Source organism: Flavobacterium sp. SLB02 (assembly GCF_009664855.1).
Classification (GTDB): domain Bacteria; phylum Bacteroidota; class Bacteroidia; order Flavobacteriales; family Flavobacteriaceae; genus Flavobacterium.
Genome location: NZ_CP045928.1, coordinates 762,420 through 820,090, shown reverse-complemented (window position 1 = coordinate 820,090; position 57,671 = coordinate 762,420). Strand labels below are relative to the sequence as shown.

51 protein-coding genes, 1 other RNA gene and 1 pseudogene (1 of these 53 only partly in view) are annotated in these 57,671 nt (G+C 34.0%); 27 read left to right on the top strand and 26 right to left on the bottom strand.

Annotated features, from left to right (window positions below; genetic code table 11):
• On the top strand, nucleotides 1-1,349 hold the 3' portion of the coding sequence (locus GIY83_RS03545; RefSeq protein ID WP_208684750.1) for a glycosyl hydrolase. It extends 142 nt beyond the left edge of the window; 1,349 of the gene's 1,491 nt are visible here — the last part of the coding sequence; the start codon falls outside the window, past its left edge; the stop codon is at nucleotides 1,347-1,349.
• A gap of 277 nt (nucleotides 1,350-1,626) precedes the next feature.
• Here the strand turns inward: GIY83_RS03545 and glmM are convergent, their stop codons facing one another.
• Entirely contained in the window at nucleotides 1,627-3,015 is a 1,389-nt protein-coding gene (gene glmM, locus GIY83_RS03540) for a phosphoglucosamine mutase (protein WP_208684748.1), read from the bottom strand.
• Nucleotides 3,016-3,340: 325 nt separating this feature from the next.
• Here glmM and GIY83_RS03535 point away from each other — a divergent pair, with 325 nt between their 5' ends.
• The 7 genes from GIY83_RS03535 (at nucleotide 3,341) to GIY83_RS03505 (ending at nucleotide 12,564) form a co-directional block, all read left to right on the top strand.
• Nucleotides 3,341-3,925, top strand: coding sequence for an ACP phosphodiesterase (locus GIY83_RS03535; RefSeq protein ID WP_208684746.1), 585 nt, complete (start codon nucleotides 3,341-3,343; stop codon nucleotides 3,923-3,925).
• Nucleotides 3,926-3,966: 41 nt separating this feature from the next.
• Entirely contained in the window at nucleotides 3,967-5,649 is a 1,683-nt protein-coding gene (gene ggt / locus GIY83_RS03530; protein ID WP_208684744.1) for a gamma-glutamyltransferase, read from the top strand.
• A 76-nt stretch (nucleotides 5,650-5,725) separates the two neighbouring features.
• Nucleotides 5,726-7,510, top strand: a complete 1,785-nt coding sequence (locus GIY83_RS03525; RefSeq protein ID WP_194619730.1) for a chloride channel protein — start codon at nucleotides 5,726-5,728, stop codon at nucleotides 7,508-7,510.
• A gap of 72 nt (nucleotides 7,511-7,582) precedes the next feature.
• Nucleotides 7,583-8,338, top strand: a complete 756-nt coding sequence (locus tag GIY83_RS03520; RefSeq protein WP_208684742.1) for a LytTR family DNA-binding domain-containing protein — start codon at nucleotides 7,583-7,585, stop codon at nucleotides 8,336-8,338.
• The gene (locus GIY83_RS03515) at nucleotides 8,322-11,318 is read left to right on the top strand and encodes a histidine kinase (protein ID WP_208684740.1); all 2,997 of its coding nucleotides are present in this window, start codon (nucleotides 8,322-8,324) and stop codon (nucleotides 11,316-11,318) included. Before GIY83_RS03520 ends, GIY83_RS03515 begins: the two co-directional genes overlap by 17 nt.
• 169 nt (nucleotides 11,319-11,487) lie before the next feature.
• On the top strand, nucleotides 11,488-11,739 hold the full coding sequence (locus GIY83_RS03510; RefSeq protein WP_208684738.1) for a hypothetical protein: 252 nt from the start codon (nucleotides 11,488-11,490) through the stop codon (nucleotides 11,737-11,739).
• Nucleotides 11,740-11,931: 192 nt separating this feature from the next.
• The gene (locus GIY83_RS03505) at nucleotides 11,932-12,564 is read left to right on the top strand and encodes an EcsC family protein (RefSeq protein WP_229029201.1); all 633 of its coding nucleotides are present in this window, start codon (nucleotides 11,932-11,934) and stop codon (nucleotides 12,562-12,564) included.
• Between the two features lie 98 nt (nucleotides 12,565-12,662).
• Here the strand turns inward: GIY83_RS03505 and GIY83_RS03500 are convergent, their stop codons facing one another.
• Nucleotides 12,663-13,589, bottom strand: a complete 927-nt coding sequence (locus GIY83_RS03500; protein ID WP_208684736.1) for a YafY family protein — start codon at nucleotides 13,587-13,589, stop codon at nucleotides 12,663-12,665.
• 125 nt (nucleotides 13,590-13,714) lie between these two features.
• Between GIY83_RS03500 and GIY83_RS03495 the strand changes: the two genes are divergently transcribed.
• The 6 genes from GIY83_RS03495 to GIY83_RS03470 all read left to right on the top strand — a co-directional run bounded on the left by GIY83_RS03495 (nucleotide 13,715) and on the right by GIY83_RS03470 (nucleotide 24,126).
• Entirely contained in the window at nucleotides 13,715-13,930 is a 216-nt protein-coding gene (locus tag GIY83_RS03495) for a hypothetical protein (RefSeq protein ID WP_208684734.1), read from the top strand.
• A 65-nt stretch (nucleotides 13,931-13,995) separates the two neighbouring features.
• The gene (locus tag GIY83_RS03490) at nucleotides 13,996-14,250 is read left to right on the top strand and encodes a hypothetical protein (RefSeq protein WP_173970598.1); all 255 of its coding nucleotides are present in this window, start codon (nucleotides 13,996-13,998) and stop codon (nucleotides 14,248-14,250) included.
• 137 nt (nucleotides 14,251-14,387) lie between these two features.
• Nucleotides 14,388-17,219 (top strand): excinuclease ABC subunit UvrA, encoded by a 2,832-nt coding sequence (gene uvrA / locus GIY83_RS03485; RefSeq protein ID WP_208684732.1) that lies wholly within the window; start codon nucleotides 14,388-14,390, stop codon nucleotides 17,217-17,219.
• Nucleotides 17,220-17,741: 522 nt separating this feature from the next.
• The gene (locus tag GIY83_RS03480; protein ID WP_065448388.1) at nucleotides 17,742-18,470 is read left to right on the top strand and encodes a TIGR00730 family Rossman fold protein; all 729 of its coding nucleotides are present in this window, start codon (nucleotides 17,742-17,744) and stop codon (nucleotides 18,468-18,470) included.
• Nucleotides 18,471-18,773: 303 nt separating this feature from the next.
• Nucleotides 18,774-21,524 (top strand): aminopeptidase, encoded by a 2,751-nt coding sequence (locus GIY83_RS03475; RefSeq protein ID WP_208687086.1) that lies wholly within the window; start codon nucleotides 18,774-18,776, stop codon nucleotides 21,522-21,524.
• Between the two features lie 187 nt (nucleotides 21,525-21,711).
• Nucleotides 21,712-24,126 (top strand): thiamine pyrophosphate-dependent enzyme, encoded by a 2,415-nt coding sequence (locus GIY83_RS03470; protein WP_208684730.1) that lies wholly within the window; start codon nucleotides 21,712-21,714, stop codon nucleotides 24,124-24,126.
• 328 nt (nucleotides 24,127-24,454) lie between these two features.
• Here GIY83_RS03470 and kdsB read toward each other — a convergent pair whose 3' ends face one another.
• Together kdsB and GIY83_RS03460 are read right to left on the bottom strand one after the other, a co-directional pair.
• On the bottom strand, nucleotides 24,455-25,186 hold the full coding sequence (gene kdsB / locus GIY83_RS03465; RefSeq protein WP_208684728.1) for a 3-deoxy-manno-octulosonate cytidylyltransferase: 732 nt from the start codon (nucleotides 25,184-25,186) through the stop codon (nucleotides 24,455-24,457).
• Nucleotides 25,187-25,206: 20 nt separating this feature from the next.
• Nucleotides 25,207-25,677, bottom strand: a complete 471-nt coding sequence (locus GIY83_RS03460; protein ID WP_208684726.1) for a hypothetical protein — start codon at nucleotides 25,675-25,677, stop codon at nucleotides 25,207-25,209.
• 114 nt (nucleotides 25,678-25,791) lie between these two features.
• Between GIY83_RS03460 and GIY83_RS03455 the strand changes: the two genes are divergently transcribed.
• Nucleotides 25,792-27,132, top strand: a complete 1,341-nt coding sequence (locus GIY83_RS03455; RefSeq protein ID WP_208684724.1) for a PQQ-binding-like beta-propeller repeat protein — start codon at nucleotides 25,792-25,794, stop codon at nucleotides 27,130-27,132.
• Between the two features lie 104 nt (nucleotides 27,133-27,236).
• On the opposite strand, the gene ygiD is transcribed toward GIY83_RS03455, so the two are convergent.
• Together ygiD and GIY83_RS03445 are read right to left on the bottom strand one after the other, a co-directional pair.
• Nucleotides 27,237-28,067 carry a 4,5-DOPA dioxygenase extradiol gene (gene ygiD, locus GIY83_RS03450; RefSeq protein WP_208684722.1) on the bottom strand — a complete coding sequence of 277 codons (831 nt, stop codon included), beginning with the start codon at nucleotides 28,065-28,067 and terminating at the stop codon, nucleotides 27,237-27,239.
• An 85-nt stretch (nucleotides 28,068-28,152) separates the two neighbouring features.
• The gene (locus tag GIY83_RS03445) at nucleotides 28,153-29,577 is read right to left on the bottom strand and encodes an ATP-dependent RecD-like DNA helicase (RefSeq protein ID WP_194619768.1); all 1,425 of its coding nucleotides are present in this window, start codon (nucleotides 29,575-29,577) and stop codon (nucleotides 28,153-28,155) included.
• 322 nt (nucleotides 29,578-29,899) lie between these two features.
• Between GIY83_RS03445 and GIY83_RS03440 the strand changes: the two genes are divergently transcribed.
• On the top strand, nucleotides 29,900-30,721 hold the full coding sequence (locus GIY83_RS03440) for a DUF3822 family protein (protein WP_194619770.1): 822 nt from the start codon (nucleotides 29,900-29,902) through the stop codon (nucleotides 30,719-30,721).
• Nucleotides 30,718-31,320: an RsmD family RNA methyltransferase gene (locus GIY83_RS03435; protein ID WP_194619772.1), complete on the top strand. Its 603-nt coding sequence runs from the start codon at nucleotides 30,718-30,720 to the stop codon at nucleotides 31,318-31,320. The genes GIY83_RS03440 and GIY83_RS03435 overlap by 4 nt, the downstream gene beginning before the upstream one ends.
• Nucleotides 31,321-31,377: 57 nt before the next feature.
• Here GIY83_RS03435 and GIY83_RS03430 read toward each other — a convergent pair whose 3' ends face one another.
• Nucleotides 31,378-33,492, bottom strand: coding sequence for an outer membrane beta-barrel family protein (locus tag GIY83_RS03430; protein WP_208684720.1), 2,115 nt, complete (start codon nucleotides 33,490-33,492; stop codon nucleotides 31,378-31,380).
• A 375-nt stretch (nucleotides 33,493-33,867) separates the two neighbouring features.
• On the opposite strand from GIY83_RS03430, the gene GIY83_RS03425 reads away from it, so the two are divergent.
• Both GIY83_RS03425 and GIY83_RS03420 read left to right on the top strand, forming a co-directional pair.
• On the top strand, nucleotides 33,868-35,226 hold the full coding sequence (locus tag GIY83_RS03425) for a sensor histidine kinase KdpD (protein ID WP_194619776.1): 1,359 nt from the start codon (nucleotides 33,868-33,870) through the stop codon (nucleotides 35,224-35,226).
• A 12-nt stretch (nucleotides 35,227-35,238) separates the two neighbouring features.
• Nucleotides 35,239-35,928 (top strand): response regulator transcription factor, encoded by a 690-nt coding sequence (locus GIY83_RS03420; protein ID WP_194619778.1) that lies wholly within the window; start codon nucleotides 35,239-35,241, stop codon nucleotides 35,926-35,928.
• A 33-nt stretch (nucleotides 35,929-35,961) separates the two neighbouring features.
• On the opposite strand, the gene GIY83_RS03415 is transcribed toward GIY83_RS03420, so the two are convergent.
• Nucleotides 35,962-36,510 carry a hypothetical protein gene (locus GIY83_RS03415; RefSeq protein ID WP_208684718.1) on the bottom strand — a complete coding sequence of 183 codons (549 nt, stop codon included), beginning with the start codon at nucleotides 36,508-36,510 and terminating at the stop codon, nucleotides 35,962-35,964.
• Nucleotides 36,511-36,734: 224 nt separating this feature from the next.
• Here GIY83_RS03415 and GIY83_RS03410 point away from each other — a divergent pair, with 224 nt between their 5' ends.
• Nucleotides 36,735-36,929, top strand: coding sequence for a hypothetical protein (locus tag GIY83_RS03410; RefSeq protein ID WP_055096600.1), 195 nt, complete (start codon nucleotides 36,735-36,737; stop codon nucleotides 36,927-36,929).
• A 5-nt stretch (nucleotides 36,930-36,934) separates the two neighbouring features.
• Here the strand turns inward: GIY83_RS03410 and GIY83_RS03405 are convergent, their stop codons facing one another.
• The 3 genes from GIY83_RS03405 to rnpB form a co-directional block, all read right to left on the bottom strand.
• Nucleotides 36,935-37,852, bottom strand: a complete 918-nt coding sequence (locus tag GIY83_RS03405; RefSeq protein ID WP_194619782.1) for a ketopantoate reductase family protein — start codon at nucleotides 37,850-37,852, stop codon at nucleotides 36,935-36,937.
• A 210-nt stretch (nucleotides 37,853-38,062) separates the two neighbouring features.
• Nucleotides 38,063-39,313 (bottom strand): cation:dicarboxylate symporter family transporter, encoded by a 1,251-nt coding sequence (locus tag GIY83_RS03400; RefSeq protein ID WP_194619784.1) that lies wholly within the window; start codon nucleotides 39,311-39,313, stop codon nucleotides 38,063-38,065.
• A gap of 31 nt (nucleotides 39,314-39,344) precedes the next feature.
• Nucleotides 39,345-39,662, bottom strand: an RNA gene (gene rnpB, locus GIY83_RS03395) — RNase P RNA component class A.
• A gap of 123 nt (nucleotides 39,663-39,785) precedes the next feature.
• On the opposite strand from rnpB, the gene GIY83_RS03390 reads away from it, so the two are divergent.
• The gene (locus GIY83_RS03390) at nucleotides 39,786-40,079 is read left to right on the top strand and encodes a hypothetical protein (protein WP_194619786.1); all 294 of its coding nucleotides are present in this window, start codon (nucleotides 39,786-39,788) and stop codon (nucleotides 40,077-40,079) included.
• A gap of 50 nt (nucleotides 40,080-40,129) precedes the next feature.
• On the opposite strand, the gene GIY83_RS03385 is transcribed toward GIY83_RS03390, so the two are convergent.
• A complete protein-coding gene (locus GIY83_RS03385; RefSeq protein ID WP_194619788.1) occupies nucleotides 40,130-40,453 on the bottom strand; it encodes a nuclear transport factor 2 family protein in 324 nt (107 codons plus the stop codon).
• Between the two features lie 19 nt (nucleotides 40,454-40,472).
• On the bottom strand, nucleotides 40,473-41,267 hold the full coding sequence (locus tag GIY83_RS03380) for an SDR family oxidoreductase (RefSeq protein ID WP_194619790.1): 795 nt from the start codon (nucleotides 41,265-41,267) through the stop codon (nucleotides 40,473-40,475).
• Nucleotides 41,268-41,395: 128 nt separating this feature from the next.
• Between GIY83_RS03380 and GIY83_RS03375 the strand changes: the two genes are divergently transcribed.
• Nucleotides 41,396-41,767 carry a helix-turn-helix domain-containing protein gene (locus tag GIY83_RS03375; protein WP_194619792.1) on the top strand — a complete coding sequence of 124 codons (372 nt, stop codon included), beginning with the start codon at nucleotides 41,396-41,398 and terminating at the stop codon, nucleotides 41,765-41,767.
• Nucleotides 41,768-42,319: 552 nt separating this feature from the next.
• On the opposite strand, the gene GIY83_RS03370 is transcribed toward GIY83_RS03375, so the two are convergent.
• The 6 genes from GIY83_RS03370 to GIY83_RS25070 all read right to left on the bottom strand — a co-directional run bounded on the left by GIY83_RS03370 (nucleotide 42,320) and on the right by GIY83_RS25070 (nucleotide 45,180).
• On the bottom strand, nucleotides 42,320-42,691 hold the full coding sequence (locus tag GIY83_RS03370) for a LysM peptidoglycan-binding domain-containing protein (RefSeq protein WP_194619795.1): 372 nt from the start codon (nucleotides 42,689-42,691) through the stop codon (nucleotides 42,320-42,322).
• An 8-nt stretch (nucleotides 42,692-42,699) separates the two neighbouring features.
• Nucleotides 42,700-43,179, bottom strand: coding sequence for a BON domain-containing protein (locus GIY83_RS03365; RefSeq protein WP_194619797.1), 480 nt, complete (start codon nucleotides 43,177-43,179; stop codon nucleotides 42,700-42,702).
• Between the two features lie 198 nt (nucleotides 43,180-43,377).
• On the bottom strand, nucleotides 43,378-44,070 hold the full coding sequence (locus GIY83_RS03360) for a hypothetical protein (RefSeq protein WP_194619799.1): 693 nt from the start codon (nucleotides 44,068-44,070) through the stop codon (nucleotides 43,378-43,380).
• 102 nt (nucleotides 44,071-44,172) lie between these two features.
• On the bottom strand, nucleotides 44,173-44,622 hold the full coding sequence (locus GIY83_RS03355; RefSeq protein WP_194619801.1) for a nuclear transport factor 2 family protein: 450 nt from the start codon (nucleotides 44,620-44,622) through the stop codon (nucleotides 44,173-44,175).
• Nucleotides 44,623-44,629: 7 nt separating this feature from the next.
• A complete protein-coding gene (locus GIY83_RS03350) occupies nucleotides 44,630-45,007 on the bottom strand; it encodes a hypothetical protein (RefSeq protein ID WP_194619803.1) in 378 nt (125 codons plus the stop codon).
• Between the two features lie 38 nt (nucleotides 45,008-45,045).
• Nucleotides 45,046-45,180, bottom strand: a complete 135-nt coding sequence (locus tag GIY83_RS25070; protein ID WP_255474360.1) for a hypothetical protein — start codon at nucleotides 45,178-45,180, stop codon at nucleotides 45,046-45,048.
• 369 nt (nucleotides 45,181-45,549) lie between these two features.
• Here GIY83_RS25070 and dnaX point away from each other — a divergent pair, with 369 nt between their 5' ends.
• From dnaX to GIY83_RS24840, 3 genes and pseudogenes are all read left to right on the top strand, one after another.
• The gene (dnaX, locus tag GIY83_RS03345; RefSeq protein WP_194619805.1) at nucleotides 45,550-46,635 is read left to right on the top strand and encodes a DNA polymerase III subunit gamma/tau; all 1,086 of its coding nucleotides are present in this window, start codon (nucleotides 45,550-45,552) and stop codon (nucleotides 46,633-46,635) included.
• 257 nt (nucleotides 46,636-46,892) lie between these two features.
• On the top strand, nucleotides 46,893-47,294 hold the full coding sequence (locus GIY83_RS03340) for a hypothetical protein (protein ID WP_065449429.1): 402 nt from the start codon (nucleotides 46,893-46,895) through the stop codon (nucleotides 47,292-47,294).
• A gap of 160 nt (nucleotides 47,295-47,454) precedes the next feature.
• Nucleotides 47,455-47,834 (top strand): annotated as a pseudogene (locus GIY83_RS24840) (acetate uptake transporter).
• Nucleotides 47,835-48,062: 228 nt separating this feature from the next.
• On the opposite strand, the gene GIY83_RS03330 reads toward GIY83_RS24840, so the two are convergent.
• The 7 genes from GIY83_RS03330 to GIY83_RS03300 form a co-directional block, all read right to left on the bottom strand.
• Complete coding sequence (locus tag GIY83_RS03330; RefSeq protein WP_194619807.1) at nucleotides 48,063-48,641, bottom strand: NAD(P)H-dependent oxidoreductase; 579 nt, start codon at nucleotides 48,639-48,641, stop codon at nucleotides 48,063-48,065.
• Nucleotides 48,642-48,644: 3 nt separating this feature from the next.
• Complete coding sequence (locus tag GIY83_RS03325) at nucleotides 48,645-49,679, bottom strand: saccharopine dehydrogenase (protein ID WP_228520605.1); 1,035 nt, start codon at nucleotides 49,677-49,679, stop codon at nucleotides 48,645-48,647.
• A gap of 59 nt (nucleotides 49,680-49,738) precedes the next feature.
• On the bottom strand, nucleotides 49,739-50,299 hold the full coding sequence (locus tag GIY83_RS03320; protein ID WP_194619809.1) for a Crp/Fnr family transcriptional regulator: 561 nt from the start codon (nucleotides 50,297-50,299) through the stop codon (nucleotides 49,739-49,741).
• A gap of 17 nt (nucleotides 50,300-50,316) precedes the next feature.
• Nucleotides 50,317-50,898, bottom strand: a complete 582-nt coding sequence (locus tag GIY83_RS03315; RefSeq protein WP_194619810.1) for a TMEM175 family protein — start codon at nucleotides 50,896-50,898, stop codon at nucleotides 50,317-50,319.
• 164 nt (nucleotides 50,899-51,062) lie between these two features.
• Entirely contained in the window at nucleotides 51,063-51,953 is an 891-nt protein-coding gene (locus GIY83_RS03310) for a Ppx/GppA phosphatase family protein (RefSeq protein ID WP_194619812.1), read from the bottom strand.
• Nucleotides 51,954-51,986: 33 nt separating this feature from the next.
• Entirely contained in the window at nucleotides 51,987-54,068 is a 2,082-nt protein-coding gene (ppk1, locus tag GIY83_RS03305; RefSeq protein WP_194619814.1) for a polyphosphate kinase 1, read from the bottom strand.
• Nucleotides 54,069-54,075: 7 nt separating this feature from the next.
• A complete protein-coding gene (locus GIY83_RS03300) occupies nucleotides 54,076-54,561 on the bottom strand; it encodes a histidine phosphatase family protein (protein WP_194619816.1) in 486 nt (161 codons plus the stop codon).
• Between the two features lie 497 nt (nucleotides 54,562-55,058).
• Between GIY83_RS03300 and GIY83_RS03295 the strand changes: the two genes are divergently transcribed.
• Both GIY83_RS03295 and GIY83_RS03290 read left to right on the top strand, forming a co-directional pair.
• The gene (locus GIY83_RS03295; protein ID WP_194619818.1) at nucleotides 55,059-55,715 is read left to right on the top strand and encodes an Fn3-like domain-containing protein; all 657 of its coding nucleotides are present in this window, start codon (nucleotides 55,059-55,061) and stop codon (nucleotides 55,713-55,715) included.
• A gap of 32 nt (nucleotides 55,716-55,747) precedes the next feature.
• Nucleotides 55,748-57,671, top strand: a 1,924-nt coding sequence (locus GIY83_RS03290; protein ID WP_208684709.1) for a SprB repeat-containing protein, incomplete at its 3' end; no start/stop codon positions are given.

Here is a 57,671-nt window from a genome sequence, read left to right as displayed (position 1 = left end):
GGTACAACTGGGGTTCTTTACCTGAAAAGGATACCAATGCCAATTATTCCTCTATTGGTGTTGAATATGTACCCATGGCATGGGGAAAAATCAATGATGACGATGTACAGGCTTTTATAAACAGAATTAAACCCGGCGCAAAATACTTATTAGCCTACAATGAGCCTAACTTTAATGATGGTGCGAGATTAACTCCGCAGGACGCTGTAAATAATTGGGTTAATGTTGAGAGAGTCGCTGCTGCCAAAAATCTCGAAATAGTAAGCGCATCCCCAGCCTTTAATGACCCGAACAATAATTATGGAGGTTATAGCAGCCCCACTGCATGGCATGATCAGTTTTTTCTTTTATGCCCAACCTGCAAAGTCGATTATATTGCCTTTCATACTTATGACAGAACCTCAGGCGATGTAATTGGTGTAACCGGACTTTTAAAAAAATACAATAGACCTGTTTGGGTAACTGAATTTGCCAACAGAGTAGTTCAGACGGCAGCACAAAAAACTGCGTTTATGAAAGAAATCATAACTAATTTTGAAAACGATCCGGATATTTATCGCTATTCGTGGTTTACCGGAAGAGTTCCCGCCGAATGGGTAGATATGGCAGAAGGACCTTTATTAGCTCCCGAAAGTGGTGTTCTAAGACCTATCGGGCTGGAATATATCAATACTGCTTATACTGCTAAAAAAATGAACGTTCCCGGCAGAATACTCGCCAATAAACATTACCGTCGAAAAGGAACGAGCCTGCAAAATACGACAGATTCAGGAACAGTACAAAATGTAAGTGCTATAGACCATGGGGACTGGAATGAATTTATGCTAAACAATGACAATGCCGGAACTTATAATTTTTCTTTTAGGATGGCATCTACAGCTCAGGGTAAATTTGATATTTTAGTAAATGATGTTGTCGTTAAAACAGACGAAACATTTCCGGCGACTGGTGGCTTACAAATCTATACGAACAAAATTATAAACGGCATTGCATTGCCAAAAGGAGAAGTTTACCTGAAAATTAAATTCAAATCAAACAATATGAGTTTTAATTATATTGATGTTACAATAGCAAGCTTAGGGGTAAATAATCCGGTAATTGAGCAAGACTTTTTTACGGTTTATCCAAATCCTATTAAAAGTCAGTCAGTACTTCATATAAAATCAGTAAATACAGAACCTTTAGTTTTAAAAATTGCAGATATCAGAGGGCAAATTTGCTATTCTTCGGATACTCATTTTACCAATGAAGATATTAAAATTGGAGATAAACTGCTATCAACGGGAGTTTATATTGTAACTGCTAGTTATGGTTCAGTAAAAAAATCATTGAAAATTATCAAGAACTAAGATTCTAATTAATATACGAACCAAGAGTTGAAATGTACCATTAGGCACTCAATATTGGTAGCCCTATAGGTTCAAAATTCGTTGGCGTGCCGCAGGCACGCAACAAAATGATAACTACTGCGTACCTACGGCACGCTAAATTTAATCCATTTATGTTTTCTACCAATATTTAGTGCCTAACAGCGCAAATTGCAGGCTTTCCACCCTAGATTGCATTCAATAAAAAAGCCTCTTTCAATTATGAAAGAGGCTTTTTTATTGAAGAATTGCTAAAAATTTAAATTCCTGCAATTGCTTTTATTTCATCGATAATACGAAGTGCCAGAACATCTGCTTTTTCCTGAGATGGAGCTTCTGTATAAATTCTGATGATTGGTTCTGTGTTTGATTTTCTTAAATGAACCCATTCTGTCGCAAAATCAATTTTCACACCATCAATAGTTGTGATATCTTCGTTTTTATATTTTTCAGTCATCGCTACTAAAATCGCATCAACATCAATTTGTGGTGTCAATTCAATTTTATTTTTGCTCATGTAATATTCGGGATATGAGGCGCGTAATGCCGAAACTGATATTTTTTTATTTGCCAAATGTGTCAGGAACAACGCCACGCCTACCAAACTATCGCGCCCATAATGAGATTCAGGGTAAATAATTCCGCCATTGCCTTCACCACCAATAATAGCGTTATTTTTTTTCATCAATGCCACTACATTTACTTCTCCTACTGCACTTGCTTCGTATTTTCCGCCGTGTGCAATAGTTATGTCGCGCAATGCACGTGATGATGACATATTGGAAACTGTATTTCCCGGAGTTTTACTCAACACATAATCCGCGCAAGCCACTAATGTATATTCTTCTCCAAACATTTCTCCGTCTTCGCTAATAAATGCCAAACGATCTACGTCCGGATCTACTACCACCCCTAAATCAGCTTTTTCTTTTACTACCAATTCAGAAATATCCGTTAAATGCTCTTTTAAAGGTTCCGGATTGTGCGGGAAATGTCCGTTTGGTTCGCAGTATAATTTTACTACTTCAACGCCCATTAATTCTAATAATTTCGGAATAATAATTCCTCCCGATGAATTTACACCATCAACCACTACTTTAAACTTTGCTGCTTTTACCGCTTCAACATCAACTAAAGGCAAATTCAAAACCTCGTCGATATGAATATCCATATACGCATCATTTACGGTAATTTCGCCTAAGCTGTCGACATCCGAAAAATCAAAAGCTTCAGCATCGGCAATTTCAAGAATTTTAGCGCCTTGTTCTCCGCTTAAAAATTCTCCTTTTGCATTCAGCAATTTTAAAGCATTCCATTGTTTAGGATTATGAGAAGCTGTCAGGATAATTCCGCCATCTGCTTTTTCTAAAGGAACAGCCACTTCTACTGTTGGCGTTGTTGAAAGTCCAAGATCTATTACATTAATTCCTAAACCTATTAAAGTATTAACCACAAGATTGTGAATCATTGGGCCGGAAATTCTTGCATCACGACCAATTACAACCGTTAATTTTTCTTTTGAAGTATTGTTTTTAAGAAAAGTACCGTATGCCGATGCGAATTTCACAGCGTCAACAGGAGTCAGGTTATCTCCTACTTTTCCACCAATTGTTCCTCTTATTCCTGATATCGATTTTATTAAAGTCATTTTTATGAGTTATGGTTACCAGTTACAAATATAGAAAAGTTACTAAGCTTCTAAGATACTAAGGGGCTAAGAATTTTTAAAAAAAGTTACTGAGTAGCTAAGTTACTAAGGTCCTGAGATTCTTAAGCATCTTTTAAAAAGTTCAAAGTACCGGATAAACTAAGTTGATAAACTGTATCATTCACTAAAACGAAATCAAAAACTTTTTCATACTTTTACTAAACTTAGTGACTTAGCTACTTAGAACTTTAGTAGCTTGAAAAATATAGTTTTACTAAAATAACTTAGTTTCTTAGCCACTCAGAAACTTAGAAACTTAAAAAAAATGAATTTCCTAGCCCACATTTATTTGTCCGGAGACAATGATCTAATCAAAATTGGCAATTTTATGGCCGATGGAATTCGCGGAAAACAATTTGAACATTTTCCCCAAGAGGTTCAAAAAGGTATTATTTTACACCGCTCCATAGATACTTATACAGATTCGCATGATGTTTTCAGACAAAGCACCAAACGTTTACATGAAAAATACCATCATTATGCAGGCGTTATTGTTGATATTGTTTACGACCATTTTTTAGCCAAAAACTGGGAAAAATATTCCGATGAAAAGTTAGATCAATTCATCAACAGATTTTACAGATCGTTACACGAAAATTATCCTATTTTAACAGAGAAAACGCAGCGCCTGATGCCTACTATGATTCAGGAAAACTGGCTTTGGAGCTACCAGACTGTCGAAGGAATTCATCATATCCTGACTCAAATGGACCGAAGGTCTAAAAATTTATCAAAGATGCAGTTTGCAAGTGCAGAACTAGTGGAGTTTTATTCTGAATTCGAACAGGAATTCACACTCTTTTTTGAAGATATCAAATCACATTCAAAACAAAAATTACTGACTTTATAGAATCCGTCAGATTCTATAAAAACAAAATACGATTCTCTTTTATGAAAAAAATAGCATTCTTATTCAGCTTTATCTCCATATATAGTTTTGCCCAGCAAACTGCAAAACCAACCGGATTAGTAGCTACAAAAGCGATGGTGGTTTCGGCCCGCCAGGAAGCCTCTAAAGTGGGCGCTGAAATTATACAAAAAGGCGGAAACGCATTCGATGCCATGGTGGCTACCGAATTGGCACTTGCAGTGGCATATCCGTACGCAGGAAATCTTGGCGGCGGTGGATTTATGGTATACAGAAAAGCAAATGGCGAAGTGGGGTCTTTAGATTATCGTGAAAAAGCACCATTGGCAGCAACAAAAGATATGTTTTTGGACAAAGACGGAAATGTTATAAAAGGTAAAAGTACCGAAACGGCTCTTGCAATTGGTGTCCCCGGAACGATCGCCGGTGTTTTTGCGGTTCATAAAAAACTAGGTTCTTTGCCAATGGCAGAAATTCTAAAACCCGTTATCGCTTTGGCAGAAAGAGGTGTTGTGGTAACCAAAAAACAGGAAAAAAGACTTCAGGATTATCATGATGCGATTGTAAAAATAAATGGCCCTAATACCTTATTAGCGGGTAACTTTAAAGAAAATGATACCATAAAATATCCGGCTCTTGCCAATACTTTAAAACGAATTGCAAAAAACGGAAGAAATGAGTTTTATAAAGGTCAAACGGCTAAAATCCTGGTGAATTATCTTCAGAAAAAAGGCGGAATTATAACGCTGAAAGATTTGGAGAAATACGAAGCCAAATGGAGAGAGCCATTACAATTTAATTACAAAGATTTAAAAATTACTTCGATGGCGCCTCCTAGCAGCGGTGGAATATGTCTGGCGCAAATAATGAAAATGATTGCTCCTTATGATTTGGCTAAAATGGGACATAACTCAGAGGAATCGATTCAGGTAATTGTTGAAGCCGAAAGAAGGGCTTATGCAGATAGAAGTCAGTTTTTGGGAGATCCGGATTTCGTAAAAATTCCCATTAACGGGTTATTATCTGATTCTTATTTAAAAGGCAGAATGTCAACTTTCGACACAAACAAAGCCAGTGTATCATCAGAAATAAAAGAAGGAAAAGTAAGTTTTAACGAAAGCACCGAAACTACTCATTATTCGATTGTTGATGAGCAAGGAAATGCTGTTGCAGCAACAACCACACTCAATGATGGTTACGGATCTAAATATTACTGTGATGAATTAGGTTTCTTTTTGAATAATGAAATGGACGATTTTAGTGCCAAACCAGGATCTCCAAATATGTTTGGTCTGGTAGGAAACGAAGCCAACAGCATTGCGCCTCAAAAAAGAATGCTTAGCTCCATGACACCAACAATTGTCGAGAAAAACGGAAAATTATTTATGGTTGTTGGTTCTCCAGGAGGATCAACGATTATTACAAGTGTATTACAAGCGATTTTAAACGTATACCAATACAATTTAAGCATGCAGGATGCTGTAAATGCTCCGCGTTTTCACCACCAATGGTTGCCGGACTTAATTACTTTTGAACCGAATGCTTTTGATAAAAATACTATAGACAAACTAAAAGCAAAAGGATATTTAATCAACGAGAAAACAACTCCTGTAATTGGTAAATTAGACTGTATATTAGTTCTACCAAATAACAGTCTGGAAGGTGGAGCAGATTGCCGAGGAGACGATACAGCAGTTGGTTTTTAATTTAGTTGCTGATTTTTATTTTATATTCAAACATTATGAGCTAAATTTGTAGTTTCCCTAACTTTTTACAAACAGAATGCTAAAAAAATATTTTAGAAGACTAGAAAGCATCATCGCTTTAGGACAATCGTTAATGACTCCAAAGCAGTTTATTTTTTTATCAAGTGTTTTAATTGGTGTTTCATGCTCTTTGGCTGTAATTGTTCTTAAGACTTTTGCCCATAGCGTTTTCTCATTTGCCACCTATATTAATGGTATTTTAAAACTTAGTTTCATCAACAGTATTCTTCCAATTGTCGGAATCGTGCTGACTGTTTTTGTGGTAAAAAGAGTTCTTAACGGAAGCATCGAAAAAGGAACTTCTCAGATTTTATATGCCGTTGCAAAAAAAGCCAGTATTATTCCCAAAAAGCAAATGTATGCCCAAATCGTTACCTCTTCCCTTACGGTTGGTTTAGGTGGTTCTGCCGGTTTAGAAAGTCCTATTGTGATTACAGGAGCAGCGTTTGGATCAAATTTTGCCCAAAACTATAAACTACCTTATAAAGACAGAACATTACTTATTGGCTGTGGTGTTGCTGCGGGAATTTCTGCAGCTTTTAATGCTCCAATTGCGGGGGTTCTTTTTGCAATTGAAGTTTTATTGGTTGATGTTAGCATTTCGGCCTTTACCCCTATTATGATTTCTGCTGCAACAGGTGCTTTGGTTTCGGCAATTGTTTTGGATGAAACTATTTTATTATCGTTTAAAAAACAAGAAGCTTTTAACTATCATAATATCCCTTTTTATGTTCTGTTAGGAATTTTGACAGGTTTTATAGCCGTTTATTACGCTCGAAATTTTCAAAGAGTCGAACATTATTTTTCACACTTAAAAGTGGGTCCTTATAGAAAAGCCCTAATTGGTTCTTCGTTACTGGCTTTACTTATTTTTATATTTCCAACACTTTTTGGAGAGGGTTACGAAAGCATCAAAACCTTATCTGAGAGTGATCCCGGAAAACTATTAGACAATACTTTGTTTGCTGATTTTAGAAATAATCAATGGGTGTTGCTTCTTTTTGTTGGATGCACGATGATGGTAAAAGTATTTGCTTCAGGGCTCACCCTGGGAAGCGGTGGGAATGGAGGTAATTTTGCTCCTTCCCTATTTTTAGGTTCTTACTTGGGTTACTTTTTCTCCAAATTTATCAGTCTTATTGGTTTATCAAAATTACCTATTAGTAATTTTACGATGGTGGGAATGGCTGGTATTTTGAGCGGATTATTTCACGCGCCGCTTACTGCTATTTTCTTAATTGCTGAGATTACCGGAGGTTATAGCCTGATGATTCCCCTTATGATTGTTTCCTCGATAAGTTTTGCTATTTCTAAACGTTTCGAAAAATATTCTCTTGATGTAAAAGGTTTGGCCAAAAAAGGTCATGCTTTTACCAGCAATAAAGACTCAAATATTCTCTCTACCTTAGATATTGACACCATTATTCAATGTGATTATCTTACAGTTCATCCAGATGAAAATTTAAGCAAACTGGTGGATCTTATTTCACACTCTAATCAGGTTGTTTTTGCAGTTGTTGATAATGAAAAAGATTTAGTTGGAGTTGTTCATTTTAATGATATTCGGGAAATTATCTTCAATAACTATCGAGTTAAATATACTTTAATCAAAGATGTTATGAAAACACCTTTGGCTACAATTTCATCTACTGACAGCATGGAAATTGTGATGAGCAAATTCGAACTATCAAAATCGGCTTTTCTTCCGGTTTTACGAAATGGAAAATATTTTGGATTCATTTCTAAATCTATTGCACTTGAGGCTTACCGAACTAAATTGCGCTCTATGACGATTGAATAAAACTGATTAAAAAAATAGTACCTGTCTATTTTCTTTCCAAAAATAACCAACCGAATACCACCAAAGTCTGTTATGAAAATTAAAGCAATTATTGTTGATGACGAATCGCATGCACGCAGTTTCTTAAAAAAACTATGTAATTTCTATTACGAAGATAAAATTGAAATAGTTGATCAATGCAATTCTGTTTCATCTGCTTTAATTTCAATAAAAAAACACGCACCCAATCTCGTTTTTCTGGATATTCAGATGCCGGATGAAAACGGATTTGAATTGCTTTCTCATTTCGAGAATATTCCATTTGAAGTTATCTTTACAACAGCTCATAAAGAATATGCTATTGAAGCGATTCGTAATAGTGCTTTAGATTATTTATTAAAACCAATTGATGTCGCAGATTTTAAAGCTGCAATTGACAGACTTGATTTTGTTTTAGAAAAAAAGAATACTTTAAATCGTTATCAACTACTTTCTCAAAACATGGCCAATCAATTTACAGGAAAACAGCAAATTGCTTTCCCAACAAAAACCGGCTTTGAGGTAATACAGGTTAGCAAAATCATTTTTTGTAAATCAGACGGTTCGTATACTCTTATTCACACCACAGATAAACAACATTATACTTCAAAATCATTCAAAGAAACTTGCGAGTTACTGGTTTCGTCACCTAACTTCCTAAAAGTACAGCGAAGTTATTTGATAAACCGGGAGTATGTGGCAAATTTCAAATCAGATGAATTTCTTCTCGAAATGACTTCGGGGGATAAAATTCCCGTTTCGGATAAATCATTTAATAAAAAAGAGCTTATTGATGCCATTACCAAATAAGCTTTTTGTGCAACTCTTTTTTATTTTAATTACAACTTCTGTTTTTGGTCAATATTTTCCATCGAGAAACTTCACCACTTCAGATGGCTTACCTAATAATGCAGTACGTTCTTTATTTTTAGATTCTAAAAACATTTTATGGATAGGAACTGAAAATGGCGTTTCAAGATTGGAAAACGGAATCTTTACCACTATTGCTGAAAGCAATGGTTTGGGTCATAATAGCTGTTGGGATATTACAGAAGATACCGACGGAAATATGTGGTTTGCCAGTTATGGCGGTGGTATTAGTAAATTTGATGGTGAAAAGTTTACTGTTTTTACAATGAAAGATGGACTTTTAGCTAATAAAACAAGAAAAGTTTTTCCGTTCAAAAACAAAATTTATGTTGGTACAGAACAAGGTGTTTCTATAATTGACATAAAAACAAACAAGCTAATTACGCCTAAAGTTCCTGAGCACAAAGAAGATTTTATTTCCTTAGCCTTTGTTACCTATAAAGATATTGTCTATTTTACTTCTACGTTTGAAGGTTTATTTAAAATTGACGAATCGTCTCCGACTCCGTGTATTGTTCCGGTTGTCTTGCATAAGAACTCCTATTCATTAGGCCTTTTTGGTTCTACACTTTACAGTGGCAACGAAACATATATTAATAAATATGATTTTGATGAAATTTTAAATGGAAACAAATCATCTATAAATTTTGGAAAATCATTTGTCTGGCAATTTGTAAAAGATAATAGAAACACCATTTTTGCCGCTGCCTGGGGCGTTTATACTCCAGACGGAGGACTTTATACGATTGCAGATGATAAGATGACAGATGTCTCTAACATATACGGAATCGATTCTAAAGTTCTGTTGAATGTAGTATATGATAAATTTAATGACATCCTTTATGTTGGTTCGAACGACAATGGAATTTATCAGGTAAGATTAGATCAAATCATTAATTATAATCCATTCAAATCAACATCAATTATTGATTTTGAAAATTTCAATCATGATAAATTGATTTTAGATACCAAAGGATTAAAAGTTCTAAATGCAAAACAAGAAATTACAAATTCTGTTTCACTTGAGGATTTCAAGAAAATTGAAATGACTTTCTATAAAAAGGGAAAAGAAATCTTAACTAAACAATCAAAAGAATCAAGAGATTTTGAATTGAATTTTAATATTCCAACAAATGAAATTGAGTTTTATGAAATCGTAAAAAACCAAAACTCTTTATGGATTAATAGCAACATAGGAATTTTTGAAATTGATAAAAATTATAAAATAGTCAATTACCTGCCTAAACATAGTTTAAAAATTGGTTTTGGTTATGATAATAAATTAATAGAAACCATTACGTATGCAGGAGTTCGCGTTTACGAAAATCTAAAAACTTTAGAAAATACGCATTATTCCAAATTCAATAAAAACACGCCACAATACATCGTAAAAATTTTAACCAACAATAATAAAACCTATCTTTTATCTGTTTTTAATGGAATTTATGTTTATGAAAATGGTCACTTTCGATCGTATTTAGCCGATGGAATCTGGAAAGAAAAAAAATTCAAACACATTACAAAAAACAACAAAGGACAACTAATTCTAGCCGCTGAGTTTGGCGATGTTTTTATAATTGATGATTCAAAATCTTTCAAAATCCTTAAAACAATTTCAAAAAAACAAATTATTGGGAATACTATTTTATTTCTTGAATCCTACAAAGACTATGTTTTAATAGGTACAGAAAAAGGGATCAATATTTATAAAGATGGTATTATACGACTTATTGACAAAGAACAAGGTCTAAAGGATTGCAGAATAACCACTTCTCAAATCTTTGACAACACATTATGGCTGGGTACTCAAAAAGGATTTTACACCCTAGATCTCAACCGTTTAATTGCCACACAATTAACAGTTTCTGAAATCGGGATCAGTAAAATTGCCATAAACAATGCTCCTTTAAAACCTTCGTCTTATAAATGGTTCAGGTACAACTCAAAGCAACTTATTTCAGACTATAAGCATAATTCATTTTCGATTGATTTTGTTCCAAAAGGACATCCTTTCCCTAACAAATTAAAATTTAGATATCGCTTAAATAATAACAATCGTTGGAGTCCGTATACCGAAAAAACAAACTTATTTCTACCCTATTTACCTTATGGAAACTACAATGTAGAAATTGAAGTTTTTGATATGAATGCAGGAAAATCAAAAGTATTTACGATTTTACAACTTTATATTCAACCGCCGTTTTGGTTAAATTGGTGGTTCATTATTCTATTCATTATTGTTTTTACCGCAGTAATCGCATATATTTTTCTTAGAATAAAAAGAAAATCAAATGAAAAAACCATCATTCAGCGTCGTATTGCCGAGACTAAACTCGAGGCTTTACTGAGTCAGATGAATCCGCATTTTACTTTTAATGCGATGAATGCCATTCAGGATTTTATAATAAGTAATGATATCGAAAACTCGCTGCTCTATATTAGTGAATTTTCGAAGTTAATTCGTAAAACACTCGAAAACTCATCAAAACAAAAGATTACGATTGATGAAGAAATAGAATATCTGGAGGCTTACATTACGATTGAAAACATGCGTTTTGATAATAGGATCGATTTTGAAATTCAAATTTCGCCTCAAGTAGATACTTATTTTACCAAAATTCCAACAATGCTTTTACAGCCTTTTGTAGAGAATGTTTTTGTTCATGCTTTCAACGAATCGAGTATTTCTCCGAAGTTAATAATTTCGTTTAAAATGATTTCAAACACACTTTTAGAATGTAAAATTATAGACAACGGCATGAGTTCAAATGCAGCTAAAAAAAGCAAACTCCATCAATCAAAAGGAATTCAGCTTACCAAAGAGCGTCTTTCATTATTACAAGACCTAAAAAATGACTCTATAAAAATTGATTTTACCGAAAATACAGGCACAACCGTCACCATTTTAATTTTGGTTTAATTTCTGTAATTTAAAATTCAAAAGCACTTATCAAATTTTGGTAAGTGCTTTTTTCGTTTATAAACCAAAAAGATAGTTTCATGCAAAATAAAAGGGTTTTTAAAAGGTAAATTCCTTAGAAAAGGAGTGATCATTTATTTTTGAAAACTAACAAAACTAAATTTTTACTATGCCTAATTTTTATTGCGAGTATTGCGGAACAAAAAGTTCAAGCATCTCTAGCTTAATCGCAAATTCTTGTTCCCGTCATCCACTTGGGGCAGGAAAAGGAAAACACAAACTTTACGAGGGATCTGAAAAAATAAAATATAGCTGTAAATATTGCGGCACTTCATCTTCTTCAATATCAAGTTTAACTGGAAACTCTTGCTTCAGACATCCAAATGAAAGTGGTAAAGGGAAACATACGCCGGCATTGTAAATAGTTTTATCCAAAATAAAATGATCTTTTAATATTAAATTAATGCAAAACTAACCCTTAAAGAAAAAATTGATTTATCTAGGTAAATGCAAAAACAATTTATAACTGACAAAAAATGGCAGTTTGCAGTCATTAATTTGTCAAAAAAATAATTATTAAAAAAATACTTAGGTATTGTAAATTTAGAAAACTATGGCGACAGAAAAAATATCGGAAAATTTAATTATGAGGACACTTGATTTCGCATATGATAAAGCTGTAAACGGTATCCCCGGTTTAGATTCCGCACAAGAAATGGCTGAAAATTATATTGCTAAGGGTGGTACAAAACTAGAAATAGTAAATTCGTTAATTAGATGGCAGAATACAAAGGCATGTACAAGTGGCTTTTTAACAGGTATCCCAGGAATTATTGCAATGCCTGTTACTATTCCTGCGAATATTGCTAGTGTTTTATATGTACAAGTTAGAATGATCGCTGCAATTGCACATATTGGAGGTCATGATATTAAAGATGATAAAGTTAAATCATTAGTATATTTATGCATAGCAGGTAACGGAGCAAAAGACATTGTGAAAGATATCGGTATCGTAGTTGGTCAAAAAATCGCAGTAAATTCGGTTAAAAATATTTCTGCAAAAACTATCACCGCAATTAATCAAAAAGTTGGCTTTAGACTTTTAACGAAATTTGGAGAAAAAGGAGTTGTTAATATAGGAAAAGCAATTCCATTAATTGGAGGAATTATTGGAGGAAGTTTTGACTTAGTTGCGACGAATAGCGTTGGAAATATTGCAAGAAGTACATTCATTGGAAATAAGTAAATAACTCTCTTTAAATTAACTTTTAAGACGAATTAATTTTAAAAAAAATATTTCACTAAAAGGTTCAATTTAATTATAAGTTGAACCTTTTCTTTAATCTAATAATTCTCAAACCCCTTTCTCAATTCCTCCTTAATTTCATCCGCCAGCCATTTTGGTTCTAAAACCTTAACCATGCTGCCATATTTTAAAATTTGCTGGTTAAACTCAAAATTAGGGTGAATATTTAATGAAATATCAAACGATTTATGATTATCTAAATTAATTTGCTTTTGAGAATTGTGCAAAGGCAAGGATTCTACATATAGTTTTTGAGAGATGTGAAATGAGAGTTTTATAGTTTGTAATTTATGATCCATAGTATTAAGACCTACAACATGAGAAAATTTTTCCTTAGCTTCATTTATTTTCGATTTGAATTTTTTAGTCCCTGTTTCAATATTTTTTATTCTGTCTAAACCAAATGTACGATAGCCCTTTTCAGTTTCACCCACCACGTACCAACGATTTTGATATTGTTTTAAATAATAAGGATTTAAAGTATATTCCTGCTCTTTTATTTCTTTATAATAATAAAAACTGTTATGTATAAAACTAATGGGAAAATTTTGCTGTATTGCATCCAAAACAGATTTAAAATTAGGAATTACCTCTATTGCAGATCTATTTTCAAATTCAATAAATGATAACGAATTATTATTACCATTTAGATTATGGGAAATCTGTTCACCGGTAGCCAGAATTTCCATATGACTTAAAAACGATTCAATATTAATCGATTTTTCTTCATCTAAATAAAATCCCTCATTAGCTCTCGAATATTTAACTATAATACCATAATCATCTCTTAAAGTTGCTTTTATTCTATGAAAAGTACGCTCACTTATTTTATTCTCTCTGTTAGGGCTGATATAATTAATTAAATTTCCCATACTCTCAAAAGGAGACTTCTTCAGAATTTCTACTAATTGTTTGGTTTGATAAACTTGAGAGTTATTCAAATTCGGCTTTTCTTTATTTTTCATACTCCAAAAATAAAAAACCAAGCTGACAAACACTGTCAGTCTGCATTGTTTTTAATTTTATTTTACACTGACAGCAATTGACAGTTTCGGATTATAATTTCGTATTCGAATTTAAAACAAGTATCATGAAAAATCTTTTCAAAAAGCAAAACACAAAAATGGACTTTACTAATTTAAGTGCTATCGTAACTTCAGGAAGTGCCGCAGGAATTGCAATCGCAAATCATTTAAACAAGAACCAACAAACAGGAGGCATTATTGGTGTAGGCCTGTCATTATTAGTTACAGGACTACTAGTCGCTTTAGATGATGAAAAATTTCCATCTGATTCTAAAAGTTAATCTACTTATTCCTTTCTAAAAAAAATGATTTTTAATCTGACGAAAGTCACAACAACTACAAGATTATGTTATTTCAATTATTATTAAATTTTATTGTTTTTATTATAAAATGCATCGTTTGGATTTTATTTGTTTTAGCTGCAATTCCAGTTGGAATTTATATGTTACTCAATGAGTGGTTTCCCATTTTTACACATGACGGTGGATTTTGGTTCTGGTCAGCTTTCTCTATTTTATCAGTAATAGGTTTTATAGTGCTTTGGAAGCCTATAGTATGGATTGTTGGAATTTTACAAACTTTAGGATTGGGAATGGAATAAAATTCAAAATCCGGAATAATAAACAAATAACGCTAGTTCACACTAGCGTTATTTTGTTACTATTTGTAACACAAAGTTTTGCTATCGAGCACAAAAAGAACAAATCAAAGTGGTAACTTTGCGTTTTGCTCAAAATTATGTTAGAAAAAGACAATACTATTGAAGTTCTTGGTGCAAGAGTTCATAATCTAAAAAATATAGACATTTCTATTCCGCGTGAAAAACTGGTGGTTATTACCGGTTTATCAGGTTCGGGAAAATCCTCTTTGGCATTTGATACTATCTATACCGAGGGACAACGTCGTTATGTAGAAACTTTTTCGGCCTATGCCAGACAGTTTCTTGGCGGTTTAGAACGTCCTGATGTTGATAAAATCGACGGACTTTCGCCCGTAATTGCGATTGAACAAAAAACAACCAGTAAAAGCCCACGTTCGACCGTCGGGACGATTACAGAAATATACGATTTCCTGCGACTTCTTTACGCTCGTGGTGCTGACGCTTATAGTTACAACACTGGTGAGAAAATGGTTTCGTATTCTGATGAACAAATTAAAGATTTGATTATTCAGGATTTTAAAGGAAAACGTATTAATATTCTCGCTCCGATTATTAGAGCCAGAAAAGGTCATTATGCCGAGTTATTCCAGCAAATAACCAAACAAGGATTCCTCAAAGTTCGTGTCAATGGCGAAGTACAGGATTTAGTTTCAGGAATGAAACTCGATCGCTATAAAACCCACGATATCGAGATTGTAGTTGACAGAATGTTGATTGAAGATACTGAAGACAATCAAAAACGATTATCAGAAAGTATCAATACTGCCATGCATCATGGCGAAAATGTACTCATGATTTTGGATCAGGATACCAATGAAGTTCGCTATTTCAGTAGAAACTTAATGTGCCCTACAACCGGAATTTCGTATCAAAATCCTGAGCCTAATTTATTTTCGTTCAACTCTCCAAAAGGAGCTTGTCCGCATTGTAACGGATTGGGAACGGTTCACGAAATCAACGTAAAAAAGATTATCCCAAATCCTAAATTATCGATTAAAGCAGGAGGTTTTGCTCCGCTTGGCGAATACAAATCATCATGGATTTTTAAACAACTGGAAGTTATTGGAGAAAAATTCAGTTTCAAAATAACGGACCCAATCGAGAAAATTCCACAAGAAGCCATGACCATGATTTTGCATGGGGGAAAAGATAAATTTATTGTTAACTCTAAAGATTTAGGAGTAACACGTGATTATAAAATAGATTTTGAAGGGATCTCACATTTCATTAAAAATCAGTTTGATGAAACTTCTTCAACAACCATAAAACGTTGGGCAAAAGATTTTATGGACGAGGTAAATTGTCCGGTTTGTGATGGTTCACGTTTGAAAAAAGAAGCTCTATTCTTTAAGATTAACGGAAAAAACATTGTTGAATTATGTGATATGGACATCTCTGATTTGACCATCTGGTTTCAGGATTTAAACAAACATTTATCCCACAAACAGCTTTTGATTGCTTCGGAAGTCGTTAAAGAAATCAAAGATCGTTTGAACTTCTTGATGAATGTAGGGTTGAATTATCTGGCTTTAAGCCGAAGTTCAAAATCACTTTCGGGTGGTGAAGCACAGCGTATTCGTCTGGCCACACAAATTGGTTCGCAGTTGGTTGGTGTTTTATATATTCTCGATGAGCCAAGTATTGGTTTACACCAAAGAGACAATGAAAAACTAATTCATTCACTAGAACAATTACGTGATATCGGGAACTCAGTTATTGTTGTTGAACACGACAAAGACATGATCGAACGCGCTGATTATGTAATTGATATTGGCCCAAAAGCAGGTAAATACGGAGGAGAAATCATCAGTATTGGAACTCCTGCAGAAACTTTGAAATCGAATACTATTACCGCTCAATATTTGAACGGTAAAATGAAATTGGAGATTCCAAAAGAACGTCGTAAAGGAAACGGAAAGTTTTTAAAACTAACCGGAGCCACAGGAAACAACCTTAAAAATGTTTCGATTGAATTACCTTTAGGACAATTGATTTGTGTTACCGGAGTTTCAGGAAGTGGAAAATCGACCTTGATCAACGAGACGCTTTATCCTATTTTGAATGCCTATTATTTTAACGGTGTAAAAAAACCACAGCCTTATAAAAAAATTGAAGGATTAGAACATATTGACAAAGTAATTGATATTGACCAAAGTCCGATTGGGCGAACACCACGTTCGAATCCAGCAACTTATACCGAGGTTTTTACCGAGATCAGAAACTTATTTACGATGACTTCTGAAAGTATGATTCGTGGTTACAAAGCAGGTCGTTTTAGTTTTAACGTAAAAGGCGGACGTTGTGAAACCTGTGAAGGTTCAGGAGTTAGAACTATCGAAATGAACTTTCTACCGGATGTTTACGTAGAATGCGAAACCTGTCAGGGAAAACGTTTTAATAGAGAAACACTGGAGATTCGATATAAAGGAAAATCAATTTCGGATGTCTTAAATATGACTGTTGATGAAGCTGTTCCTTTCTTTGAGAACATTCCAAAGATTTATAGAAAAGTAAAAACCATTCAGGATGTTGGTTTAGGATATATTACGCTTGGTCAGCAAAGCACAACACTTTCAGGTGGTGAAGCCCAACGTATAAAACTAGCGGGAGAATTGTCTAAAAAAGATACCGGAAATACTTTTTATATCCTTGATGAACCTACAACAGGATTGCATTTTGAAGACATTCGTGTTTTGATGGACGTGATCAATAAATTAGTCGATAAAGGAAATACGATTCTGGTTATCGAACATAATATGGACGTTATAAAACTTGCCGATTATATCATTGATATTGGTCCTGAAGGAGGAAAAGGCGGTGGACAATTGATCGCCAAAGGAACTCCTGAAGAAGTAGCAAAAAATAAAAAAAGCTATACGGCAAAGTTTTTGAAAAAGGAATTGGAATAGAGCAATTTTCTTATTAATACCTTTTCAACGTTTAAAAAAAATCACATAAAGTAACCATAACTACTGTCATCCCGAAGAACGAGGGATGACAGGATTGTGGTTATGGGTTGTGAAAATGAATAAAAATCATCCGTTTAATATTGATAAATATCGAAATCATTATTCAATCTACCAACTTATTGATAATGAATATCCAACCAAAAACATTCGTACAGAAATGTTACATTTAAATTAATAAATCCCCGTTTCTGTAACAATTCTCGAAAAAAGCAGTAATTTAGTACGCCCTTTTTGTCAAAGTTTTTGATTTTGGCATTTTTTTATGGGCTAAAAATAATGTTTCAATTGAAAACTGATGCCTTAGCCCCGATGGGAGCGGCATCCTTTTGCGGTGGGGTTCACCACAAAAGATATAGCGGAAAGCAGGAAATAGCTCCTTCCTTCAACTACGCTCAGGATGGCAACTTGAATCAAATTAAAGACACAACTTAAATAAAAATATAAATAATTAAAATACCTAAAATGAGATTAGAAGATTTTGATAATGATGAGGACAAAGTAATTCAGGACCGTTTGAAACAAAAAACGTGGAATGAAATTAGAACAAATGACAGCTGGGCGATTTTTAAAATTATGGCCGAGTTTGTAAACGGCTACGAAAGCATGGGACGTATTGGTCCGTGTGTATCTATTTTTGGTTCGGCGAGAACAAAACCGGACGATAAATACTATTTATTGGCAGAAAAAATTGCTTATAAAATCAGTAAAGCTGGTTACGGCGTAATCACAGGAGGTGGTCCCGGAATCATGGAAGCTGGTAATAAAGGTGCGCATTTAGGAGGCGGAATTTCAGTTGGTTTAAACATCGAATTGCCTTTTGAACAACACTTCAACCCGTATATCGACCATGATAAAAACCTGAATTTCGACTATTTCTTTGTGAGAAAAGTAATGTTCGTAAAATATTCGCAAGGTTTTGTGGTAATGCCAGGTGGTTTTGGAACTCTTGACGAAATGTTTGAAGCGATTACTTTGATTCAGACTAAGAAAATCGGGAAATTTCCAATTATATTAGTTGGTGTTGAATTCTGGTCAGGATTGATCGAATGGGTAAAAACAGTTTTGGTAGAAAAAATGCATACCGTAAGCCCAGAAGATTTGAACTTATTTAAGATCGTTGACACTGAAGATGAAGTTGTTGATGTATTAGATAAATTCTATAAGAAATACGATTTAAGTCCTAATTTCTAATATTTTTTTTCACCATATAAGTGATTTAAGGTAATTTAAGTTAACGTTTTGTAACACTTAAAATATTATGAAGTTACATCTGCAATATGATTAAATTACATTAAATCTTACAAAAAATGAAAGCTGTTTTTTAAAACAGCTTTTTTTATGCTATTTTTACATAAAACCAAAAACTGTTTATGCTCGTAACTTTAAGTATATCCCTTAATCTTTAAGCCATCCTTGAATCCATATTATAAAATCTTATTTTTTATTTTAGTTTTATTTAGTTCGATAAAACAATACGCGCAACATCAATCTAAGATGGAGGTGGCGGTTAATCTCGAGCTTAAAACAGTGAATGTAAGAGAGGATATTACGTATTATAATACCTCTAACGATTCTTTGATTTCGATTGTTTTAAACGATTGGAATAATGCATTTTCAGGGAAAAATACGCCATTGGCCAAAAGATTTTCTGATGAGTTTTATCGCGGTTTTCATTTAGCGAAAGCTGCAGAAAGAGGAAATACTACCATTTTGAATTTGACCGATTCAGATAATATGGCCCTTGAATGGGAAAGAACCGAAAAAAATCCTGATTTTGTAGTTGTAAAACTGAACCGAAAATTATATCCCGGTGAGAAAATAGATTTGCATCTGGTTTACATTGCTAAAATTCCGAGTGATAAATTTACTCGTTATGGTTTTGATCAAAATGGCGGAATGAACCTAAAAAACTGGTTCCTAAGCCCGGCACGATTTGAAAATCATCGTTTTACGAAATCTAACAATTACAATTTAGACGATATTGCCAACGCGAGTACCAACTATCAGGTCAACGTCAAGATTCCGAATCAGTATTCGATTACTACAGATCTGAATTTGGTTTCGAAAGAACAAACGAGTTCGTCTTTTACTACTTATTTTTTTACCGGAGCCAACAGAACCGACTTTAATTTTTTTATCGAAAAGCAAAATAATTTTATAAGCTATGACAATGGTTCTCTGGAAGTACTTACGAATCTTAAAAATAAAAAACTAAGCGAAATTCAGAAAGCCATTATTATAAATAGGGTTGTAAATTTTGCCAGCGCTTTTATAGGGAAATATCCGCACGAAAAAATCACTGTTTCTCAGGTAGATTATGATCGTAATCCATTTTATGGATTGAATCAATTACCCTCATTTATAAGCCCGTTTTCTGATGATTTTATCTTTGAAATTACCTTTTTAAAAACCTATCTGAATAATTATTTAAAGAATAGTTTAAAACTAGATCCGCGAAAAGACAATTGGGTTTATGATGGAATCCAGATTTATACCATGATGAAATACATGGAGGAAAACCATTTGGACCAAAAGATGCTTGGGCGACTTTCTAAGATGAAACTCTTTAAGAGCTATAACATTACCAATCTTACTTTCAACGAGCAATACAGTTATTATTATATGCTGATGGCCAGGAAAAATCTTGATCAGCCGCTTGGAGACCCAAAGAATACTCTGATAAAATTCAACGAACAAATTGCCAGTAAATATCGCGCAGGATTAAGCCTGAGTTATTTAGATGATTATCTGAATCACGATATTGTTCCTGAAAGTGTACAGGAATTTTATAAACTGAATAAAACAGAGCAGACCAATCGTTACAATTTCGAAAAAATCCTGACTAAAAACAGTCATAAAAACATCGATTGGTTTTTTAATACTATTATCGATTCGAGAGATATTATCGATTATAAGTTTTCGAATGTTTCGCGAACAAAAGACAGCGTTCAGTTTCAGATCAAGAACAAAACCAACAATTTCGTCCCGATCCCGGTTTACGGACTTAAGAAAAATGAAGTCGTTTTTAAAAAATGGATCGAACCTAAAAACACGGATTCTATTTATGAATTAGATCGTAAAAATGCCGACAAAATTGTTTTAAACTACGATAATGAAGTTCCTGAATACAACCAGAGAAACAACTGGAAATCGCTGAAAAGTTTGGTTATAACCAATCGTCCTATCAAATTTAATTTTGCCAAAGACTTAGAAGATCCGTATTACAACCAGATCTTATACATCCCTACTCTTACTTATAATTTGTATGATGGTTTTACACCGGGGGTTCGTTTTCATAATAAAACCATTCTGGACAAACCTTTTACTTTTGATATTAATCCCGCCTATTCTATAAAGGCCGGAACAATTTCAGGTTCGTCAGCCTTTGTGTATAATCAATATTACAGAAACAGCACGCTTTATAATGTGAGATATTCTGTGAGTCAGAATTATTTTCATTACGCCCCTGATGCCACTTATTTGAGATTGAATCCTATGGTTCAGTTTAGAATTCGCGAAGAGAATTTTAGAGACAATCGAAAACAACTTATTATGTTTCGACAAGTCATTGTAAATCGTGAAGCAAGTCAGTATATAACCGATAATTCTAAACCCAATTATTCTGTTTTCAATGCGCGTTATTCGAATACTAAAACCGAATTAATCGATCATTTTAGTTTTATGACCGATGTTCAGTTTGGCGGAAACTTCGGCAAAATTGCTGGAGAAGTAGAATATCGAAGACTATTCGAAAATAACCATAAACTGAATTTAAGATTGTACGCCGGAAGTTTTTTATACAACACAACAAATTCAGATTATTTTAGTTTTGGTTTAGACCGTCCAACCGATTATATGTTCGATTATAATTTTTACGGACGATCAGAAAGTACCGGATTTTTTAGTCAGCAATATGTTATGGCCGAGGGTGGTTTTAAGTCAAAAATAGCGCCAGCCTACGCCAATCAATGGATGACAACATTAAACGCCAGTTATTCGATCTGGAACTGGATTGAGGTTTATGGCGATGTTGGTTTTATGAAAAGCAAGCATCTGAGTGAGAATTTTGTCTACGATGGTGGTATTAGATTAAATCTGGTTCCGGATTATTTTGAGCTTTACTTTCCTGTTTATTCGAATAACGGGTGGGAAATTTCTCAAAATAAATACAACGAAAAAATACGATTTGTGATCACACTATCGCCAAAAACATTAGTCAATCTTTTTACTAGAAAATGGTTTTAATTGAATAAATTTTAAAGAAAAACATGCGATATTATCATTAAATTACATTTTATTATAAAAATAACTTAAAAAATATACGTAGTTTTTTGATTTTAAATACAAATAATTAAATTATATTTATTTTAAAGAATTATGATTATTGATTGTTTTTAAGTAATTTCGCAGTCTAACATGACCCCTCAAGATTATGATAAAAGAAAAAAACAATACTACATTAACATTTGAAGATTTCAAAACTGAGGTATTGAATGACTACAGAATAGCAGTAACCAGCCGCGAATGTAGCCTTTTAGGTCGTAAAGAAGTATTGACAGGAAAAGCCAAATTCGGGATATTTGGTGACGGAAAAGAAGTACCACAGCTTGCTATGGCAAAATCTTTTCAAAACGGAGATTTCCGTTCGGGATACTATCGCGACCAGACTTTTATGATGGCTATTGGAGAACTGACTCCAAAACAATTTTTCGCAGGTTTATACGGTCATACTGATTTAAATTTTGATCCAATGTCGGCCGGAAGACAAATGGGCGGACACTTTGTAACGCACAGTTTAAACGAAGACGGATCCTGGAGAGACTTAACAAAACAAAAAAATTCAAGCGCAGATATATCGCCTACAGCCGGACAAATGCCAAGATTATTGGGATTGGCACAGGCATCTAAAATTTACAGAAACGTTGAGGGAATCAAAACCAAAGACAAATTCTCTGTAAACGGAAACGAAATTGCCTGGGGAACCATAGGAAACGCAAGTACCTCAGAAGGTCTCTTTTTTGAAACCATAAATGCTGCAGGAGTTTTACAAGTACCAATGGTAATGAGCGTTTGGGATGATGAATACGGAATCTCTGTTCATGCCAAACACCAAACTACCAAAGAAAATATCTCTGAAATTCTAAAAGGATACCAACGCGACGAAGAGGCAAATGGGTACGAAATTTTCAGAGTAAAAGGTTGGGATTATGCAGAGTTGGTTTCGACTTACGAAAGAGCCGCAGCTGTTGCCCGCGAGCAACACGTTCCGGTTTTAATACACGTAAACGAATTAACTCAACCGCAAGGTCACTCGACTTCGGGTTCTCACGAACGTTACAAAAACGCTGACAGACTGGCTTGGGAAAGAGATTTCGATTGTATTCGTCAGATGCGTTTATGGATGATTGCCATCAATATTGCATCGCCTGAAGAACTGGCCGAAATTGATGCCGAATTGAAAAAAGAAGTTCTGGAAGCTAAAAAAGAAGCCTGGAATTCTTTCATCAACCCAATTATCGAAGATCAAAAAAATCTTATGGCTTTATTGGAGCAAATTTCTGCTGCCAGCATCAACCATAAAGATAAAATTCAAAAATATATTTCAGAGTTAAGCGCTATAAAATCCCCTCTAAAAAAGGAAATGCTGGTAATCGCCAGAAAAATATTGCGTTTCATAGAGATTCCAAACAGCAAAGTTTTATTGTCTGACTGGATCACCAATTATATCGCAATTACGCAGCCTAGATTCAGCAGCCATTTGCATTCAGATTCAGATAAAAATGTTTTTTCAGTAGAAAAAGTACTTCCTCAATACGCTGACAATGCAAAAGCCGACCTGGATGGCCGAATGATTCTTCGTGATAACTTTGACGCCTTGTTTACCAAATATCCTGAAACACTAATTTTTGGTGAAGACGTAGGAAATATTGGTGACGTAAACCAAGGTCTTGAAGGAATGCAGGAAAAATATGGAGAACTTCGTGTTGCCGATGTTGGTATTCGTGAAGCCACTATTATCGGACAAGGAATTGGTATGGCTTTAAGAGGCTTACGTCCTATTGCCGAAATTCAGTATTTAGATTATTTATTATACGCAATTCAAATCATGAGCGATGATTTGGCGACCTTACAATACAGAACCGTTGGTAAACAAAAAGCACCATTAATTATCAGAACCCGCGGGCACCGTCTTGAAGGTATCTGGCATTCTGGCTCACCAATGGGCATGATTATCAATGCCGTTCGTGGTATTCACGTTCTGGTACCAAGAAACATGACACAAGCAGCAGGTTTCTACAACGCTCTTTTAGAAACTGACGAACCAGCTTTAGTAATCGAATGTTTGAATGGTTATCGCTTAAAAGAAAAAACACCTTTGAATTTTGGTGAATTCAAAACCCCAATTGGTGTAGTTGAAACCCTAAAAGAAGGTTCAGATATTACTTTAGTTTCTTACGGATCTACTTTAAGATTAGTAGAGCAAGCTGCAAACGAATTATTAGAATTAGGTATTGATTGCGAAGTTATTGATATTCAGTCACTACTCCCCTTTGATATCAATAAAGATATTGTAAAAAGTATCGCCAAAACAAACCGTCTTTTAGTAATCGACGAAGATGTTCCTGGTGGAGCTTCAGCTTTCATCCTGCAACAAATTCTCGAGGAACAAGATGCTTACATTCATTTAGACAGCAAACCGCAAACCCTAGCTGCAAAAGCACACAGACCAGCTTACGGAACTGATGGTGATTATTTCTCTAAACCTTCTGCCGAAGATATTTTCGAGAAAGTATACACCATGATGAATGAAGTTAATCCTTCTAAATATCCAAGTTTATATCAATAAATTTAGACATTTACATATTTGAAAAAGCTCCAAATGATTGGAGCTTTTTTAAATCCTCATTTTTGCCATTTGTATCAAACTTGGAATTTGGAATTTCATATTTGTAATTTGATTTTTCTTCAGGAGCTATTTCCCGCCAGAGCAATCGTTTCTATACGACAATTATAGAATTAACATCTCTTCTGTCATCCTGCACGAAGTAGAAACCGCGCCAATTGCAACGTGGGCTTCGACCTCTCTCAGTCTAACAAAAATGGGCATAAAAAGCCCGCATAAATCCGCGGTTTAACTATAACGAATACGTGTCATCGGTGCGCCATCACGCAATCTAGACTTTCAAAATAGCGCGAGCCTTTTCTAAATCCTCCGCTGTATCGATCCCAATACCAACATGAGTCGTCTCCACCATTTTAATACGTTTTCCAAATTCTAAATAACGTAACTGTTCTAACTTCTCAGAAGCTTCTAAAGACTTCATTGGTAAACTATAAAAATCTAACAAAGCCTGCTTTCTAAAAGCATAAATCCCGATATGCTGAAAATAACGAACTCCTACATCCTTATCTCTGGGATACGGAATTACAGAACGGGAAAAATACAATGCAAACTGTGACTGATCTACAACCACTTTGACATTATTTGGGTTATTGATCTCATCTTCATCTGTAATTTCACGCATTAGCGAAGCCAAATCAACTTTACGATCTTCATCATCTTTAAATACCGATAAAACCTGTTCTAAAGGACCTGCTTCTGTAAAAGGCTCGTCACCTTGCACATTTACTACAACGTCAACATCAAGGCTAAATATAGCTTCAGCAATACGATCGCTACCTGATTCGTGTTCTTTGATACTCATAATTGCTTTACCACCATGTGAAAGGATCTCGTCAAATATCAAATCAGAGTCAGTTACTACAAATACGTCATCAAACAACTTTGTCGCCACCGTTGCTTCATAAGTTCTTAGAATTACAGTTTTCCCTCCCAGATCCTGCATTAATTTAGCGGGAAAACGAGTTGAGGCGTATCGCGCGGGAATTACAGCTATTATTTTCATTTTATAATCTTTTAATTTTTTTACTCAGCAAAAACTAAACTTTTTGTCTGTATAATTTTAATATCGTTTTTTATTAACTCTAGCGTCTCTCGGGTAAATCCTTCAGCCACATAGTTACTTTCTTTTCTAGTCTCATTATTTGTGATCAAAATAAGATAATATTTTCCAGATCGGGGAAGTGTGTCTTCCATAATCGAAAATTGATTTTCATTCAATAATAAAACCTCTTTGAATTCAATTTTTCCAAGCCAGCCGGTTTTTTCTAAAATCAAAAGTTCCTCCTTAGAATCTATTATAATTTTAAGAGAACCTTTTACAATCAAAAGCCCAAGTCCCATCAATACCAGCACTACAAGCAAAACAGGAATCATTTCTGTTTCCCCCATTATCAATAGAATAATTGCTACAAATATTCCACCAATAATTAGCGGACCCAAAACAACTTTTTTAGATGATTGATATGTTTTAATTTCTTTAGCTGATAATTCCATGCTCAAACAAATATACCTATTCACAATCAGGTATTAAAAATATATTCCTAACATATTTCTCAAATAATTCAATATTAATATCTTAGAAAATATTTATTTTTAAAATAAAAAACTATGAAAAGATTTTTAGCCTCCCTTCCACTCTATTTCTTTTTACTTTTTATTCATTCGGCTTTAAGCCAAAACAAAAACACTCCCACATTAAATGCGTTTTCAAATCGTATTTTTGACGGAAAAGGATATCAGCCACTCAGCAATATAAAATGGAAATTTAAAACCGAAGGCAAGATTTTTTCCTCCCCAATCGCAAAAAACGGTATTGTTTATATAGGCAGTGAAGATGGTTTTCTATATGCCATTGAAGAAAAATCGGGAAACTTAAAATGGAAATTCAAAACCAATGGTGCGATTCACAGCAGCCCAAGTATCTTTGAAAACACTATCTATTTCGGGAGTTTCGACGGAAATTATTACGCTGTAAATACGCAAAACGCAAAACTGCTTTGGAAATTTAAAACTGGCGGAGAACACTGGCTCGGCGAAATTGGTATGTGGGAAATGAAACCCCAGACACAATACATGGAAGATTTATGGGATTTTTATCTTTCATCGCCTGTTGTTTATACGAATGGCAAAACTTCTCTGGTTTTATTCGGGAGCAGTGACGGAAGCGTTTATTCGGCAGATGCCAAAACAGGAACTTTAAAATGGAAATTCAAAACCAACGGGCCTATTCACGGAACTCCGGTAATTGATAAAGGCAAAATTTATATTGGCGGTTGGGACGCTACACTATACGCTTTAAACATCGAATCCGGAAAAGAAATCTGGCATTTTGCAACAGGAACACAAATGGGTTTTAAAGGAATACAATCATCCGTTGCGGTCTCAGACGGTAAAGTTTACTTTGGCGCCAGAGAGCCTTTCTTTTTTGCCTTAGATGCCCAAACCGGAAAACAAATCTGGAAATATAATGCAGAGAATTCCTGGATCTTGAGTTCGGCCGTTATAAAAGATAATGCGGTTTATGTAGGAACTTCAGACACTTATGCTTTACTGGCTTTAGATGCCAAAACTGGTGAAGAAAAATACCGATTCAAAGTAAACGGCTATGTGTATTCCTCTCCGGCAATAGCTGGAAACACAATCTATTTTGGAGATTTTACAGGTAATTTCTTTAGCTTGGATTTACTTTCTAACGGGAAAAAATCTAACTTTATAAGTAACGATAATCGCAAACATTTTGCTTCTTCTACTCTAAGAAATGATCTTTTAGATTTTGGATATGCAGGTCAAAATGAAGATCTATCCTTTTATGATAACAATAAAAAAGTAATGGATAAATTTTATCAATTAGGATCCATTGTTTCCTCGCCATTTATCAGTAATAACACGATTTATTTTGGAAGCGCCGATGGTTATCTATATTCTTATAATTTAGAAAAAGAGAAATAAAAACGTTTTTCCTTTGTGGCCTTTGTGAAAATCTTTGTGCAGCTTTGTGCTATAATTTTACCACAGAGAAACACAAAGATTTTCACAAAGATTCACTGAGTGTTTTATATAATTTTGACTGACGTCATACTTAGAGAACCAGCCAATAACTTATCGTTGAATAAACTCAATTCTTCTGATTTTTCTTTTAAACCTAAAGTATACAACAAAGGCAAATAATGATCCGGTGTTGGAATTGCCAATTGAATCGCTTTATTCATTTTTTCGAAATCTATTAACGGCTGAAAATTTCCATCTAATAAATAATTATTGATCGTTTCTCGCGCTTCAATTGCCCAATCGTAACCGTAATTGTCTTTATCAAAATTCCTGAAATCAACCAGACGCAGATTATGAACAATATTCCCGCTTCCTATAATCAAAACGCCCTTATGGCGCAAGGATTGAAGTTTCTGAGCCAGCTCAAAATGATATTGTCCTGACTTGGTATAATCAATACTCAACTGAATCACCGAAACATTCGCCTGAGGATATAAATGTTTAATTACACTCCACGCACCGTGATCCAAACCCCAATGTTCATCTAAATCCACATGAACGGGTTCTAATATTTTTTTAGTTTCTGCGGCCAGTTCAGGGCTTCCTTTCGCTGGATATTGCACATCAAAAAGTGCTTGCGGAAAACCTCCAAAATCATGAATCGTTCTTGGCATCTGCATCGAAGTAACTTTAGTTCCGTTAGTAAACCAATGTGCCGAAATACATAAGATTGCATTGGGCTGCGGCAATGTTTTGGCCAGATTGCGAAAACCCACTACAAACTGATTTTCTTCGATTGCATTCATTGGACTGCCGTGTCCTAAAAACAAAACCGGCATTTTATCTGTATTCGAAAACGTAGACGAAATCGAATGTAAGTCGTTTAGTGTTGTCATTGTAAAATTATTTTCAAACACTAATTTCACTAATTTACACTAATTCAAATCTTAAAAAATTCGTGCTAATTCGTGAAATTCGTGCTTATTCCTCAAAACTCTCGTCTTTAAATCCTATCAAATATAATTTATTTTTGGCACGCGTCATAGCCGTGTAAAGCCATCTGATGTAATCACGATCAATTCCGTTGGCCAGGTAAGGTTGTTCTATAAAAACAGTATTCCATTGTCCACCTTGCGATTTGTGACATGTAATGGCGTAGGAGAATTTTACCTGTAAGCCATTGAAATATTCGTTTTCTTTTACCTTTTGGAACTTCTTGTATTTTGTGGTTTCGCTTTCATAATCTTTCATCACCTCTTCATACAAACGATTTGATTCTTCGTAGGTTAATGATGGCGATTCACTTTTTATAGTATCTAATAACAATACCGTTTCAAAAGGTTTCTGATCCGGATAATCGACCATTCTGATTTTTACTTTGGCAAAATTGAAACCGTACAATTCCTTGATTCCGAAGAGTTCTAAAACCTCAATAATATCTCCGTTGGCAATAAATCCCGCTTCATCAGTTTCTTTGAGCCAGAAATAATTATTCTTTACCACCATCAGGAAATCACCAACCGAAAGTTCGCTTTCCTTAAATAAAATCCTCGTTCTTATTTGTTCGTTGTATTGATTCGCCCGTTTATTAGAACGAACAATAAAAGCCGTATCCTCAATGCTGTAATTGCTGTACGCCGAGTTTATAGCATCCTGAATATCATACCCATCGGTAAGACGAATAATATCCTTAAACCTCTTTACATCAAATTTAAACTCGGTGATAAAAGTATCTTTCAGTAATTCTCTCAATTCAGTTGCATTGTACAGAATCCCAGAACTTTCTTCCTGACGCATTACTTCGTCGAGTTCGATATGTTCAATTTCTTTATCATAATGCACGGCAAGAGTTTGTACATCAAGGGCAGGACTTATATCTAAATTTACCGGTGGCAACTGGGCCGTATCTCCCAAAAGAATCATTTTACAATTGGTTCCGGAATATACATATTGAATTAAATCGTCCAGAAGCGATCCGTTATCGTACAATTTCGAATCAGAATTGCTGTCTGAAATCATCGAAGCCTCATCGACGATAAAAATGGTGTTTTTATGTTTGTTTACCTGCTTGGTAAAAGCCACGCCGCCACCAGCAGATTTTTTAGGAAAATATATTTTTTTATGAATCGTAAATGCAGGCGTATTCGAATAATTGGCAATAACTTTTGCCGCGCGACCTGTTGGCGCCAGCAAAACAAACTTTTTATTAATGTCTCCCAGATTGTTTACGATTGTCGAAATGACAGTTGTTTTTCCGGTTCCTGCATATCCTTTCAATACAAAAATTGTATCGTTATGTGTATCGGTTAGGAAAATAGCGATTTTTTGAAAAAAAATATCCTGTTTATAAGTGGGCGCAAAAGGAAATCGTTTTTGTAAAACGCCGTAAAAAAGTGATGAATTCATAGGGAAAAATTGAACTACAAAGTACGGGCTTTTAAATATCAATTTCAATGTCAATTTAAAAAATCAATTTTAATCTCAATTCCAACAATTGTAACGTTTTTAAACCATATAAGTAATGCAAAGGAATTTAAGTTTTACTTCTATTGCGCTTAATTAATTATGAACTTAAATCCCTTATATGGTAAAGAAAATTTAACCGTACTTTAAAATCCAATTAAAACTGTTTTTCGAAATTGCATTTGTAATTGTTCCTTTTTAATTTGTAAGTTTGTAATCGCCTAAAATTCTTTCTTGTAAAACAGGTAACGAATTGTAAATCAATATGTCATTGCAAAATACTAATATCACTTCTAAAAATTACAAAAAGCTTTCTATTCAGGTTTCACTGAACGGATTTTCATTTTGTTGTTTTGATACTCTAAATAATACAATTACAGCTTTTAACGAAATCAATTTTGATGCTACACAAAAACCATCAAAAATTGAGGAATTATACAGCGCCGCTTTTAAAAAATATCCGGAACTAAAAGAGACTTACGACGAGATTTTAGTTATTCACAACAACAATCTTTCGACTTTTGTACCCACCGCTTTGTTTGACGAAAATTTCTTAGGAAGCTATTTACAATACAACACAAAGGTTTTTGAAACCGACTTTTTTACTTTCGATCAAATTTCAAATTACGAGATGCATTCGGTTTATATCCCCTACATCAATATCAATAACTTTTTGATTGATACAGTTGGTTCGTTTGATTACAAACATGTCAATAGTATTTTGGTCGAGAAAATTCTTGAAAGTTCTAAGAACAACGACCAGAAAAAAATGGTGGTCAATTTCAATGCCAATCATTTTGAAGTTATCGTGGTTCAAAATCAGAAATTGTTATTATTCAATTCGTTTGAATATCAGACTCCGGAAGATTTTCTGTATTATATTCTTTTTACAGCCGAGCAATTGAGTTTAAATCCGGAAAGTTTCCCGCTTGAATTATTAGGCACCATACATCAAAACGATCCGTATTATGCTATTGCTTACAAGTACGTTCGCCATATTTCGTTCTTGGATGTAAGCACATTACAAGAAAAAAACAGCTTTTCAACTGCACAAAATCAAAAACATTATATCTTATTTCAATCATGAGAATCATTTCAGGAAAATACAAAGGACGACGCATTTTTCCGCCAAAAAACCTTCCTGTAAGACCTACCACTGACATGAGTAAAGAAGCATTATTTAATGTTTTGAATAACCATTTTAGTTTTGAAGGCTTAAAGATTTTGGATTTATTTGCCGGAACAGGAAACATTAGTTACGAATTTGCTTCACGCGGAAGTGCTCCAATAACATCTGTTGATGGTGATTTCGGATGCGTAAAATTCATCAAACAAGTTTCATCAGAATACGATTTTGATATCGCTGCAACTAAAAGCGATGTGTATAAATTTTTAGACAATTGCAAAACCTCTTACGATATTATTTTTGCTGATCCTCCCTACGGATTAGATCAGGCGGCGTTTGAAAAAATTGTTCTTACGGTTTTCGAAAGAGAACTATTAAACGAAGACGGAATGATGATTATCGAGCATTCTAAATATACCAAAATGGAACACTTAAGTAACTTCTCTTTTCAGAAAAGTTACGGAGGTTCGTTTTTTAGTTTCTTCGAATTACATTCAACCGATGATGAGGAAGAACTAACCATTAAATTGAATAAAGCTACAGAAGACGACGAAGGTTAATTTTCGTTTTGTTTTTAATACATAAAAGGTCCCTTGAATTTCAGGAGACCTTTTGTTTTAATTCACGCGGCCTGAGTTTTCCTCCATACCTTTCCCTTTAAATTCAGTTTCCTTTACTTTCCCAAAAGAATACTTTATCGAAATTGAAATTTCACGATCATCAATCCAATATATTGCTTTTGAGTTGATCTTGTTTATTGTAAAAATTTCTTCTTCATTGATCTTTTTAAACACATTATTAAAATTCAGGCTGCAATTCCAGTTTTGAAAAAAAATTTTCGAAACTGCCATATCGACAATTCCTCTTGAGTTTCTTTCAAAAACTCCTTTATTTTGTTTCGTAACTCCTCTAAAACTAAAAACTGCCGTATATCCTTTAGGAAGTTTAAATTCGTTGTTTGAATAATAATATGCATACGGTTTTGATGACAAAAATACTGCAGAAGCATCTTCTATCTTCTCTGAAACTAAAACCAAAGAATTGGTTATCGTCCAGAATTTATACGCAAAAGGTACTTCGAAATCGAGAATCAACGCAGATTCTTTCTCAAAATTCACGTCCTTAAAAGTCATGATATTCAATTCTTTATCATAAAAAAAACTATTATAAACCGGATCTGTATTTTGATAATAGGTTAGCTTAACCGATTTGTTGTGATACTGAAATGTCGACGAAATTTCGTTGACAATCGTTGGATCCAGATTAATATTTCTAGCATATAAAAAATATGGATTAATATAAGTTGTTCCCTGACTTAAAGACGAATAATTGGGTCTCGAAATACTCTTTGCATAATTGATACTAATATTTTTGGTGCTGTCTATGGCGACTGAAAATTGCACTTTCGGAAAAAAAATAGTATAGTTTTTATTGATTAAAGGCGTTAGATCGGTTTTGAATTTCCCGTCTACATTGGTATTCTCGACTCTAACGCCAACCGAGAAATCGACTTTTTTAATCTTTCCGGAAAGCTGACTGTAGCCCGCCAGATTTTGCTCTTTAAAATCATAATGACTTATTTGATTTTCGCTATTTCCGTAATCAAATATATCCGAGTCTGATTTTGAATCTGCAGAAGCATACAATCCTCCTATTTCAAATTTCATTTCGTTTTTAAACTTCTTCTCAACATCAATTTTTCCTAAAAACACATTTACTTCAAATTTTTGATCCCGAAGCTGCGCCTTCTCAAACTGCGTATTGTTATAATTATTTTCAACGTTACTCCAGGATTTCTGATCAAAATTAGAATATTGCAAACCTGTAAAAACCTGTGTATCGATAGTTTTTATCTTTTTAGAATAATTTAGAAACGAGTTTATAAAATTCTTTTTATTATCATTATCACTATAGGTCACAACTTGATTTTCCAGGTCCTTATTCTTATTATCCGTTATAGTATTGATGGGAAAAATGTCTTTTTGAAGTTTACTACTTACACTAAACGAAAAATAATCATCTTCGTTTATTTTGTAAAACAGACTGCCTCCAAAAACAAATTGCCTTTTTTTAGAGTAAGCACTAACATCATATTTAGAAGCAATTTCAGCATCGGGAATTTGATAATCTATACTGTGATTTTCCCACGGCTGTAGCTGATTGTAATTCAAGTTGGCTTTCCATTCGATTTTATTCTTTTTAAAACTGGTATTGAAACCCATATAATTGTTGTACTTTTTCTTGAAAGAAGCCACCTCATAAATCTCTGTTCTAAAACCATCTTTTTTACTAAATCTTCTGGTAATCAAAATTACAGAACGACCTTCGGCCTCGTATTTAGAAGATGGATTCTGAATGATTTCAATGGTTTTAATATCAGCCACAGCCAAAGCATTCAGATCGTTCATCCCTACCTTTTGATTATCAATGTAGATTAAAGGATTTCCGCGGCCAATAACCGAAATACTTTCCTTATCAGAACTCAGCTGAACAGTTGGCAATTTTGCTACTAAATCAACCGTATTCGGAATCGAATTATAAATAGAATTGGCAACATCTACTTTTATATTTCCGTTTGTATTGGTAAACGTTTTTTTATTTTGAGAGACGGCAACTTCATTAAGTTTATTCGAAATACTGTCTTTTGGAGTTTCATTTTGTGCATATCCAAATAACGAAAGCAGGAAAAAAAACAAAAGCACGAAAAGTTTTAAGGGCAAGGAAGGGTTCATTTTTGGTTGGGTTTAAAGTTGTAATCCTGCAAAAATGCTTCTAAAAAAACGTTCCATAGGTTAATTGAAGGTTAATGGGGAGTTAATGTGCTTATTGTATCATAAAAGCATTAATTTTGAAATGGGAATAGCCCACAGGTTTTACGGGTTAAACTGGTTCACTCAGGTTTATTTTTTAACGATTTGATAAAACATATCTGTGTAAATCCGTTTGCTCAGCGTCATAAGAGCTATAGTCTCCCGCAGATTTTGCAAATTAGGGAGATTAAATTTTAATCTGCTAAAATCATTTTAAATCTGCGTGAAAAAACAAAATAAAATCTGTGTAAACCAGTTTAATCCGTGCGATTCGCGTGCCATAATTTTAAACATCAAATGAAACAAAGAATCAATTTATTAATCGCTTTTTCTGTCATCGCCTTAATCGTTTTATCAACGGTACAATGCTATTTGGTAAAAACGACTTATGATTATAAAGTGGCGCAGTTTCATACTGAAATCAAGAATGCAATTGCTCAAATCTCTAATAATTATAGCGATATAGATTCGGTACTTGTGGCTAAGAAAGAGGCACTTTACAAACAATTATCTGAAAATTATATTCACGGAAAAAATACCAAAAGCGATGTTAAAAATTATATCCTTACAAATGAATATCGGGATGTATTGACCCAAAAAATTCAGCGCAAGTTCGAAAGAGATTTACCCAACCTTAAAATAGATTTTGCTATTGTTCTGAATAAATTTGTGCTGTACCAAAATGCAAAAAAAGCAGATACTATTTTCTCTGAAAAACCTTTTATTCGAAACAAATTATATGGCAATCTAGCGTCATTAAATCATGCATTTCTCGTTAGAAATTATGTTGGAACAACAAACGGAACCTATGCCAGTCAGGATTACAAATTACTAACCGAAGATTCGATGTACATCTCGGTACTCGACTGGGAAATGATTATTTTAAGACGAATGACTTTCGTTTTAATTCTATCTCTTCTTTCTATAGCAACCCTGATAACACTTTTTGTCATAGCTATACGAGCTTTAATCAAACAGAAAAAAGTAAACGAGATCAAAACCGATTTTATTAATAATATTACACACGAACTCAAAACGCCTTTGACAACTTTGGGCATTTCGACCAAAATATTAGAACGAAAGGATATCAGGGATAATGAGGAAAATTTTAATGCAATTGTCGATACTATTTCGCGACAGAACAATCGTTTACAAAATTTGATCGATCAGGTAATGGCAAATTCTTTAGCTGAAAACGGAATCGAATTGCAAAAAGAAAAAATAGAAACAGAAGATTTTCTACTTTCCATTATACATGATTTTAAAATTACATTCCCAAAAATCAATCTTCAAACTGATTTTAAAACACACAAAACCATTTTAGCTTTAGATAAATTTCATCTGACAACCGCTTTGTTAAATGTCCTGGAAAATGCTGTAAAATATGGTTCAAATAAGATTACGATAAAAACAAGAATGATCCAAAATCAATTTTCTATTAGTATTGAAGATGACGGAATTGGAATCGAAAAGAATAAACAATCACTTCTGTTTGAAAAATTCTATCGCGTAGAACAGGGAAATCTTCATAATACAAAAGGCTTAGGTTTAGGATTGTATTATGTCGATCAGATTATAAAAGCGCATCAGGGCTCTGTTAGCGTTGTGAGCGATTTAGGAAAAGGGGCTCAGTTTACTATTTTATTAAAAGTTTAATATTACATTATTTTGAAAAAATTACTTTTAGCTGAAGACGATTTTGATTTTGCTGGAATTTTAAAAAAATATTTAGAATTGCATCAATTTGAAGTTATCTGGGCACAAAATGGAGAAATAGCTTTAGACTATTTTAAAAACCAAGCTTTTGATATTTGCATTTTTGATGTCATGATGCCAAAACTGGATGGATTTTCATTGGCTGAAAAAATAATTACGATCAATCCTGAGATTCCATTTATTTTTCTAACTGCAAGAAAGTTAAAGGAAGACAAAATCATTGGATTAAAATTAGGTGCAGACGATTACATCATAAAACCTTTTGAAGTCGACGAACTCATTCTGCGTCTAAATAACATTCTAAAGAGAATCGAGCAAAAGCGAAGTCTGAACGGAGATAATATAATTGAAATTGGTTCTTATATTTTTGATAACGAAAGATTAACCTTAAATAATAAAAATCATGTCCAGCAGCTCACAGAAATGGAGGCTTCTCTTATTGAGTACTTATATCTGAACCACAATCAGTTATTAAAGAGGGACCAGATTTTAATGTCTGTCTGGAAAAAAGATGATTATTTCTCAGGACGAAGTATGGATGTTTTTATCAGCAGGCTTAGAAAATATTTTAATTCAGATCCAAAAATCAGCATTGAAAGCACTCGAAATATTGGGTTAGAATTTAAAATAGAAAAACCTTGACAAATCAAGGTTTTTCTATTATATTCCTTTTGATTATTTCCCTATAACCCAGCCTAAAGTAACGTTGCTAACAGGTACAAATTCAGTATCGTATTTATCAAAATTTATCCCTGGACCTAAATGTACCTCAAGATTGAATCTTCCTTTGTAAGTACGTTGAAACCCCCAAAGTGCTGCTATAGTAAAGGAAGGATCGTAATTTCCGTATTTTTCATTGGTGTTTAATGACTTAAAATTATAATAAGCAGATGCCGCTACAAAGTTTCCTGAATTACGAGCGGTTCTTTTTGCTTTGGCCGCTCTTTTTTCTAAATTATAATAATGACGAAACTGTTCATTGATCGTAGGAAAAACAAACCAGCTTGATTCGCCATAATAACTGCTATAGCGATAACCAACTCCCAAGGTTACCTCAGAATAAAGTGTATTTTTTGCATCAAAACCATGCTCATACACAAAGCCCGGAAACAACATATTGATCTTAAACTGATTTTTAACAACAGCAACCGGGGCATCACTTTGAGCCTGAAGAGCATTAACAAAAAGAACAGATAAAAATAAAAACAGGCAATTTTTTTTCATGTTTGGTTTTTAATTAGGTTGCATCAAAAGTATGATTAAAACCATACAAACAAATTAAGAAACAAAATATTTTCTAACATTATAATTAATCGATAAATGAAAGCTAAAGAAAGTTATTAAATTCAGCATCAAGACTGTAAATGATATAAGTTTTAGAATCAATTGTATAACGATTTACCTCATCTACGTAATACATTTGTAATGAACATTTAAAACCAAACATCATGAACCTAAAGAGATTTTTCGGAGGACTATTAACCATCCTCGGAATTGTTGGTTTGATTTATACTGCTGTTATATTTGCAGGTACTTCAGGCGAAACGCGAGACATTAAATCATTAATTATTTACGGCATACTAGGTATAGTGTTTTTTATGTCAGGAATTAGTTTAGTGCGCGCCACAAAAGACGAAGCTTAACTTTTTTACGACAATAAAACAGTACTTATTTTTTCGTACAGCGGAGTTTTTACGCCATATTTCAAACCTTCTTCTACCACAAATTTTGTTAGTGAAGTTGCTTCTATTTTATTACCTGCCAAATAATCCCTGTGCATAGACGAAGTCGCTTCTTTAGGCGATTTTTCTAGTTTTATGATCGTCTGGTTTACAATATCATCCGGTAGTTGTAAACCTTTGGCGTTAGCAACCAATTCAATTTCCTTAAGCAATTCTATATAAACAGCTTTAGCATCAGGATTGCTTAAAATCTGACCGATATTCAGGTTCAGATAAGAAGTTGCAGAGGCCAGTGCCGAAATAAAAATGAATTTCTCCCAAACCGTTTCTTCAATATTCTCCACCAGATAACTTTCTATTTTAGCTTTCTCAAAGATACTTTGTAATTCGTTCAATTTTGAAACACAAGCCGTTTTTGATCCAAAAAACAACTTTTCATAAAAACCAATTTTACGAATTGTTCCAGGCGAAAAAATCATCGAAATAATATAAACACAACCCTGTAAAACTTCATTTTTAGGAAATAGCTCTAGGATACGTTCCGGCGCATCAACTCCATTATACAACGGAAGAATTACAGTTTCCTTAGAAATACATTGCTGCAGCGAAAGCAGACTTTCCTCGATATCATAGGTTTTGGTAGCACAAATTAAGTAATCCAATATGCCAATTTCATCCGGATTATTCGAAACCAGTTTAGGATAAACCACAGTTTCTGAATCATCAGTAATGATCTTCAATCCGCTTTCAGCGATTGCTTTTTGGGTTTGGCCACGCGCGATAAAAATAACTTCAATTTCATCAGACTTATAAAAGGCGCTCGCTAAAAGTCCGCCAAAATAACCACCTACTCCACCGAGTCCTAAAATTCCGATTCTTTTCATAGTCATTCAATAAAATGCCACGAAGGCGCTAAGTCACAAAGATACAAATCAAAAAACCATATGATTACCACCTGTAAGAAACAAAAACTTAGTGTCTTTGAGTCTTTGTGGCAAAACCATTTAAACAATAAAAAAAAACCGCATAAATCCGCGCTTTCGCGAAAGCGAATCTGTGTCATCCGCGTGCCATTCTCCGCAAAGCAAAGAAAATTATTCCTCTATAACAGGATTCAGATTCAACTCCGTAAAATCGTGTTCACTTTTCGAAATTACAATCGTTGCCACTGTATTTCCAATCAAATTGGTTATCGCCCGGGCTTCACTCATAAATTTATCAACGCCCAGTAAAAAAGCCAAACCTTCGACCGGAATTTTATGCAAAGCAGTCAAAGTCGATGCTAAAACAATAAATCCACTTCCGGTAACTCCTGCCGCACCTTTTGAGGTAATCATAAGAATACCAATTACGCTCAGTATTTCAAAAAAACTCAAATGTACATCATACAATTGCGCCAAAAATATCACCGACATCGATAAATAAATCGAAGTCCCGTCGAGATTAAAAGAATAACCAGTGGGGATCACCAATCCTACAACAGATTTACTACAACCCATTTGTTCGAGTTTTACCATAATACTGGGCAAAGCAGCCTCAGATGACGAAGTTCCCAAAACCAGTAAAAGTTCTTCTTTGATATATTTTAGAATCGAAAGTATACTAATTTTATAATATCTCAGAATGCTTCCTAAAATCAAAAACACAAACAAAGCCATTGTGAGGTAAACACACAACATTAGTTTTCCAAGCGGAATCAAAGTTCCTAATCCAAATTTTCCAATAGTGTAGGCCATTCCGCCAAAAGCACCAATCGGGGCAAGATACATTACGTATTTCAACCCAAAGAAAACCACTTTAGAAAAGCGTTCCAGAACCAGAATTGTTTGTTCTCTTTTCTTGTAAAAGTTCAAGGCAATTCCGCAAATTATCGCCGCCAATAAAACTTGTAAGGTAAAATTCGAAAAGAAAAACTCCAGCCACGAAAAGTCTTTAGCTGCACCTTTTGTATATTGGCTCGCATCCCCCAAAGTCAGGCCTGATTTATCGATTTTTCCGGGTTTAAAAAAATATGCCACTCCAACACCAATGGCCAGCGCCACTGTTGAAACCACTTCAAAATAGCCCAGCGCTTTCACACCAATTCGGCCTACTTTTTTCAGATTCCCCATTCCGGAAATTCCCAAAACAATCGTCAGGAATATAATTGGACCAATAAAAAGTTTGATTAGTGCAATAAATTTAGTGCCTAAAATTTCCATCTTCACCCCATTTTCAGGCGAAAAATGTCCCAGTAAAATTCCGGCAATAATGGCAATCAAAACCCAAAAAGTAAGATTGGTAATAATAAGCTTAAAAGTACTTTTCCTTGGTTTATTAGAAGATTTAGAAGAGGTTATATTCATGAAAATAGATTAGAGAGTTTCACAAATATATAAAAAATGCAGACCTATAAGCCGGATTCTGTCCCTGATAAATCAGAGCCTTATCATTTATCTAGATTCCGAATTACTTCGGAACTCAAGCTACCTACCCTTCAACAACGGACGAGAAGCCCTTAAATGCTGATATACTTGGTATTTCACCGCATAGAGTTTACCTGGTTTCACTACAGCATTACCTGTACATACTTTCTGTTGCACTTGTCCTTGCGTTATTTCTAACACCGACGGGTGTTACCCGCTATGCTTCTCTGTGGTGTCCGGACTTTCCTCCCTCCCGATAAATCGAGACGACGATAAGGCGGTCTGCGGCGCAAAAGTAGCGATTTATCTACTAACATTAATGATTTTAAATTTTAGATTTTAGCCTTATTATCATAACATTTTAATTTTAAAATAGTTATCTTTAAAATCCATAATTTTAAAATCAATTATCATGACAAGAATGTATCACTACGCAACTGTTTCAAAAGCTCTGGATCAATTACATGAAAAAGGATTTACTTGTGATTTTAATCTAAACTCGGACCTGATTAAAAAAAATCCTGAAAAATTTGAAATTGTACATGTGTATCGATACGAAGGGGAATCAGACCCTGGCGATGAGGCAGTTGTATACGGAATTAAATCAACATCAGGCAAAAAAGGCGTTTATGTATCAGGCTTCTCAGCCGACTCAGATCAGGAAACCGCAAAGTTTTTATTTGATTTAAGCATTAAAGGAAGGTAAATAATAAGTCGCTGAGTCTAAAGTAATTTTAAACTCAGCGACATAAAATATTAACCTGTTATTTTTAGACTTTCAATCTTGCCTCCTTTTAGTTCAAAGTGATATTTTAAAACAATCGGGCTTCCTTCAAATGTGCCGCTTACTTTTGTGGTAAGAATATTTGTTGTTTCAGTAACCAGAAATTCTAACGCTTCAAGTTGGGTTCTATACACTGCATTGGTTTTTTCATTCCATTTTTCTATCTCATTTCGGCCTTTATGAGTTTCATTTTCATCAAATACCAAGGCTGCTTCTGAAAAACATTCTGCATAAGTTTTACTGTCAAACTTTGCCTGTGCCTCTATTAAATCTGAAATTATATTCGGTAAGTTCATTTTTCTTTTTTTAGGGTTATCAAATCGTCGGGATCGTTCCGCCATCAATTACAAATTCAGTTCCTGTTAGATAATTCGCTCTTGGCGAAACCAGAAAACCTATCAATTCAGCTACTTCTTCAGGTTGTGCAGGACGGCCAAAAGGAATTCCGCCCAATGCATTCATCACACTTTCAGTCGCTTCTTCAATCGTACTATTCGAACTTTGGGCAATTCTTTCCATCATTCTGTTTGCCGCTGTTGTCATAATCCAGCCCGGGGAAACCGTAAGTACGCGAACACCTTTGGGCGAAACCTCGTTCGATAAACTTTTACTGTAATTAATCAGTCCTGCTTTTGCGGCCGCATAAGGCAAAGTCGAATCATACAAAGGCAATTTTCCCTGAATCGAAGCAATATGAATAATTACGCCAGACTTTTGCTGAATCATTCCGGGCAAGAAACCTCTGTCTAATCGTACCGGAGCAAATAAATTCGCCTGAAAAGTATGCTCCCAGTCTTCATCCATCAAAGCCTCAAAACCGCCCCCGGGAGTTTCTGAACTGCCCAGATTATTAATCAAAATATCCAGTTGGCCAAAGTTTAATTTTATTTCTTCGATTACTTTTGCCGTTCCATTTGAAGTGCTTAAATCTGCCGAAATAAAATGCAACTCTTTATTCTCCGTCTCTGGTTTGTTTCTTGCCGTAATAATAACCCTTGCTCCTGCATTTAATAATCGTTCTGCAATTGCTTTTCCGGTTCCTTTTGTACCTCCGGTTACCAAAGCAATTTTGCCTGATAACTCATTATTAAAATTAAATTGTGCTTCCATTTGTTTTGATTTTATAAAGGCAAATTTCGGTAGTGCGACCGGTTCCCACAATTACGGAAAACCGAATTGCATAGGGATAAATTTTTCCCCTATTGTGCAGTTTAGAACATTGGGTTAAATTTGTATTTATGTATGAAAGAAAAATCCCTTTGAACTTAAATTGTGGCCTGGACCTCATTGGTGAAGTGCTTTATGGCAAATGGAAAATCCGTTTGTTATGGTTCATCAACGAAGGTTTTCAGCGGCCAAGCGAACTGCAACGAAAAATTCCCGATGCCTCCAGAAGGGTTTTAAATATCCAGTTAAAAGAACTCGAACAGCACGAATTAGTTTCAAAAATTATCTACGCACAAATGCCCCCCAAAGTCGAATACAGCCTAACTGATTTTGGAAAAACACTCATCCCTATAATTTCCGCTTTAGGAAAATGGGGCGATGAAAACGAAGACCGTTTAAGAAAGTCTATTCTAAAACAACCTTTAAGTGATAGTGATGAGTAACATTTTTTAGGAACTAATCCCGCACCCGAACCTAAAAGTGCGAACTGGCGAAGCAATCCGTTCCAATCTTTTGTATCCCCCGCGACGGACACAAAAGGTATCCCAACTCTATAGAGCTAGGGGTTTAGTATTTACAAGAAGATTTATCCTTTAGTTAATATTTACAACAAAGGTTTTACAAACTCATCTACAAAATTTAACTACAATCCTGTCATCCTGAACGAAGCACACAATAGAAGCTCGACAAGGATTGGCAAGATTCTATGCCGAATTTATACTCCGATTGCTTCATTCCTCGCAAAGACACAAACAAAAAAATCACTAAAAATCCGCATTTTCGCGATAGCTAATCCATGTAATCCGCGTGCTATTTTTGCACCTTTGCGCACATCGTTTAGTTTTATTGAAATTATCATCAAGAATGATAAAATAAAAAATTTCAAAATTCGCGTTTTCGCAATAGCGAATCCTTGTCATCCGTGTGCTACTTCAACAATAAACATAAAAAAAGTCCATCATAAGACGGACTTTCAATAACAGCACAAAACTAAATTATGCAGTTGGTATTTTTAGTTTCCAACCCGGTTGAATCAGATCAGGATTTTTAATAATATCTTTATTGGCTTCAAAAATTGCTTCCCATGAAACGCCATGAGCTTTTCCTATTTTAGACAATGAATCTCCACCTTTTACAGTATATTCTGTTGTAGTTCCTTCAGCCACTTCAATATTCATCACAACATCGGCTGATCTAAAATCTGGATCTATTTTTCCGTAAGCACTCCACAGTTTTTCTTTATCCTCTGCTGATTTGGCTGTACCATCAACATACAATACATTCTCCTGCTCTCTTACCTGCAAATTTGCTATTCCTAGATTCGTAGCCAAATCTGTTAACTCTTTATATTTATCTTTTACACTCATGACTTACCTTATTTAATAGTTAACTTATTTTCTACCTTTTTAGGTTTTAGTTCCTGCACACTTTTGATCAAATTTGCTAATTGATCTCTTTTGATATCTCCTGTAAGAGTTACAACACCATCCTTAACAGTAGCAGTTACACCGCTATAAGTTTTCACCACTTCATTTACCGAAGTATTCAAAACACCATCAGCATTAATTTCTACCGGCGCAGTTGTTGTAACAGGCTCAGGAGCTGGAATTTCGCAATTGTTTACTACAGTTTTAACCCCTTTTACTCCTTTCACAATATTCTCAGCATTTTGTTTTACTGTTTCATCGTTACAAGTACCTGAAATAGTAGCCACACCTTTTACTACAGAAACTTCAACACCCGGAAGAGCGCTAATTTGTGCATTAATGTCTTTTTGAATATCTGCATCCTTTGGACCACAGGCCACTAAAGAAACAGCAAGACCCATTCCTAATAAAATAGATTTAATTTTCATAATAGATATCTTTTTTAGTTAATTAAACATCTAAAGTTAACGAATAAATCAGTTATATATTACAAAATAATCTTACAATTTTTATATTATTACCATTTCTTAATATTGGGGAATAAAAAAAGTCCTGAATTTTATGATTTAGAACTTTTATTATTTGACCTTATTTTTACAAACATAATTTACCACTTCATAAAAATATTATTGTGCGACGATCATCCACTGTTTTGCTAAAATCTCGGTATAATGAACAATCGTACTGACTTTTTTTATTTTATAAAAAGTATATTCGGGCTGATTTTTAAGGATTGAGACATATTCGAAATCATGATCAGGTGCAAAAAGTAAAACTTCACTAGTATTTAAATCTAAAAAAGTTTCGTTTCCATTCGCTTCTTCTGCAATTCTTAACAAATTCGCCGTATCAATAGGAATCTTGTTTTCTTCTTTACATAAATCCAGGTAAAATTCATTCCATAATCCAATATCCTTTCTAAATTCAGAAGCAATAAAAAGAAAATTTTGATTGTCCGTAAAACGTTGTTCATCATCCAGAATTTCAGAATATGATTCCTGAATACCTCCTATATTTTTAATTAAAATCTCCAAATCATTCGGAATATCGAATTGTATTTCTTCTTCGATTTTACAAAGCCATCCTGAGGTTTCTCCATCAGTATTTTTCCATGTAAATAAATAAAATTTTGAAATTTCTTTATCTCTCTCCAATTCAATTAAATCGGTATCTGCTCTGCTTAAAAGTTGGTATAAATTTGGAAATACCTTTGTGAAATCATAAGAAAAAGTGATTTCTATATCATGAATAGAAATACCATCACTTTCATTAAAAAACCACGGAATTTGAGAACAAAATTTCAGGAAATTATTTTTCATTCGTTTCTTTTCTTAATATTTATTTTAGTAAAATTTAATCGACTCTTCCAACACAAAGTTAGAGACAATCATCATTCATAAAGGCAATTTACACATTAAAAACTACTCATGTTGCGTCACATCATTATACTGCCAGAGCACATTTATAATTTTCCATTCTCCATTGGTTTTTACAATGTGCATATAATCTATCCAAGCATCGGCTAATAGTTTTACAGATGCTGTTCTTGCCGAAATATCCAAAAGCTTAATTTCCTTTCTTGGATTTTTCGGGAACTTATCACCTTTTGCATTATAAGTTTCTGCAAGAATCACCATATTCTCTGTAAAGTATTCTGATATATAATCTTTTTGAGCGGCCTTGCTTCTAAAAACCGATCTTTTTACCAAGCGAGGATGCAAAGCACTTTCCATCAATTTCGGATTCGGCGTATGTTGTGCCTCTATATAAGCCAAAGCAACACGTTTGATATCAAGTGTATCTTGCGCTGTTTGGGCTTGAAGTTGGACAAAACAAAATGCAATTGTAAATAGTAAGAAATGTTTTTTCATTGGTATTTTATTTAAAATCGTTTTCGCTTATTTTTTCGTTATAAAAAAGTTCTTCAATTTTTGCAATTTGAGAATCGGGATCAACTCCAAATCTCATCGTTGTAAAGTAAGTAAGTTTACCATATGTTTTAAAATCTCCGTAAACGACCGTTGATTTGTACAAAGTAGAATCCAGGTAATCTAATTCGTTGAATATATTTTTCTTGAATAATTTGTCTTTAAAATTCTCCTGATCTGCCAGCGTTTTTTCGCCATTGCTTAAATTATAACCTAATTTTCCATCGTACCACGATTTAAAAACGACCCTTTGTCCATACACTATTTCAAAACTGCCAATATTGGGTTTGATTTCTTTGACCACCCAATTTGCAGTACGTCCCTCCATTTGAGTAACCGAATTTGTGTAAAGTGTATTAATACTTTTTATAAATTCTTTCCCCCCATTGCTTCAAGTTCCTTATTGATAATGGCAACCGCTTTTTCATCTTGCTTTTGAGCATTAATAGAACTCGAAATAAAAGCGAAAAGTAGAACGAAATAAAATTTTGACAGGTTCATTTTAATTAGTTTTAAAGATTAGTTTTAGAAAAAGTAAAATAGCATCGCATTAAAAATAATACATTTTTTATTACAAAATTAAATTCTTTTTTTATCAAGGCTATTAGGTTGATTGTCGATAATGATTGCGATCCTTCGACTTCGCTCAGGAAGACAAATGTTAAGAAAAAATCCGTAAAAATCCACATTTTCGCTTTAGCGAATCCGTTTTATCAGCGTTCTATTTCATCACTATTATATTAAAAAATAAAAATTCAAATCCCTTATTGACTCACATTCAAAACAATCAAAATTCCCTTAAATATTTATGATTTTCAGATTTGTGATTTGGTAAATTTCAGCCTATATTTGCTATCGAATAAAAAGAATATGGAACAATTTGTAGTATCGGCTCGTAAGTATCGCCCACAGACCTTTAAGGATGTTGTGGGGCAAAAAGCTATTACCAACACTTTGTTGAATGCCATAGACAGCAATCACCTTGCTTCGGCCCTTTTATTTACAGGACCACGTGGAGTTGGTAAAACTACTTGCGCTCGTATTTTGGCTCGAAAAATAAATCAGCCCGGATATGATGATCCTAACGAAGATTTCGCTTTTAACGTTTTTGAGTTGGATGCGGCTTCCAACAACTCTGTTGATGATATTCGTAGCCTAATCGATCAGGTTCGTATCCCGCCACAAACCGGTCAATATAAAGTTTATATTATTGACGAGGTTCATATGTTGTCTTCGGCAGCTTTTAATGCATTCCTTAAAACATTAGAAGAGCCGCCAAAACATGCTATTTTTATTTTAGCAACAACAGAAAAACACAAGATTATTCCAACGATTTTATCTCGTTGTCAGATATTCGATTTCAAAAGAATTACGGTAAAAGATGCTAAAGAACATTTGGCTGAAGTTGCGAAAAGTCAGGGAATCAATTTTGAAGACGATGCTTTGCACATTATCGCTCAAAAAGCAGATGGAGCCATGCGTGACGCTTTATCTATTTTTGACCGTGTAGTTTCGTACTGCGGAACCAACTTAACACGTCAGGCTGTAACCGAAAACCTTAACGTTTTAGATTACGAAACTTACATTAGCATTACCGATTTACTTTTAGAAAATAAGATTCCGGATCTTTTATTAGCTTATAATGATATTCTTGCAAAAGGTTTTGACGGACATCATTTTATTGCCGGTCTTGCTTCGCATTTCAGAGATTTACTAGTAAGCAAAACTCCTGCTACAATCGCTTTACTTGAGGTGGGAGAGCAAGCACAACAAATGTATGGTGTGCAGGCTCAAAAATGTTCGCAGGATTTTTTACTAAAAGGAATTGATATTGCAAATGACTGCGATTTAAAATATAAATTGAGTCAGAACCAACGCCTTTTGGTTGAATTATGTTTAATGCAATTGGCCTCTATCAGCTTTGATGGAGAAAAAAAAAAGTTGAGCAATTCATAATTCCTCCTACTTATTACAGAAATAGTGGATATTCTATTACTGAAATTCCAACTGCAAAAACCCAAATTGCAAATACTGGAGAAGAAAACAATGCGAATCAAAATAGCAATGTCAATCAAAATGACAATGTTGCTGTAAATAATACTGTTGAAACTCCTAAAGTTGAAACTCCAAAACCTGAAGTTAGCAACGAACCTAAAATTTCTGCTTTTTCTCTATCGAGTATTCGCAAGAAAAAAGAGCTGGAAGCAGCCAGTATGTCCTACGTAAAACCTACTTCTGTAATGCCTACGGAAGAATTTACCGAGACTGAAATGTTAGTGCAATGGAATAAATACGCGCAACGTCTGGGTGACAAAGGGCATAAAATCATGCAATCGTTACTGTTAATTAACGATCCTAAACTAAACGGAACAGTTATTACTTTTGAATTACCCAACGAAGGTTCTAAATTAGATTTTGAAGGTCAGATTCATGGTCTTTTAGGACATTTAAAAGGACATTTACACAATCATGATATTACGATTGAAGTGAATGTAAATGAAACTATTGAAATCAAGAGAAGTTTAAACGACCAGGATCGCTACAATCGTTTAGTAGAAATTAACCCAAATCTTGAACTTTTAAGATCTACATTCGGATTAGATTTAACTTCTTAATTCTCAAAATCTCTTCATCACTATTTCTAGATATTTTTTTGATCTAATTATTTTGTAGTATTTTTTCTGTATTTTTAACAGATTAATAATTTTAGTAAAATCTTAAAAATTGGAAAAACAATTAGCAAACTCTGCACCGCTGGGTCTTCTAGGCTTTGGAATGACCACAATTTTACTAAACATCCACAATATGGGATTTTTCCCTGTTAGTGCTGTAATTATATCAATGGGGATTTTTACGGAGGAATTGCTCAGGTAATTGCCGGAATTATTGCTTTTAAAAGAGGGAATGTGTTTGCTGCTACGGCATTTACTTCTTATGGATTTTTCTGGATCACTTTGGTAGCTATCTGGATGCTGCCAAGTAGTGATATTACAGTTGCAGGATCTACTCATGAATCTTTTTTAGGATGGTATCTCGCTCTTTGGGGAATATTTACTGCTTTTATCTGGTATGGAACCTGGGGAGGAAGCAAAGTACAGCAATTTATTTTTCTTTCATTGACTGTTTTATTTTTTCTGCTTGCTTTCGAAAAATAGACCCAAATTGAATCAATAGCTACTTTTGCAGGAGCAATTGGTATTATTTGTTGTGCAAGTGCTTTTTATTTGGCTATGGCCGAATTACTTGAAGAAGTAAAGGGTGAAAAAGTGCTGCCTTATTGATATTATTTTTTGCCACGAATTGCACGAATCTGCAAGAATTAAATTTGAACATTTTTTAAATGAAAAATTAGTGTCAACTGGCGTAATTCGTGGCAAACTTATTTATTTATTCTTCAATCCGAAATCGTAGATTTTTTGCAGCCATTTTTCTCTTTGAAAATCAGTAGCTGTTTTTATGATTCCGATGTAAGTTACTTTTACCGGTTTTACACCGCAGAATTCTAAAGTAGATTTTTTTAATTGATTCACACTTGGTCTTCCATAAAATAATCTGTAATACCAGCCTGGCTGATCTAATGTGGTGACAATATGTGCTGTTTTTTCTGTTAGTAATTTATCCCACCAAACTGAGTTTTCGCGATATTGATATGCCATTCCGGGTAAAAACAAACGATCAATAAATCCTTTTGTAATTGCCGGTAAACCTCCCCACCAAACCGGATGAATCCAAACCAAATGGTCTGCCTTTTTGATTTTCTCCCACGAATCCAGCAAATCCGGTTCTAATTCAGTTCGTTTTTGATAACCAAATTGCAGGTTTGGATTAAAATTTAATGAAGCAATTGTTATGGTTTCGACTTCTGCACCCGAAGCGATTGCACCTTTTAGATAAGATTCGGCTATTCCAAAATTAAAGCTTGACGGATTTGGATGTCCGTTTATGATCAGTATTTTTTTCATGCTCTATTGGTTTGTTTTAAGATTAATGGTACTGTAAGTATTTAAAGCCTCATAAACTTCTTTCGACGAATGTATTTGATGACTAAAGTAAATTCCGCCCGATAAAGTGTCACTTAACATTTTTTCGATATGCAAAACTGTCGAAAAAGCCGTTAATTCAGCTTGGCCTTTAATGCTTTGCAAGCTAATTCTTTTTGTTTTATCCTTCGTTTTTATGATTACTTCAAAAATGGTTTGATCACCATTTCCGCTTGAACCAAAAAGCAGTTGTCTTTCTTTTAAAAACATGATATTAAAAATCTTAAGCGATTGAAAATATCCCATTAAACTGGTTACAAACTTAGAATTGTAGGTCATCTTAACCGAAACAGTTGGTATTTTTTCTATCTGATTTAAAATAAACAAATCCGGAACATCAAGATTATAAACCTGACGTTTGCCAATTCCAAACGAGAAATTAAATTTTTCGGAATTTAAAAAATGCTTTACATGTTGCGGTTGGTTATTTTTATAAACAACAAAGGGTTTACATACGTTTTCGGCTAAAAAATTGGCCGAACTTTTTCCTGCCAAATCTTTTACAGAATAATAGATAAAAATATTGGTTTCCTTAATTTTATGTTTGCCCGGCTCTATAAAATCAACCAGACTACCTACGATACCGCCCATCCAGCCCGAACTAAAAACAATTCGGCTATTTATTTTCTGGTTATTTGCCCTGGCTAAATCATACGCAATAGTAAGATCTGGTGTTGGTTTTGTAATATCAATATAATCTAATTTGTTTTGTATGGCAAACTGCAAAATTTCATTTTTGCTATCTTTTGTACACAATACAATCAGGTCGATTTTATTCTGTAGAATACATTCAAAGGTTTTTGGATTGGTAACATCAACAATTAAATCTTTGTTCGTTTTTCCTGACTGACGACTTCCCACAAACAGGTTAAAGTCAGGATTTCTTGCTTCAAGAATTCGTAATATAACTTTACCTACTAAGCCGGTTCCGCCAATTACTAAAATATTTTTTCTCATCATTATATATTGTTTTCAGCAAAAATAATGATGAGATATCTCTCGATAACCAGACAAATGTCCTATAAAATTGCCTTTCGAATACGGCTTAAATGTCTTGGTGTAACGCCTAAATAGGATGCTAAATATTGCAATGGAATGAGCTGAAGGTATTTTTTATGGTTTTTATAAAGTTCTTCATAACGTTGGGTTCCGGATAATTTCTGAAACGAAATCATTCGTTTTTGAAGTGTTACATATTCCATTTCAGTTAACTTACGTCCTATTTCCTGCCAATGAATACCTAAGGCATAAAGCTTTTCTAAACTTTCACGGCTTATGACTTGCAACTCTGTATCGGCTATTGCCTGAATATTTTCTTCGGCTACATTTTGCGTTATAAAACTCGAGAATGAAGCCATAAATTCATTTTCGAAAGCGAAACAATTCGTGATTTCATCGCCCTGATGATTGAAAAAATACGAACGTAAAATCCCTTTATTAATAAAAACGATTTCATTACTAACCTGATTTTCTTGCAATAAAAGTTCTCCTTTTTTGAGTTTTCTATAAGTAATTAAATCATCGAGCAGCTCTAATTCATTTTGAGGTAAGACCTGAATAGATTGAAAAACTGATTTCATTATAAATTCTGAATAGATTAATTTTTAGAAGCAAAGACTTTTTCAATCCTTTTATCAGGGATAAGCCATAACATCGCCACAGCGAAATACGCAGCACCTGAAACCCATTCGTTATAAAACGAAAAGACTATTCCTACCACATATAAAACAGCTGATGTGTACCCTTTTAAATCTTTTCCAATCGCTTTTGCCAGTACTGAATTTTCGCCTTCGTTAACAATTATAATTCGCTGTAAAATAAAATACGCAATTGCCGATAAAAACAATACGACTCCATACAAAGTCATAGAAGCTTTTGCAAAATTATGTTCTCCCATCCAGCCTGTTGCAACGGGAATTAAAGACAACCAAAATAGTAAATGCAAATTTGCCCAAAGGATTTTCCCGTTTATTTTGGTCATTCCATGAATTAAATAATGGTGATTGTTCCAATAAATTCCAACATAAATAAAACTTAAAATATAACTTAGGAATTTAGGAATAAGTCTTTTTAAATCGGCAAATTCATGTCCTTGAGGAACTTTAATTTCTAAAATCATAATAGTGATAATAATAGCTAATACGCCATCACTAAACGCTTCGAGTCTTGTTTTATTCATTTATTTATATGTTTTTGAGTTATGTTTACAGCCTGAAATATGCTGAAAAAAGTTGCCACGAATTCCACAAATTTACACTAATTTTTTATTCATATTGAAAAATATAATTCGTGTAAATTTGTGGAATTCGTGGCAAAAATATTTTTTTACCTAAAGATCTAATACTAAATCTTACCGTAATACATTGCTTTTACTATTCCGTCTGAAAGTCCTATTTTTGGAACGTAAATTTGGCGTGCTCCACTCCATTTCATAGCATTCAGGTAAATTCTGGTGGCATGAATAATTACGTCGGCACGATCTGAATTCAATCCTAATTCTGCGATTCTTTGTTCGTAAGTCAATGAATTTAAAAATGCATATTGCGAATTGATGTAAATATATGAAAGCGGTTTTTCCTGTTGTTTTCCAGACATTTTAAACAGCTTATTGATGTTTCCTCCAGAACCAATTAAAGTCACCTCATCATAATCTGCCGTATTAGTTTTGATCCATTTTTCGATTTCATCCCAAACCACATCGTGCACCATATTATTCAGTAAACGAACGGTTCCAGCTTTAAAAGATCTTGAATTGATTAATTTACCGTCAGAAAACAAAGTAAATTCGGTGCTTCCACCACCCACATCTACAAAAAGATACGTTTCATCATTTTTTAATAAATGAAGCAAATCAGTTGATGCAATAATGGCAGCTTCTTTTTTACCATCAATAATTTCAATTTTTATGTCGGCTTTCTTTTTAATTAAAGCAACAACTTCTTTGGCATTATACGCTTCCCGCATTGCCGAAGTCGCAAATGCCATGTAACGCTCTACTTTATGTACTTTCATCAAAAGATGGAATGCTTTCATGGCATCCACCATTCGATCTATATTTTCTTCTGAAATCTCTCCTACGGTAAAGGCATCTTGCCCCAAACGAATTGGCACACGAACAAGCGAACTTTTATTAAATTGTGGTTCTTTGCCATCTTGTTCTACAACATTCGATATTAGAAGCCTCATGGCATTTGAACCAATATCTATTGCTGCATATTTTTTTATATTAATCATGCTCACTTATGATTTGAAATTATTCTTTTATTATTAATTTATTTTTTGAGGAACTTGCTCTAATACTGAAACTTTGTTCTGGTAGTATTTATAGGTTTCAAGTTGCGCTCTAAAAGGGGCATGATGATTTCGAGGCTTGTATTTATTATCTAGTTTATAGGAATGATATCTCACTTTAACATTCCCTTTCCATGCAATATTAAAATTATCTATTAATTCTTTCTTTATTTCAAGATCATAAATCGGACAGGTCACTTCGACTCTTCCGTCAAGATTACGGGTCATAAAATCTGCTGATGAAATATAAACTTCGGTCAGACCAGCGTTTCCAAAAATGTAAACTCTTGAATGTTCCAGGTAATTATCGACAATACTTATGGCTTCGATGTTTTCGCTCATTCCCGGAATTCCTGGAATTAGGGAGCAAATACCTCTTACCTGAAGCTGGATTTTTACTCCGGCATTACTGGCTTCGTATAATTTATCGATCATTTTAAAATCAGATAAACTATTCATTTTTAATTTAATATGTGTTTTTCTACCGGCCAAAGCATGAAGAATTTCACGATCTATCAGCTTAATAAACTTCGTTCTTGTATAATGTGGTGATACAATTAAATGCTTGTATCTGTGTACTCTATAATTGATATCGAAAAATTCGAATATTTTCGAAATGTCTTTCAAAATTCCCTGATGACAGGTAAAAAGCGTAACATCGGTATAGATTTTAGCCGTTGACTCGTTGAAATTTCCTGTAGATATAAATCCGTAACGACGTATTTTATCATCTTCAACTCTTTCGATAACACAAATTTTACTGTGTACTTTTAGACCTTTTATTCCAAAGATTAAATTAATCCCTTCGGTTTGCATTTGTTCTGCATACGAGATATTGGTTGCTTCATCAAAACGCGCCTGAAGTTCTATTTGTACAGTTACTTTTTTACCATTCTTTGCTGCATTGATCAATGAACTAATAATTTGCGAATTCTTAGCCAAACGATACAACGTAATTTTTATACTGGTAACTTTTGGGTCTAAAGCTGCTTCACGCAAAAACTTGGTTAAATACGAAAATGACTGATATGGAGCATGTAACAAATAATCTTTTTTACTTATTTTTTCCAGCATACTTCCTCCCAGACTTAATCCCGGAATTGGTAATGGTTCGTTGGGTTTATAAAGTAAATCGTATCTTCCCAGGTTAGGAAAACTCATATAATCTCTACGATTGTGATATCTTCCGCCAGGAATAATACTATCTGTTTCTACAATTTTCATTTTATCTAAAAAGAAACGCAGCGTATCTTCTTCGATTAAATTATCATAAATAAAACGAACTGGTTCTCCTATTCTTCTGTCTTTTACAGATGTTGCAATTTTTTCGAGCATACTTTTACTCAAATCACTATCGATATCCAACTGGGCATCACGTGTAATTTTGATCATATGCGCCGAAACACTTTTATAATCGAAAATATTAAAGATGTTTTTCAGGTTATAACGAATAACATCATCGATAAGGATAACATAATGTTTATCATCGTGAGATGGCAATACAACAAATCTGTTGATAGTTTTCGGGATTTCGATAACTGCGTAACGAACCTCATCGTTTGTATTCATTTCTAAACGAACAGCCAGATACCCCAACGTATCTTTAAGAATTGGGAATTCTGCTAGATCATTTAAAATAATGGTCACTAATTCCGGACTCAGTCTTTGGTCAAAAAAATCTTTTAAAAAGCATGCCTGATCGGGTGTTATTTCATCTTCATTTATAATTAAAATGTTTTCTGCTTCCAGTTCTGTTTCAATATTACCTAAAATGCGTAAACTTTCAGATTGTTGCTGAATTACAATTTCGGTAATATCTTTAATTAACTGATGGGCAGAAACTCCACCTAAGTATTTTTCTCCAGAAATTCCGGAAAGGCTTAATCTACGAATGGCGGCATAACGAACCCTGAAAAATTCATCTAAATTGTTCGAAAAAATTCCAACAAAACGCAGCCTGTCTAAAAGCGGAACCGTATTGTCTGCGGCTTCCTGAAGCACTCTCGCATTAAACGCTAACCAACTTTTTTCTCTATCGATATATTTCTGTTCGTACACTTTATTATTATTTTAAATCTTTGGGGAAAATTGTTTTATGAGTTTTACCTTTATTAATTGAGTTCCAACTTTCTGCATCAAACTGCAAGGATACAAAGCCCGAAGTAGGTACATTTTCGATAAAAACATCCCCAAATTTATTAACAAAATTTGTAATAGCCTCGTTATGTCCAAAAAGAATAACGCTTTCGAAACTATTATCACATGATTTGATAACCTTTTCGAGCTGTGTTTCATCAAAAGTATAAAGATCGTCTTTATAAACGATACTTTCAATAGGATACGAAATATTTTGAGCAAAAATCAGTGCAGTTTCTGAAGCCCGCGCCGCAGTACTACTCCATATTATATAGGTTTTAGGAAGAAAATTTGAAATATTTGCCGAAACTTCATGAGCATCCAGGATTCCTTTTTTCATTAAAGGTCTGTCGAAATCTTTTAAAGGAGCTTCCCAGCTTGATTTTGCATGGCGTATTAAAATTAAATTTTTCATAAGCGGAAGGTTTAGAAACCTCTTAGGAGGTTAATAATTTTATTGAACTTCTAATTTACAAAAGAAAAATTAAACCTCTTACTTTTTTTATTTCTGTTAACATTAAATTCAAATTTTAACAAGAATTAAAGTTTCTTACAAGATGGGAGAACATAACAATTCGATTACATCAATTTTACAAAAAAGTGCTCTTCATCTATTAAACCAAACAGTTGGTCGATTAAATCATATTTACAAAAAATTAACTAAATACCTGATTATTAATCATTTATAAGTTTTCAAAATTTACGTTTTTAATCAAAAAACCAAAAAAAGACTACTTTTTTATTTGTTAGAAATGACAAAAAAAATGCTTTTTAGACCAATATTTAACAAAAAAAATACACTTCAACGAGTTTTTAGGTTAGTTACGGACAAAAAAAATCAAAATTAATACCTCTCTATAACTTTGATTCTGTTAAAAATTGATAAATACCAAAAACAAAAAACCTAAGCATATGATAACTAAAACTACTCTTGAAAAAGCAGCGAAATTTGTTAACAATTGTAAGTTTATTTTTTCTTTCAAAAAAAACATCTTTCAGAAAAACATCTTTAATTTACTGGTCTGTTTAATTACAACTCTTTCGTTTGCCCAATCTGGTTCATGCAATTCAGAAATAACTATTGAAGGAGATAAGGAGCAAAAGTATAATGGTTTTGAAACTTCATTTTTACTTCAAATCAAAAATACCGGAACTACTACAGACACTTATCAATTATCTGCAGACAACTTTTCTGGCTTTGCCGAAAACCCGGACGGAAGTTCTTCGCAAAATAATGTTTTACTGCGCAATAAACTGCAGAATAAAAACAATTCGGCATTTAGTAAAACAATTACACTTGCTGCGGGAGAGTCTGTAGAATTTTATGTGAAACTAAACTTAATTGACACTAACATGCTCGACCAGTGGAACGGCACTAAGGTTGTTGCAACTTCGGGCTCTTGCCCGGAAAGTAAAAGTCAGGTGATTCTCTATACCTACATTCCTCCGAAAAAAACAAAGGGAGTTGGTTTTAATAAATCTTTCTTGGATTTAAAAAACGCAATGAATACCAGAGCCGCTTATGTTTTCTTACTACAAAATGTAGTTGCAGTTCGTTTTTTCTCTTAGCATAACCATCATATCAATATTAAATTTTTAATATGGAAAACTTTACTTTTAAAATCAGAATAAAAATCCTTCTAAGTTTTATATTAAGTTCTTTGTTCATGAATGTTTATGGCGGAGAAGGTACAAAACAAACCACTCCGGATGTTAATCATCGTGCTTCTCTTTGCATCAACAACAATGAGTATGGTAATTTTGCCAGATACGGTTCTACTAATGAACAACGTTTATACATTAGGATTCAAAACCCAAATAGTGAAAAAGTATATCTGGGCTTTAGTAAAGCCAGAAGATCTGCTCCGGATAATAGCAATTCAGAGGTTGATTCTAAATTTAGAATTTTAGATCCTAACGGAAATGTTGTATTTGGAAGTTATAATTTAACCACTTCTTCATCTAATATAACCGGTACGGAAGCACAAAAACTTTCACGAGCTCAAAATGGACCAAATGGAATTAATGGTATTACTACAACTGGTTATGTTCCTATTGTATTTGATCCAACGGGTATGCCTGCTGGTGATTATTATATTGAATTTGAAACCAACAACTCTAGTTATACAGAACTTTATTATAATTATTATGACATTACAGTTGCTAATAATTCTAGTAAAAATTCTATTTCAGGACGTCTTTATTCTAAACGTTGGGCCCTTGCAATGGATGATGTTGCCACTGACTTTAATGGCGCTTTCTTTGTTTTTGCTCCAGATAATGGTTCTACAACGGGAGCTAGTACACAAACTGGTTTCGTAAATAAAATTAATTTTAACGGTGCGGGTTTTAGACCTTGGTACTTTAATGTTGCGTTTAATAATACAGGAGCAGGAAGCAGCGGAAATACGGCTAATGACCAAAAAAGTGTCTGGAATGCAGCAAATGCAACTAAGATGAGTCCGAAATATGAGGTCTTTCTTTCTGATCCGGATATTAATGTTTGGAAAAACGGAACTTATAACGGAAACATACAAATAAACGGAATTACCAATTGTGGTATCGGCGAAAGCAATATTAATATTAGCGTTTTTAAAAGCGGAACAATTGATATACTTCTTGATTTTAATAATGGTGACGGAATTTATACTCCAGGTACAAAAGATGTGCTAACTACTAAAAGTGTAACAGGTTCCGGAGCTCCACCCTTTGCTGTTAGTGTTCCCTGGAATGGAAAAGACGGACTGGGAAATACTATAGCCCAAGGAACTTCGATACCTATAGTGGTTTCGTTTGGACAGGCTGCTTTTCATTTTCCGATGTATGATATAGAAGAAAACCAATATGGATTTTCATGTACAACTGTAAGACCAGCTGCTCCATCAGGATATGTTCTAAAACTTTACTGGGATGATAGCAACATTACTTATACTGGAGGTGTTTTTAGCAGTAAAATAAACCTTACCGGCTGCACTCCAAACAACACTCCTCCCGGTAATTGTCATACCTGGAATAATTTTAATAGTAATAACAATAATAGTCCTCAGTACGGAAATTTAAATACTATAAATACATGGTGGTATGCAAATAGGGATTTTGTAACCTCTAATATTACTTTACCTCCATTTTACACCGTTGCACTAGGACCAAAAACCAATGTAACCTGTTTTGGTGGAAACGATGGTAAGATTCAAATAAATGTTACCAACGGAACTGCGCCGTTTACTTATTATATTAATGGAGGAACAGCTCCAAATACTTTACAGAGTTTAACGGCCGGAACCTATAACATAAAAGTAGTGGATGCCAATGGTTGTTCTGCCAACATTACCGGAGTAGTTATTACGCAACCTACCGCAGCTTTAGCCCTTGCTGCTTCTTCTAAAACGGATGTTATATGTTTTGGAAAAAGTACCGGAAGTGTAACTGCTGGCGCGGTAACCAATTTCATTGGAACAGTTACCTATAATTGGGTAAATGCCGCTAATGCTTCGGTAGGAACTACGGCTTCTGTGTCTGGTCTTC

Coding starts and splice junctions, on each gene's coding strand:
- GIY83_RS03475 (WP_208687086.1), top strand. CDS start 18,774: ATGGAGGTGGCGGTTAATCTCGAGCTTAAAACAGTGAATGTAAGAGAG.
- GIY83_RS03460 (WP_208684726.1), bottom strand. CDS start 25,677: ATGGAATTATCAGCTAAAGAAATTAAAACATATCAATCATCTAAAAAA.
- GIY83_RS03515 (WP_208684740.1), top strand. CDS start 8,322: ATGCCATTACCAAATAAGCTTTTTGTGCAACTCTTTTTTATTTTAATT.
- GIY83_RS03495 (WP_208684734.1), top strand. CDS start 13,715: ATGAAAAATCTTTTCAAAAAGCAAAACACAAAAATGGACTTTACTAAT.
- GIY83_RS03405 (WP_194619782.1), bottom strand. CDS start 37,852: ATGAAAAGAATCGGAATTTTAGGACTCGGTGGAGTAGGTGGTTATTTT.
- GIY83_RS03400 (WP_194619784.1), bottom strand. CDS start 39,313: ATGAATATAACCTCTTCTAAATCTTCTAATAAACCAAGGAAAAGTACT.
- GIY83_RS03470 (WP_208684730.1), top strand. CDS start 21,712: ATGATAAAAGAAAAAAACAATACTACATTAACATTTGAAGATTTCAAA.
- GIY83_RS03295 (WP_194619818.1), top strand. CDS start 55,059: ATGATAACTAAAACTACTCTTGAAAAAGCAGCGAAATTTGTTAACAAT.
- GIY83_RS03410 (WP_055096600.1), top strand. CDS start 36,735: ATGAACCTAAAGAGATTTTTCGGAGGACTATTAACCATCCTCGGAATT.
- GIY83_RS03330 (WP_194619807.1), bottom strand. CDS start 48,641: ATGAAAAAAATACTGATCATAAACGGACATCCAAATCCGTCAAGCTTT.
- kdsB (WP_208684728.1), bottom strand. CDS start 25,186: ATGAAAATAATAGCTGTAATTCCCGCGCGATACGCCTCAACTCGTTTT.
- GIY83_RS03315 (WP_194619810.1), bottom strand. CDS start 50,898: ATGAATAAAACAAGACTCGAAGCGTTTAGTGATGGCGTATTAGCTATT.
- GIY83_RS03340 (WP_065449429.1), top strand. CDS start 46,893: ATGTCCTACGTAAAACCTACTTCTGTAATGCCTACGGAAGAATTTACC.
- GIY83_RS03430 (WP_208684720.1), bottom strand. CDS start 33,492: ATGAACCCTTCCTTGCCCTTAAAACTTTTCGTGCTTTTGTTTTTTTTC.
- GIY83_RS03525 (WP_194619730.1), top strand. CDS start 5,726: ATGCTAAAAAAATATTTTAGAAGACTAGAAAGCATCATCGCTTTAGGA.
- GIY83_RS03435 (WP_194619772.1), top strand. CDS start 30,718: ATGAGAATCATTTCAGGAAAATACAAAGGACGACGCATTTTTCCGCCA.
- GIY83_RS03445 (WP_194619768.1), bottom strand. CDS start 29,577: ATGAATTCATCACTTTTTTACGGCGTTTTACAAAAACGATTTCCTTTT.
- GIY83_RS03355 (WP_194619801.1), bottom strand. CDS start 44,622: ATGAAAAAACATTTCTTACTATTTACAATTGCATTTTGTTTTGTCCAA.
- GIY83_RS03415 (WP_208684718.1), bottom strand. CDS start 36,510: ATGAAAAAAAATTGCCTGTTTTTATTTTTATCTGTTCTTTTTGTTAAT.
- GIY83_RS03365 (WP_194619797.1), bottom strand. CDS start 43,179: ATGAAAATTAAATCTATTTTATTAGGAATGGGTCTTGCTGTTTCTTTA.
- GIY83_RS03425 (WP_194619776.1), top strand. CDS start 33,868: ATGAAACAAAGAATCAATTTATTAATCGCTTTTTCTGTCATCGCCTTA.
- GIY83_RS03300 (WP_194619816.1), bottom strand. CDS start 54,561: ATGAAAAATTTAATTTTAATACGCCATGCAAAATCAAGCTGGGAAGCT.
- uvrA (WP_208684732.1), top strand. CDS start 14,388: ATGTTAGAAAAAGACAATACTATTGAAGTTCTTGGTGCAAGAGTTCAT.
- GIY83_RS03390 (WP_194619786.1), top strand. CDS start 39,786: ATGACAAGAATGTATCACTACGCAACTGTTTCAAAAGCTCTGGATCAA.
- GIY83_RS03480 (WP_065448388.1), top strand. CDS start 17,742: ATGAGATTAGAAGATTTTGATAATGATGAGGACAAAGTAATTCAGGAC.
- GIY83_RS03380 (WP_194619790.1), bottom strand. CDS start 41,267: ATGGAAGCACAATTTAATTTTAATAATGAGTTATCAGGCAAAATTGCT.
- GIY83_RS03310 (WP_194619812.1), bottom strand. CDS start 51,953: ATGATTAATATAAAAAAATATGCAGCAATAGATATTGGTTCAAATGCC.
- GIY83_RS03440 (WP_194619770.1), top strand. CDS start 29,900: ATGTCATTGCAAAATACTAATATCACTTCTAAAAATTACAAAAAGCTT.
- GIY83_RS03385 (WP_194619788.1), bottom strand. CDS start 40,453: ATGAACTTACCGAATATAATTTCAGATTTAATAGAGGCACAGGCAAAG.
- GIY83_RS03375 (WP_194619792.1), top strand. CDS start 41,396: ATGTATGAAAGAAAAATCCCTTTGAACTTAAATTGTGGCCTGGACCTC.
- GIY83_RS03500 (WP_208684736.1), bottom strand. CDS start 13,589: ATGAAAAATAAAGAAAAGCCGAATTTGAATAACTCTCAAGTTTATCAA.
- dnaX (WP_194619805.1), top strand. CDS start 45,550: ATGGAACAATTTGTAGTATCGGCTCGTAAGTATCGCCCACAGACCTTT.
- GIY83_RS25070 (WP_255474360.1), bottom strand. CDS start 45,180: ATGAACCTGTCAAAATTTTATTTCGTTCTACTTTTCGCTTTTATTTCG.
- GIY83_RS03455 (WP_208684724.1), top strand. CDS start 25,792: ATGAAAAGATTTTTAGCCTCCCTTCCACTCTATTTCTTTTTACTTTTT.
- GIY83_RS03370 (WP_194619795.1), bottom strand. CDS start 42,691: ATGAGTGTAAAAGATAAATATAAAGAGTTAACAGATTTGGCTACGAAT.
- GIY83_RS03535 (WP_208684746.1), top strand. CDS start 3,341: ATGAATTTCCTAGCCCACATTTATTTGTCCGGAGACAATGATCTAATC.
- glmM (WP_208684748.1), bottom strand. CDS start 3,015: ATGACTTTAATAAAATCGATATCAGGAATAAGAGGAACAATTGGTGGA.
- GIY83_RS03350 (WP_194619803.1), bottom strand. CDS start 45,007: ATGGAGGGACGTACTGCAAATTGGGTGGTCAAAGAAATCAAACCCAAT.
- GIY83_RS03490 (WP_173970598.1), top strand. CDS start 13,996: ATGTTATTTCAATTATTATTAAATTTTATTGTTTTTATTATAAAATGC.
- GIY83_RS03520 (WP_208684742.1), top strand. CDS start 7,583: ATGAAAATTAAAGCAATTATTGTTGATGACGAATCGCATGCACGCAGT.
- GIY83_RS03325 (WP_228520605.1), bottom strand. CDS start 49,679: ATGATGAGAAAAAATATTTTAGTAATTGGCGGAACCGGCTTAGTAGGT.
- GIY83_RS03320 (WP_194619809.1), bottom strand. CDS start 50,299: ATGAAATCAGTTTTTCAATCTATTCAGGTCTTACCTCAAAATGAATTA.
- GIY83_RS03510 (WP_208684738.1), top strand. CDS start 11,488: ATGCCTAATTTTTATTGCGAGTATTGCGGAACAAAAAGTTCAAGCATC.
- GIY83_RS03360 (WP_194619799.1), bottom strand. CDS start 44,070: ATGAAAAATAATTTCCTGAAATTTTGTTCTCAAATTCCGTGGTTTTTT.
- ygiD (WP_208684722.1), bottom strand. CDS start 28,067: ATGACAACACTAAACGACTTACATTCGATTTCGTCTACGTTTTCGAAT.
- GIY83_RS03505 (WP_229029201.1), top strand. CDS start 11,932: ATGGCGACAGAAAAAATATCGGAAAATTTAATTATGAGGACACTTGAT.
- ggt (WP_208684744.1), top strand. CDS start 3,967: ATGAAAAAAATAGCATTCTTATTCAGCTTTATCTCCATATATAGTTTT.